Origin of the sequence: Sphingopyxis sp. NFH-91 (genome assembly GCF_021401285.1) — a bacterium.
In the GTDB taxonomy this organism is placed as follows: domain Bacteria; phylum Pseudomonadota; class Alphaproteobacteria; order Sphingomonadales; family Sphingomonadaceae; genus Sphingopyxis; species Sphingopyxis terrae_A.
This window is the reverse complement of record NZ_JACBGA010000001.1, coordinates 1-57671: the sequence shown is the minus strand read 5'-3', so window position 1 is coordinate 57671 and position 57671 is coordinate 1. Positions and strand designations below refer to the sequence as shown.

Genomic DNA, 57671 nt, shown 5'->3' with positions numbered 1-57671 from the left:
GCTGACCATCGTGCTCGCGCTGCTTTCGGCGCTGGTCCTGTCGCTGACGCTGGTGCCGGTGCTCGCCTATTTCATCCTGAAGCAGCAGGACGGCCACCGCGAACCGCGCCTGATGCGTTTGCTGGCGCCGCGTCACGCGCGGGCGCTCGAATGGGCCTTTGCCCACCGCCGGACCGTCGCCGGGATTTCCGCGATCGGCCTGCTGCTCGCCGGGGTCGCTTATACGGTGACGGGCAAAACCTTTCTGCCGACGATGGACGAGGGGTCGACGATCGTTCAGCTCACCAAGCTGCCAAGCATCAATATCGAGCATAGCGCCGCGGGCGACATGAAGGTGCAGCGCGCAATCCTCGAACAGGTGCCCGAAGTTACCAGCGTGATCGCGCGCGTCGGCAGCGACGAGCTCGGCCTCGACCCGATGAGCCCCAATGAAACCGACAGCTTTCTTAAGCTGAAGCCGCGGTCCGAATGGCGCGTTGCCGACAAGGATTGGCTCAACGACCGGATTCGGGCCGTGCTCGCCGATTTTCCGGGGATCGATCCCAGCTTCACCCAGCCGATCGAGATGCGCGTTTCCGAAATGCTCACCGGTGCGCGCGGCGATCTGGCGATCAAATTGTTCGGCCCTGACCTCAAGGAACTGGCGCGGCTCGCGGGCGCGATCCAGGGCCGGCTCGAAACGATCCGCGGGACGAGCGAGGCGATGACGGTCGCCAACGACAGCGTCGATTATCTGCAGATCGACATCGATCGTATGGCCGCAGGGCGGGCGGGAATGCCCGTCGACATGCTGCAGGACATGATGCGCGCCGATGTCGAGGGCGTCCGCGCCGGCACGATCGCCGAAGGCGCGCGCCGGATTCCCGTGGTTATTCGCGGCGAAGGCGGCGACGGCATGGACGCGCAAAGCTACACCGACCGTCTCTATCGCACCCCCGCCGGGACTCTTCTTCGCACCAGCGATGTCGCGGCGATCGCACAGGTCGCGGGGCCGGTGAAGCTCGAACATGAAAATGGATCTCGCTTCGCGCTCGTGCAGGCCTTCGTCAGCGGCCGCGACCTTGTCGGCTACGTCGAGGAGGCTAAGGCGGATATCGGCAAGCATGTGAAACTGCCGCCCGGCTATCGTATCGTCTGGGGCGGCCAGTTCGAGAATCAGCAGCGGGCGGCCGCACGCCTGATGATCGTGCTGCCGATCGCGGTGCTGATGATCTTCATCGTTCTTTATCTGACGCTGCGCTCGCTGCGCGCGGCGGCGCTGATCCTCGTCAACATACCCTTTGCGGCGGTGGGCGGGATGATCGCGCTCGCACTATCGGGCGAATATCTGTCGGTTCCCGCCTCGGTCGGCTTCATCGCGCTGCTCGGCATCGCGGTGCTCAACGGGCTCGTCATGGTCAGCTATTTCCGTCAGCTGCGCGAACGCGGCGTCCCGCTGCACCAGGCGGTGCGCGAGGGCGCCGCGCGGCGCCTGCGCCCGGTGCTGATGACCGCGAGCATCGCCGCCTTCGGCCTCGTCCCGCTGCTCTTCGCGTCCGGTCCGGGGTCGGAAATCCAGCGCCCACTTGCCATCGTCGTCATCGGCGGACTGGTGACGGCGACGCTGCTCACACTCATCCTGCTGCCCATCCTGTACGAGCGCTTCGGCGAAAGCGCTGCCGAGCGCGGCGCGGGCGATCAGGATCATCCTGCCGGAGCCCCTGCATGACCCGCCGTCTGTTCCTTGCCGCCAGTCTGGCCCTGACGTCGCCTGCCGCCGCCGAGCCGGGACTGTTGCCCGAAGCCGTGGTGCGCGAGGCGCTCGACGCCCACCCCTCGGTCATCGCGGCGAGAGCCCGTGTCGATGTCGCGGCGGCAGAGAAGCGCGCGCTCGAAGCCGGACCCTATGAGTTCAGCGTCACCGGCAGCTATGTCAGCCGCAGCATCGACCGCGAGGGTCGCTTCAACGAATATGACGCGATCCTCGCGCGTCCGGTTCGTCTGCCGGGCAAGGCGCGGCTCGACCGGAAGGCCGGCGCGCTGGGCGTCGAGGCCGCCACCAATCATTTCGAAGATGCTCGGCATCAGGCCGCGTTGTTGCTCAACGCGCTGTGGTGGGACTGGGTCGGTGCCAACGCCGAGGCCGTCGTCGATGCGCAGGGCGTCGAAAATTATGCAACGCTGGTCCGGATCGTGCGCCGACGGGTCGATCTGCGCGACGCCCCGCAGCTTGAGGCCGATCAGGCCGAAGCCGCGCTGGCGGAGGCGCGCCTGCTCGCGGCCCAATCGGCGGGGCGCGCCGATCTGGCACGGGCCCGGCTTGCCGCACAATTTCCGGGTATCGCCCTGCCCGCCGAGGCACCGACGCTCGCCACGCCGACCTTCGATTCAGCCGGGGCGTCGCAGATGCGCGATCAGGTCATCGAACGCAGCCACGAAATCGCTGCCGCCGATGCCGAGGCGCGGCGCTTTGGTGCAATCGCCGAACGCGGGCGGCAGGACCGGATTCCCGATCCCACCGTCGGCCTCCGGCTGTTCAGCGAACGCAGCGGCGCCGAACGGGGCGCGGGTCTGACCGTAACGATCCCGATCGGCGGCAATCACCGCGGCGCCATGGCGGCGCGCGCGGCGTCCGAGGCGCAGGCCGCGGCGGCGCAGCTCAGCGCTGTCCGCTTCGATGTGCAGGAAATGGCCGACGGCGACCTCGCGCGCGCTGCCGCGGCTTATTCGGCGTGGCAGCGCGCCGATCAGGCGCGCGCGGCGCAGATGGCGGCGCTCGCCAAGCTTCGCCGCGGGCAGGATCTGGATGCGATCGATCTCGCCGACGTCCTGCTCGGAGAGCGCCAGACGCACGCGTCGTTCCGGGCCGAAACGATCGCCCGCACCGAAGCGCTGCGCGACATCACCCGGCTGCGCATCGACAGCCATAATCTGTGGATCAGCGAATAGGCCGCGCCGTTCAATTCGCCGGCTTCGTCACGTCGATCTTTTCGACCCATTCGGGATAGAAACTCGGTTCGCGCGCCGACCAGCCGGGCGCGGTGGCGGCGGCTTCGCTGATCGACTGGAGCAACAGCTTGCGCTTGTCTGGGTGCAGGTGCGGCAGCGATGCCGCGGCGCAGAAGGCGCCGGGCAGCCATGGGCGCGCGTGCGCGCCGAGCAGGCGTTCATAGAGAAAGCGATAGGCGGCGAAGGTGGGCAGGCGATCCTGCCCCAGATCGAAGGCCGATACCGCGACGAGCGGCGCCATGAAGGCTTCGAGCGCGTCGAGTCCGCTGTCCTCCGGAATATGGGTGCGAATGTCGCATAGCCGCTGATAGACGCGGGCTTGAACGCGGATTGCGGCTTCTTCGACCATGTCGCGCGACCAGCGTTCGATTGCATCGTCACGCTCGAGCCCGATATCGAGCGAGCGGCGAATATAGCGCTGCGTCCCTGCAGCGAAGCCCGCAAATTCCTTGATTTCGGCGAGGGACAAATCGCCGGATGCCGGTCCCGAACGCGTCGCCATGGTCATGCTCCCGCTTGCGCACCCCGGGGAGCCGTCCCCCCGGAGGCTTGCATCGAACAGTCTGCCACTGAAATGGTTAGTGGCCGGTTAACCATGACGTCGGCGCGCGTTCAGCTTCGCTTGTGGGGCGTTGCGCCGCGCCGCGACCGGGCCTAATCAGCGTGTCATCAGACCATAAGACACGCAGGGACAACAATGTCGCACGCACCGCAGCCGGTCATTTCCGCCACCGGGCTCTTCACCCCCGCCGAACGCATCACCAACGAAGAACTTGTCGCCAGTTTTAACCGGTATGTTGCGCTGCACAATAGGGAAAATGCCGCGGCGATCGCAGCGGGCGAGATCGACGAACTCGCTGAATCGAGCGTCGATTTCATCGAAAAGGCGAGCGGCATCGGATCGCGCTACGTCGTCGACAAGGCGGGCATCCTGGACCCCGAGCATATGGCACCGCGGCTTGCCGAGCGGACCAATGACGAGCTGTCGATCCTCGCCGAGATCGGCGTGGCGGCCGCAAAGGACGCGCTGGCGCGCGCCGGTCGCGATGCCGCCGACGTCGATGCGGTGCTGTGTGCGGCGTCGAACATGCAGCGCGCCTATCCCGCAATGGCGATCGAGATTCAGCAGGCTTTGGGCATCGACGGCTTTGCTTTCGACATGAATGTCGCCTGCTCCTCGGCGACCTTTGGCATCCAGACCGCGGCCGACTATATTCGTGCGGGGCATGCAAGGAGCGTGCTGGTCGTGAACCCTGAAATCTGTTCGGGGCACCTCAATTGGCGCGACCGCGACAGCCATTTCATCTTCGGCGACGTCGCCACCGCGATTCTCGTCGAGGACAAGGCCATCGCGCCGGCGGGGCATTGGGACATATTGGGTACGCGGCTGAAGACCGTTTTCTCCAACAATATCCGCAACAATTTCGGCTTTCTGAACCGCGCCCACGGCGCCATCGACCAGTCGGGACCGAAGACCGACAAACTGTTCGTCCAGGAAGGCCGCAAGGTGTTCAAGGAAGTCGTGCCGATGGTCGCCGTCATGATTGTCGAGGAAATGGAGAAACTCGGCCTGCAAGGCGCCGACATGCGCCGCCTGTGGCTGCATCAGGCGAACACCAACATGAACCGCCTGATCGCGCACAAGGTGCTGGGGCATGAGGCAAGCGCCGACGAAAGCCCGACGGTGCTCGACACCTACGGCAATACCTCAAGCGCCGGGTCGATCATCGCCTATCACCTGAACCACGAAGATATGCAGGCGGGCGATACCGGGCTGATCTGTTCGTTCGGCGCCGGCTATTCGGCGGGTACGGTGTTCGTTCGCAAGACGTGACCGCCAGAATCGTCGCTTATGGCACGAAAGTCGTGAACAGATAGATTGCGAACAGCATCAGGTGGATCGTGCCCTGCAGCACGGTCGTTCGCCCGTTCGCCAGCGTCTGTGACGCGACGATCAGCGACAGGAACAACAGCACCGTCGATTTGGCATCGAGGCCCAGGCTGATCGGCATGTCGGTGGCGATCGACAGGATCGCGACCGCCGGGATGGTCAGCCCGATCGTCGCCAGCGCCGATCCGAGCGCGAGGTTGAGGCTGGTTTGCAGCCGATCGGCCTTTGCCGCGCGTACTGCTGCCAGTCCTTCGGGGGCGAGGATCAGCGCCGCGATCAGGACGCCGAGCACTGCCGGCGGCGCGCCCGCTTCGGCAAGCAGCGCGCCGATCACCGGAGACAGCGCTTTCGCCAGCAGCACGACCCCGAACAGGCACGCGACGAGCAAGGCGAGCGACAGCCACATCCGCTGCGCCGATGGCGGGGCGGCGTGGGCGTCGGGTTCGTCCTGCGCTTCGCCATCGGGCAGGAAATAATGGCGGTGGCGCACGGTCTGGACGAGCGCGAAGGTTGCATAGAGGATCAGCGACACCACCGCGACGAAGCCGAGCTGCGTCGCCGAATAGCGCGGCCCCGGCGCGCTCGAGGTGAAATTGGGGAGCACCAGCGTCACCACCGTCAACACGGTGAGCGTCGCCAGCGCAGCGCCCATTCCGGTGCGCTGGAACCGTTGTTCATGATGGCGGATCGCGCCGCTGAGCAGACAAAGCCCCATCAGCAGGTTGATGATCACCATTACCGCCGCGAACACCGTGTCGCGCGCTAGCGTCGCCGCCTTTTCGGGCTCGGCCTGCATCAGTGTCAGGATCAGCCCTACCTCGATCACCGTCACCGCCAGCGCGAGGATCAGCGTCCCGAAGGGTTCGCCGACGCGGTGCGCGACGACTTCGGCATGATGGACCGCGGCGATCACCGACCCGGCGAGGATCACCCCGACCAAAAAGGGATTGAGCGGTATCGCCAAGCTGGCGATCGCGGTACCGAAACCGAGGATCGGAAGCAGGTCGTTGATACGGTCGGCGAGGCGGAGCTTGGCTGTCATCGGCTTTCTATTGCAGCCGCTTGGCCTCAGCGCCAGTCCTTCAGGACATCAATGCGCGCGCACCGGCAGCCCTGCGGCGGCGAGCCGCGCATGCGCCTCGGCGATCGTCGCTTCGCCGAAATGGAAGATGCTGGCCGCGAGCACCGCGCTCGCGCCGCCTTCGATCACGCCGGCGACCAGATGGTCGAGATTGCCGACACCGCCCGATGCGATCACCGGTACCGACACCGCATCGGCAATCGCGCGGGTGAGCGCGAGGTCATAGCCGTCCTTGGTCCCGTCGCGGTCCATGCTGGTGACGAGCAATTCGCCCGCGCCCAGTTCGGCAAGGCGCACCGCATGGGCAAGTGCATCGATCCCCGTCGGGGTGCGTCCGCCATGGGTGAAGATTTCCCACCGCCCGTCTGCGACGCGGCGCGCGTCGATGCTGCCGACCGCGCACTGGCTGCCGAAACGGTCGGCGATGTCGGCGACAAGTTCGGGGCGCGCCACCGCGGCGCTGTTCACCGCGACCTTGTCGGCGCCCGCGAGGAGCAGCGCGCGCGCATCGTCGGCGCTGCGCACGCCGCCGCCGACGGTGAGCGGCATGAAGCAGACTTCGGCGGTGCGTGCGACCATGTCGAGCAGCGTGCCGCGCCCTTGATGGCTCGCGGAAATGTCGAGGAAGCAAAGCTCGTCGGCGCCCGCCGCGTCATAGGCGCGCGCGGCTTCGACCGGATCGCCGGCGTCGCGCAGGTCGACGAAATTGACGCCCTTCACGACGCGCCCATCAGCGACGTCGAGGCACGGGATCACGCGGACGCGGACGGTCATGCCCGCCCCGCCGCGATCGCTTCGGCGAGGTCGAGGCGGCCGTCATAGAGCGCGCGGCCGGTAATCACGCCTTCGATCCCGTCGGCGACGCGCGGGCGCAGCGCATGGATGTCGCCAATATCCGCAACGCCGCCGCTCGCGATCACCGGGATGGCGACCGCGCGCGCCAGCGCCACGGTCGCGGCGACGTTGCAGCCCTTGAGCAGCCCGTCGCGCCCGACGTCGGTGAACAGCAGCGCAGCAACGCCGGCATCTTCGAAGCGCCGCGCCAGATCCTCGACGCGCACGTCGGAGACGTCGGCCCAGCCTTCGGTCGCGACCATGCCATCGCGCGCATCGACGCCGACGATGATCCGGCCCGGAAGATCGCGCGCGGCCGATTTGACGAAATCGGGGTCTTTGAGCGCCGCGGTGCCAATGATGACGCGCTCTACCCCGAGCGCGAGCCAGCGATCGACGCCCGCGCGATCGCGGATACCGCCGCCGACCTGCACCCTGCCCGGAAAGGCCGCGACGATGCTTTCGACCGCCGCGCCGTTGACGCTTTCACCGGCGAAGGCGCCGTCGAGATCGACGACGTGCAAATGGCTGGCGCCCGCGTCCGCGAACAGCCGCGCCTGCGCCGCCGGATCGTCGCCATAGACGGTTGCGCGCGCCATATCGCCTTCGGCGAGCCGCACCACCTGCCCGCCCTTGAGGTCGATCGCGGGGAAGATGATCAGGGGCGCCATGCGAGGAATCTTTCGAGGGTCGCGAGGCCATAGGCCTGGCTCTTTTCGGGGTGAAACTGCACGCCGACGATATTATCCTTCGCCACCGCGGCGGTGAAAGGGCCGCCGTGACTGCTCGTCGCCGCGACATGCGCCGCGTCGGCGAAATGATAGCCGTGCAGATAATAGGCCTCGCCCGCAGCCAGCACCGGATGCGCGAAACTTGGCACGACATCGTTCCAGCCCATGTGCGGGATGCGCAGTCCCGGCGCCGGCGTGAAGGCGCGCACCGTTCCGCCGATCCAGCCGAGCCCTTCGTGCCGCCCATGCTCCTCACCCGCGTCGGCGAGCAATTGCATCCCGACGCAGATGCCGAGGAAGGGCGCGCCCTCGCCGCGAACGCGCTGCTCCAGCGCCTCGATCAGCCCGGGAATTGCCGCCAATCCGTTCATGCACGCGGCAAAGGCCCCCACACCCGGCAGCACGATGCGGTCGGCTTGTCCCACGACATCGGGATCGGCGGTGACGACAACATCGTCCGCGCCCGCCGCGACGAGCGCATTATGCACCGAGCGAAGATTGCCCGCGCCATAGTCGATCAGGGCAATGGCGCTCATGGACGGCCCCTAAAGGACACCCTTGGTCGACGGAATCGCGTCGCCCTTGCGCGGATCGATCTCCACGGCTGCACGCAGCGCGCGGGCCAGCGCCTTGTACATGCTCTCCGCGATATGGTGGTTGTTCTCGCCATAAAGCGTTTCGATGTGGAGCGTGATCCCGGCGGTCTGGGCAAAGCTGTGAAACCAGTGCGGAAACAGCTCGGTATCCATCTCGCCGAGCCGCGGCTGCGAGAAGGCCGATTTCCAAACGCAGTGCGGGCGCCCCGAAATATCGAGGATGCAGCGAGTCAGCGTTTCATCCATCGGCGCATGGGCTTCGCCGTAGCGGGCGATACCGCGCTTGTCGCCGAGCGCCTTCGCCACGGCCTCGCCGAGCGCGAGCGCCGAGTCCTCGACCGTATGATGCTGGTCGATGTGCAGATCGCCCTTCACGGTCATCGAAATGTCGATCAGCGAATGGCGCGACAATTGTTCGACCATATGGTCGAGGAAACCGATTCCGGTGGACACAGAATAGTCGCCGGTGCCGTCGAGGTTGACGGCGATCGCGATATCCGTTTCCTTGGTCGTGCGCTGGACGGTGGCGGTTCGCATGGCATGCCCCTTAGAGCCTAATTTTCGCGTTGCAAGGCGACTCTGCCCCACAGACCCCCCTTGACCCGCGCCCGTCGTCCGTTCATCCCCCACCGCCATGAGTGATGACGTTCGCGACAGCCTGATTCCCTATGACGAAATCGTGCAGGACGCGCTGCGCGCCGTGGTCGGCCGCGTGCTCTCGCAAGTCGAGGGATCGGACCATCTGCCCGGCGAGCATCATTTCTACATCACCTTCAAGACGCAGGCGCCGGGTGTATCGATTCCCGCGCATCTGGTTGCCAAATTCCCCGACGAAATGACGATCGTCCTCCAGAACCGCTTCTGGGACCTGAAGGTCGAAGAGGATCTTTTCAGCGTCGGCCTGTCGTTCAACCAGACGCCCTCGACGCTGGTGATCCCCTATGCCGCGATCACCGCCTTCGTCGATCCGTCGGTCGATTTCGGCCTGCAGTTCCAGGTCAGCGAAGACGAGCTGGAGCAGCCCGAGCCGCATGACGAAGCCGATAATGACCGCCCCGATGTTGCGGTCGAGGACGGATCGAATGTCGTGACGGTGGATTTCGGCAAGAAACGATAGGATGGCGGGCCCCAACTGGCCCCCCAGCCGCTTCTGGCAATATTGGGCACTCGCAGGGATGCTGGTGTTGACCGCCGCCTTCTGGTGGGGTGTCGAGGGCTATGCCCGGTTCGAAAGCGGCGTCGGCGATGCGATCGCCGACGGGCTGCTGCGCTTCAGCCTGCTAATCCTGACCCCGGCGCTGCTGATCGTCTGGGCAGCCGCAGCCTGGTTCCGGCGACGGATCGGCGAAGGCGGCTATTGGCAGTTTCTGGGCATGGTCGCGCTGATCTGGGCCGGCGCGGTGGCGGTGACGAGGATATTGATCGGATGAGCGGCACGCGGATCGAGAGCGACAGCATCGGCGAGATCGCGGTCCCGGCGAACGCCTATTGGGGCGCGCAGACGCAGCGTTCGATCGAGAATTTCCCTTTCGGCGCGCGCGAGCGGATGCCGATCGAGATCGTTCATGCGCTCGCGCTGGTCAAGCAGGCGGCGGCGCGGGTGAACCGTCGGCACGGCCTGTCCGCCGAAAAGGCCGACGCGATCGAAGCGGCGGCGCGCGAGGTCGCCGACGGGAAGCATGACGACCAGTTCCCGCTCGTCATCTGGCAGACCGGCAGCGGCACCCAGTCGAACATGAATGTCAACGAGGTGATCGCCGGGCGCGCCAATGAGATGCTATCGGGCCAGCGCGGCGGCAAGTCGCCCGTGCACCCCAATGACGACGTCAACCGCAGCCAATCGTCGAACGACAGCTTCCCGACCGCGATGCATGTCGCCGCGACACTGGCGATGACGCACCGGCTGATGCCCGCGCTCGACCGTTTGATGGACGCGCTGCTCGCGAAGGCGAAGGCGTGGGACGATATCGTCAAGATCGGCCGCACCCATTTGCAGGACGCCACCCCGCTGACGCTGGGCCAGGAGTTTTCGGGCTATTATGCGCAGCTCCGCCTGTGCCGCACGCGCACCGAACCGATGGTCGACCATGCCATCACCCGGCTTGCGCAGGGCGGGACCGCGGTCGGCACCGGGCTCAATGCCCCGGCGGGTTTTGCCGAGGATATCGCGGCCGAACTGGCGGCGATCACCGGGCTTGGCTTCAAGAGCGCACCCAACAAGTTCGAGGCGCTGGCGAGCCACGACGTGCTGGTTGATCTGTCGGGCCGGCTCAACACGCTCGCAGTCGCGCTGACCAAGATCGCCAACGACATACGCCTGCTGGGATCGGGGCCGCGCGCCGGCCTGGGCGAGATCGACCTGCCAGCGAACGAACCCGGCAGCTCGATCATGCCGGGCAAGGTCAATCCGACCCAGTGCGAAATGCTGACGATGGTGGCGGCGCAGGTGATCGGCAATCATCAGGCGGTAACCGTCGGCGGGATGCAGGGGCATCTTGAACTAAACGTGTTCAAGCCGCTGATCGGCGCCAATGTGATGCGCTCGATCGATCTGCTCGCGACGGGGATGGAAGGCTTTGCGGTGCGCTGCGTCGAGGGAATCGAGCCCAATCGCGCGCGCATTGCCGAACTGGTCGACCGATCGCTGATGCTGGTGACGGCGCTGGCGCCCGAAATCGGCTATGACAAGGCCGCGAAGATCGCCAAACATGCGCATGAGACGGGATCGACCTTGCGCGCGGCGGCGCTCGACCTCGGCTATGTCGACGCTGCGACCTTCGACCGCGTCGTCAACCCGCGGCACATGCTCGGCCCGGAACCCGAATCGCCTGCCGGGGATTGATAGGGGGAGGAAGGATATGAAGATGATGGGACGGATCATCGGCGGCGTGATCGGAAGCGCGATCGGCCGCAGGAAAGGCAATCATACGATGGCGGGCGCCGTGATCGGCGCCGGGACGCTGTTCGTCGCGCGGCGGATGTTCCCGCAGCGCTACGCGGCGCTCGCCGCGACCGCTGCGGCGGCCTATCTCACCAAGAAATGGGCCGACCGCGCCGAAGCGCGGCATGCCGCCGAGGCCGCGCATCGCGCCGACAGCGCGCTCGCGCAGGAGGGCGTCGTCGATCCCTATGCGGGGATCGTCCACACCGACGGCCAGGATCTGGGCGACGCCCTGCCGCCCGCGATTCCGGTGGACGAAAAGGCACCGCGCCCCGCCACCCACTGAGCAGCGTGCACCGAGCGGCGAGCGCTATCCGCCCGCCTGCCACTCCTTCACCGCCTCGATCGGTGAGACCAGCATGAGTATGTTGAGCGTCAGATTGTCGCGGATCGCCCACAGGGTGAAGAGTTCGAAGGCGAGCGCGAGCGTGACGGTCGTCCACCAGCGCATCCGGCTGGCCGCCAGAAATCCCAAGATCATGAAACCGGCGTCGCTGACCGAATTGAGTACCGAATCGCCCGCATAGCCATAGGCCATGGTGACCTCGCGGTAGCGGTCGATGATAACCGGCGAATTTTCCAATATCTCCCATGCGCCTTCGATCCCGATCGCTACGGCGAGCGCGGCCCACAGCGGCGCGCGCGGCATCAGCCAGCGCGACAGGCCGTAAAAGATGAAGCCGTGGATGATATGGCTGAAGCTGTACCAGTCCGAAATCTGCTGGCTGTTCTGGTTTGATTGGACGGTGCCGTGCCAAAGGCTGATCGTGCCGCAGGGGCAGATCGGCGGGCGCCCCATCGCGATCAGGATCGCGGCCAGCAGGCCGAGCAGCCCCGCCGCGACCAGCCAACCCGTGCGCGACATTCCCCGCATCCCTGTATTCCTTCCCGCTTGACCGCCGCCCTCGCTCGGGCAATTAGCGCCCATGGCTGAAAGCGTCCACCTCAACCGCCGCGGCGTCCTGTTCGTCCTCTCCTCGCCCTCGGGTGCAGGCAAGACCACCATCTCCAAAAAGATGCTCGCGGGCGACCACGACATTGCGCTGTCAATCTCCGCCACCACGCGGCCGATGCGTCCCGGCGAGCAGGATGGGGTCGATTATCATTTCGTCGACGTCGACACGTTCAAGCAGATGGCCGCTGATGGCGAATTTCTCGAATGGGCGCATGTCTTCGGCCATCGCTACGGTACCCCTCGCGACCGCGTCGAGGAACTGCTCGCAGCCGGCAAGGACGTGCTGTTCGATATCGACTGGCAGGGCGCGCAGCAGCTCTATCAGGAAGCGGGCCCCGATGTGGTGCGGGTGTTCATCCTGCCGCCGACGATGGAGGAGCTCGAACGCCGGCTGCGCGCGCGCAACACCGACAGCGACGAAGTGATCGCGGCGCGGATGGCACGCGCGGCGAACGAGATCAGTCACTGGGACGGCTATGACTATGTGCTGATCAATGACGATATCGAAGGCTGCTTCGAGGAAGTGAAGGCGATCCTGCGCGCCGAGCGGCTGAAGCGCCGCCGCCAGATCGGCCTGATCGGGTTCGCCCGCGATCTGATCCGCTCGGTGCCCGAGGCGGACCCGACACTTTAGAGCGCCGTCATTGCCACCCCGGCGAAAGCCGGGAGATTACCACGTCGCCGTTGGTTCCTCGCAATGACGAAAGCTCAACCCGGCCGCGCCAGCTTCGCTTCCAGTTCCCTTACCATTTCGGCGCGCAGCGGCTTGGCGGCGCCGTCGGTGCGGCACACCACGACCGTATCACAGGTCGCGATGCAGCGACCGTTCTGGAACATCGCCTGTACGATCGTCCAGCTCGACGTGCCGAGGCGGCCGATGCCGGTCGCAATTTCGACCGGGTCGGGAAAATTTCCCTCACCCAGATAGTTGATCTCGACCGCGGCGACCATCGTGCGCTCGTTCGCCGGGCGCTCCTCCCAAGGACGGATTTCGCGGTTCAGTAGCACGCGGCCGCTTTCAAACAGTGCCGCGAAGGCCACATTGTTGAGGTGACCGTTGATGTCCATGTCCTGGAACCGCGTCTGCAGATCGAGGTGGACAGGGTAGCTGGCGGCATCGAGCCGCCAGCTTTCCGGTTTCGGCATATCAGCGCGGACCCATGCGGATGCCGCCGTCGAGGCGCACGTCCTCGCCGTTGAAATAGCCGTTTTCGATCATGGTCAGCGCGAGACCCGCATATTCGGCCGGGTTGCCGAGGCGCTTCGGATTGAGGACCGAGGCCGCGAGCGCATCGCGGACATTCTGCGGCGCGGCGCCGAGCAGCGGGGTGTCGAAGATGCCCGGCAGGATCGTGTTGACGCGGATGCTTTCCGCCGCAAGGTCGCGCGCGATCGGCAGGGTCATGCCGACGACGCCGCCCTTCGATGCCGAATAGGCTGCCTGACCGATCTGGCCGTCCTCGGCCGCGACGCTCGCGGTGTTGACGATCGCGCCGCGTTCGCCATCTTCCATCGGGTCGAGCGTCATCATGCCCGCCGCCGACTTGGCGATGCAGCGGAAGGTGCCGACTAGGTTGATCTGGATGATCCAGTTGAAGGCATCGAGCGGGAAATGCTTGATGCTGCCGTCTTCTTTCGACCGGCTGGCGGTCTTGATCGCATTGCCGGTGCCGGCGCAGTTCACAAGGATACGCTCCTGACCGATCGCGGCGCGCGCCTTTTCGAAGGCGGCGTCGACCGACGCATCGTCGGTGACATTGCATTCGCAGAAAACGCCGCCGAGTTCGGCAGCAAGCGCCTCGCCCTTTTCGGCCTGCAAATCGAAGATCGCGACCTTGACGCCCTTCGCGGCAAGTGCGCGCGCGGTGGCGGCACCAAGGCCCGAAGCGCCGCCGGTGACGACGGCGGATACGGTGGAATCGAGTTTCATGTCATGTCCTTTCCCTGAAAAATGCGTGTTCCGGCGAAAGCCGGAACCCAGAGCGTGAACAACTGACGCCCGCGTCAGGCCGCCCTGGGCTCCGGCTTCCGCCGGAGCACAAGATCGTTAGAGCCGCTCGACGATGGTGACATTGGCCTGGCCGCCGCCTTCGCACATCGTCTGAAGACCATATTTGCCGCCGGTGGCGTCGAGCACGCCGAGCAGCGTCGCCATCAGCTTGGTTCCCGAGGCGCCAAGCGGGTGGCCGAGCGCGATCGCGCCGCCATGCTGGTTGAGCCGCGCATGGTCCGCGCCAAGATATTTGAGCCAGGCGAGCGGTACCGGCGCGAACGCCTCGTTCACTTCATAGGCGTCGATGTCCTCGATCCGCAGACCCGCCTTCTTGAGCGCCTTTTCGGTCGCGAACAGCGGCTCTTCGAGCATGATGATGGGGTCGCCCGCGGTCACCGAAATATGATGGATGCGCGCGCGCGGGGTCAGCCCATGATCCTTGAGCGCCTGTTCCGACACGATCAGCGCGGCCGACGCGCCGTCGCAGATCTGCGAGCTGGTCGCCGCGGTGATGGTGCCGCCTTCCTGCAGGATCTTCACCCCGGCAATGCTTTCGAGCGTCGCGTCGAAGCGGATCCCCTCGTCGACCGTGTGGCGCTGCGGCCCTTCGGGCGTCTCCACCTCGATCCCGACGATTTCATTGCCGAACAGCCCCGCCTCGGTCGCGACGCGGGCGCGGCGATGGCTTTCGAGCGCGAAGGCATCGAGGTCGTCCTTGGTGAAGCCGTGCTTCTTGACGATCATCTCGGCACCCATGAACTGGCTGAACATGATGCCGGGATATTTTTCCTCGAGCCGCGGCGACTTATAATTGCCGAGCCCTTCCTTCATGAACAGCGTCGCGACGCTGCCCATCGGTACGCGCGTCATGCTTTCGATGCCGCTGGCGAGGACGATATCCTGCGTGCCCGACATCACCGCCTGCGCGGCGAACATCATCGCCTGCTGCGACGATCCGCACTGCCGGTCGATCGTCACCGCGGGGATCGAATCGGGAAGCTTCGAGGCGAGCACGGCATTGCGGCCGAGGTCCATCGTCTGCTCGCCGCCCTGGCTGACGCAACCGGTGATGACATCGTCGATCTTCGACGTGTCGAAGTCGTTGCGGTCGGCGATCGCGTCATAGACCGCGGCGCCGAGGTCGACAGGGTGAACACCGGCGAGCTTGCCGCCGCGGCGACCGCCGGCGGTGCGGACGGCATCTACGATATAGGCTGTGGCCATGGAGAGTTCCTTTCCGATTGTCGCCGCCCCTGCGAAGGCGGGGGCGACGGGATTAAAGCTTGCGCCCGATCAGTTCCTTCATGATCTCGTTCGTGCCGCCAAAGATGCGCGTCACGCGCGCCGCGCGCCAGGCGCGGGCGATCGGATATTCGTTCATATAACCCGCGCCGCCGAACAGCTGGAGACACTTGTCCATCACTTCCCACTGAAGATCGGTGTGCCACAGCTTCGCCGCAGCGCCCTCTTCGGGGGTGAGTTCCTTCTTCAGATGTCGCGCGAGCGCCCAGTCGAGGTGCGCCCAGCCGACCTGCAGCTTCGCCTTCAGATCGGCGAGGACGAAGCGGCTGTTCTGGAAATCGAGGATCGGCTTGCCGAACGCCTTGCGGTCGCGCGTATATTCGACAGTATCGTCGAACGCGCGCTGCGCCGAGGCCTGCGCCGACACGGCGATCGACAGGCGTTCCTGCGGCAGTTCGCTCATCAGATAGATGAACCCCTGTCCCTCTTCGCCGAGACAGTTAGTGATGGGGACGCGGACGTCGTTGAAGAAAAGCTCCGACGTGTCGGCTTCGTCCTGCCCGATCTTGTCGAGGTTACGGCCGCGCTGGAAACCGTCGCGATCGGCCTCGACGAGCACGATCGACACCCCCTTCCACGCAGGCTGCACCTCGGTGTCGGTCTTGACGCAGACCAGGACCAGGTCGGCGTTCTGGCCGTTGGTGATATATGTTTTCGACCCGTTGATGACATAATGATTGCCATCCTTCTTTGCGGTCGTGCGCATGCCCTGAAGGTCGCTGCCGGTACCCGGCTCGGTCATCGCGATCGCGGTGACCACTTCGCCCGACACCATCTTGGGCAGCCAATGCTTCTTCTGCTCTTCGCTGCCGTATCGGACGATATAGTTGGTGACGATATCGGACTGGAGCGAAAAGCCGGTGGTGACGCGGCCATAATAGGCGCTTTCCTCGTCGACGATCGCATTATAGCCGAAGTCGAGGCCCAGCCCGCCATATTCTTCGGGAACGGTGGGGCACAGCAGGCCCAGCTCGCCCGCCTTGGGCCACAAATCCTTCGGCACGATGCCGTCCTCAGCCCATTTCGCTTGATTGGGCGCGACTTCTTTTTCGAGGAACTGGCGCACCGTCGCGCGGAACGCCTCATGATCGTCGGTGTAAGCGGTGCGCAACAGATTATCGAGCGACATCCTTCTTCCTTTCCCTGAGCGCGTCCGGACGATTTCGGGGAGCCGGTGCGCGAAACGGGGCCGCGCCGGGGCACGTCCTTCGCTTGCTAATGGACCTTACGTTTACGTCCACGTCAAGTAGAAATGCCGTTACGGCATAAAACGCACGCGAAGCCTCCCACCGTCTTGTCGCCCCGGACCGGATACCGGACCCATGCGCCCCGCGCGGCGAGAAACGACCCCGCATCAAGTCAGTGACGATGAACGGAATTTGCGCCGAGGCGGCTGTTCCATAATCGAATCGGGCACCGAATAGGTTTGCGGGCGCTGGGCAGCGCCGCCGCGCCGCGCTAAGCCGCTGCGATGGTCGATCTCCTTCTCGATGCGCAGGCGCTGCTCGGCGAATCGCCGCGCTGGCACGCCCCCGAAGCACGCCTTTACTGGGTCGATATCGATGCGCATCGCATCCATCGCACCGATCCCGCGACTGGCGCGACCGAAACGATGCAGCTCGACCAGCCCGTCGGCTGCGTCGCGCCGCGCGCGGGCGGCGGGCTGGTCATGGGCCTCAAGGACGGCTGCGCGCTGATCGACGCGTGGGGCGAGGCCCCGCGCCCCTTCGGTCCGGCGGTGCTGGCGGGCATAGCCGAACAGCGCTTCAACGACGGGTGCGTCGATGCCGCGGGCCGCTTCTGGATCGGCAGCGTGACGCGCGACAAGTCCAACCCGGGCGCAATGCTGTTTCGCCTCGACCCCGACGGGACTCTGACTCCGATGCTCGGCGGGCTGCTGACGAGCAACGGCGCGGCCTTCAGCCCCGACGGCCGCACCTTTTATCATGCCGACACGCCAACGCATGCGCTGCACGCCTATGCGGTCGACCCCGCGACCGGCGCGCTTGGAGACGGCCGGCTGTTCCACCAGTTCGAGCAGGGCAAGGGCCGCCCTGACGGCGGAACGGTCGATGCCGAGGGCTGTTACTGGTCGGCGCTGTGGGACGGCTGGCGCGTCGTGCGCCTGTCGCCCGCGGGCGAGATTCTCCAGACGGTCGAGATGCCCGTCCAGCGCCCCTCGATGATCGCGCTGGGCGGCGCCGACCTGTGCACCGCCTTCGTCACCAGCGCGGGCAAAGACCTGTCCGACGACGCGCGCGCGGCCCAGCCGCACGCCGGCGGCCTCTTCACCTTCCGCGTCGATGTGCCAGGGATCGTCCAGCCGTGCTTTGGCGGGTGAGTTCGACGGGCGCGGTATGGCGGGAAGTGACCGGTTGCGGTGCGCATGACTGAGCGTCAGAATATAGCCAGCCGCCCGGAAGGATTTTGACGTGCCGGAGCCTTTGGCAGAGACATTCACATTCGCCAGCGGCGAGAAGCGATATGTCATGTTTCTCCGCTTTGACGTTCGTAATTATCCACGCTTTCTCGAATATTTGAAGGAAACCCTCGGTGTGGAAATGGGTAGCGTCAAGAATATGGTGTTCGCGAAAGCCTCCGATTTTAAACTCGGCGGTATTGGTTACACAGCAGTGGCCGGCGATTCAGACGATTGTCACGTCGTTGCTTCCAATGAGGCCGCCAGGATCGCCCTGCTGGCGAAGATTTTTGGGCCCAACCATCAAAGCGAGGGTCATACGAAAGCTTATTAGCCAGACGAAACCGTCGGTCCTTGCCTCTCGATCGTTAAGTCCGCCCCACACCCATCCGAACATTCCTGCAACAACTGGAGCTCCGCCGGGGCCTGGCCTCCTCGGCTTGCGCGCTGCCGCCCTATCGGGTTAAGGCACCTACCGACATGGTTTCGTCCGAAACCAAAACCCCCGGGAGATCACAGATGCCGCGTATCGCGCCCCGCCCTCTCCGTCATTTGTCGATGCTGCTTGCATCGACGGCGCTGATGATGGGTTATAGCCAGATGAGTATTGCCGCCGAACCCGCCGCCAAGGCGCCCGCTTCCGCCCCGGCCGACGCGAACCCGCTGCTTGCCCCGTGGACCGGTCCCTATGAAGGGGTGCCGCCGTGGGACAAGCTGGACCCCGACCTGTTCCCCGACGCCTTTGAAAAAGGGATGGCCGAGGTGAAGGCCGAGGTGCAGGCGGTCATCGACAATCCCGCCGCGCCGACTTTCGAAAACACGCATGTCCCGATGCAGCTTGCCGGCGAAACGATGGACCGCGTCTTTGCGATGTGGGGCGTGCAGACGTCGAACAAGTCGAACGACCGCGTCGAAGATATAGACGCCGAATGGAGCCCGAAGCTCACCAAATTCTATACCGAGCTGTTCCTCGATCCCAAACTCTTCGCGCGCTACAAGGCGGTGTATGACACGCGGCTGACGAGCGGGCTCAACTCCCAGCAGATTCGCATTGTCGAGCGCAGCTATGACGAGATGGTGCGCGACGGCGCCAATCTGTCCCCCGCCGACAAGGCGAAGCTGGTCGATATGAACGCCAAGCTGGAAGGGCTGTTCTCGACCTTTTCGTCGAAGCTGCTCGGCGATGAAAAGCTTTACACCTTCGTCACCGACAAGGCCGAACTCGACGGGCTGCCCGCGGGCTTCGTAGCTTCGCTGGCCGCTGCGGCCGAGGCGCAGGGCAAGCCCGGCCAGTGGGCGATCAAGAACACCCGCTCGTCGGCGCAGCCGGTGCTCCAAAATGCGACCAATCGCGCGCTTCGCGAGAAGGTGTGGCGCGCCTTCGTCAATCGCGGCGACAATGGCGATGCCAACGACACCAATGCGACGATCGCCGAAATACTGAAGCTGCGCCAGGCGCGCGCCGAACTGCTCGGCTTTCCGACCCATGCCGATTATCGCATGGCCGACACGATGGCCAAGACGCCCGCGAACGCGATGGCGCTGATGATGAAGGTGTGGCCCGCCGCGGTCGCGCGCGTGCATGAAGAGGTAGCCGACATGCAGGCGATCGCCGATGCCGAGGCAAAGGCGGGCAAGGGGCCGAAGATCACCATCGAGCCGTGGGATTATCGCTTCTATGCGGAGAAGGTCCGCAAGGCGAAATACGACCTCGATGAAAGCGAGGTGAAACCGTACCTCCAGCTCGACAAGCTGCGCGATGCGATGTTCTGGTCGGCGGGGCAGCTCTATGATCTGGGCTTCCGCGAAAACACCGGCACGATCCCGGTCTTCGATCCAAAGGTGAAGACGTTCGAGGTCTATAACCTCAAGACCGGCAAGAATGTCGGGGTCCTCTACCTCGACAATTTTGCGCGCGACGGCAAGCGTTCGGGCGCTTGGATGACCACCTATCGCAGCGAACAGGGGCTGGGCGGCGAACGCAATGTCCTCGCGTCGAACAACAATAATTTCACCGAAGGCGCAAACGGCGAGCCGACGCTCGTCAGCCTCGACGATGCGACGACGCTGTTCCACGAATTCGGGCACGGCATCCATTATCTGTTGCAGCACGTCTATTATCCGGCGCTTGCCGGGGTGCCGCGCGACTTCGTCGAATATCCGAGCCAGGTGAACGAGAACTGGCTGATGACGCCCGAAGTGCTGTCGAAATTCGCCACGCACTACAAGACGGGCGAGCCGATGCCGCAGGCGCTGGTCGACAAGATCATCGCGTCGAGCAAGTTCAACCAGGGGTTCGAGACGGTCGAATATCTGGCGAGCGCGATCGTCGACATGAAGCTGCACGACCGCAAGGTGCCGGTGACCGACGTCGATGCTTTCGAACGCGAAACGCTGGCCGAAATCGGCATGCCCAAGGAAATCGTCATGCGGCACCGTTTGCCGCAGTTCGGTCATCTGTTCAGTTCCGACGCCTATTCGGCGGGCTATTACAGCTATCTCTGGTCGGAAACGATGGACGCCGACACCTGGGCTGCCTTCATGGAAGCGGGCGGGCCGTGGGACCGCAGCGTCGCCGACAAGTTCCGGACCATCCTGTTGATGACGGGCAACGAGACCGACCGCGCCGAAGCCTATCGCGCTTTCCGTGGCCGCGACCCCGACGTGAAGGCGCTGCTCGAACGCCGCGGGTTCCCGACCGGCGAATAATCAAACGAAACCCGGGGAGCAAAGGGGGCCGCCGTGCCCCCTTTCTTTTGCCCGCTGTCCACAACAGAGACGATCGGAGGCCTTCCACCAGCGCCGATAGACCAGCTCCAGCCGATTCCTGTTGACGGCCACCGAATCCGATATAAATATGATATCATCTTTATATCGGATGATTCGGAGGGCAAGATGGGAGACGGAACTGCGCCGGCACTGAACCGCAGCCGTGAAACGCGGGCTGCGACACAGAGCGGCTATCTGATGCTGCTGGTCTGGCTGGTGCTGGTCGGCATCGCGATCTGGGCGGCGGTGGCCAACATCAATGGCGAAACGGTTGACTGGAACTGGAAATGGGGCGTTGTTGTCGCAAGCGGCGTCGTCGGCACCCTGATCCTGTGCGGCTTTTACCTGATCAATCCCAATGAGGCGGCGGCGATCCAGCTGTTCGGCAGTTACAAGGGCACCGACCGCGAAAGCGGGCTGCGCTGGGTGTTGCCGTGGCTGACCCGCAAGAAGATCGCGGTGCGCGCGAACAATGTGATTTCGGACAAGATCAAGGTCAATGACCTGCGAGGCAACCCGATCGAGATGGCGGCGCAGGTCGTCTGGCGCGTTACCGACACCGCGCAGGCGCTGTTCGACGTCGACGATTACAAGGAATTCGTCCTCGCGCAGATCGAAGCGGCGGTGCGCGCGATCGGATCGCGCTATCCCTATGACGATCACACGCATGACGAGATCACGCTGCGCGGCAACCATGACGAGGTGGGCGTCGAACTGCGAAAGGCGTTGATCGAGCGGCTCGACGTCGCGGGAATCACCGTCGACGAATGCGGGCTGACGCACCTTGCCTACGCCCCCGAGATCGCCGGCGCCATGCTGCGCCGCCAGCAGGCCGAGGCGGTGGTCGCCGCCCGCGCCAAGCTGGTCGAAGGCGCGGTGTCGATGGTCGAGATGGCGTTGCAGCAATTGTCCGAAAAGCAGGTCGTCGACCTCGACGACGAACGCCGCGCCGCGATGGTATCGAACCTGATGGTCGTCCTGTGCGGTGAGCGCGACACGCAGCCGGTCGTCAACGCCGGGTCGCTCTACTGAGCCCAAAAACGATGTCAACAGCTGCCAGGAAAGCCTTTGCCCTCCGCGTCGATCCCGCCCTTTATGCGGCGATCGAGCGGTTGGCGGCGGCCGAATTGCGTAGCGCCAATGCCGAGATCGAAATGCTGCTGCGCGAAGCGCTCGCTCGCCGCGGCGTTGCCGTGAAGGCGAGCGAAAAGCCCCGCCGCGGTCGCCCGCCGGCGGTAGCCGATACGCGCGCGACGGAGTCCCCGGATGAAAAATAGGATCGCCGCTGCGGCCCTCGCCGCTGCCCTGCTGCCCACCGCCGCGCCTGCCGGGGCAAGCCCGGTCGCCAGCGAAATCAGCGCGCCGGGCCCCGACGGCCCGCTCGCCGGCACATTGCTGAGCGCCGAGAAGGCGAGCGCGCCCGTCGTCTTGATCGTCCCCGGATCGGGGCCGACCGACCGCGACGGCAACAGCCCGCTCGGCATCACCTCGGCAAGCTACCGCCTGCTTGCCGAGGCGCTGGCGCAAAAGGGCATCTCCGCGGCGCGCATCGACAAGCGCGGCATGTTCGGCAGCGAGGCGGCGGTCACCGATGCGAATAAGGTGACGATCGCCGCCTATGCTGCCGACGTCGGCGCATGGGCGCGTAGCCTGACCGAGCGAACCGGCCAGCACTGCATCTGGGTGGCCGGGCACAGCGAAGGCGGGCTGGTCGCCATCGCGGCCGAAGCCGATCCGCATGTCTGCGGCCTGATCCTGATATCGGCGATGGGACGCCCCTTCGACGTGGTGCTGCGCGAACAGCTTGCTGCCAATCCGGCCAACGCGCCGATCCTGTCCGACGCCAACGGCGCGCTCGACCGACTGGCGAAGGGCGAGCATGTCGATGTGAGCGCAATGCACCCGGCGCTCGCCCGCGGTCTCTTCAATCCGGCGGTGCAGGATTATCTCATCGACCTGATCGGGCACGATCCCGCCGCGATGCTGGCCGCCACCACCAAGCCGGTGCTGATCGTCGCGGGCAGCGCCGACTTGCAAATTCCCCTCGCCGATGCCGAAAAGCTGAAGGCCGCGCGCCACGACGCGACACTGTCGGTGATCAAGGGGATGACCCATGTGCTGAAGCAGGCGAGCGCCAGCGACCGCGCCGCCAATATGGCGACCTACACCGATCCGAGTCTGGCGATCGATCGTTCGCTCGTCGCCGACATCGTCCATTTCGTGCGCGCGAACAGCCACTGAAGGAGGCCCGATCATGCTTCACCTCTTCCTCGACAAGAAGCCCTGGTTCCGCGCCAAGAACCGCGGTTATGGCACCGGCCTGCCGATCGCGTGGCAGGGGTGGGTCTTCATGGCGCTCCACATCGCGCTGATCGCCGGGCTGTCGATGGCGCTGCGCAACCAGCCGGTCGCGATGACCATCGTCGTTGTCCTCGCAGCGCTCGCGCCCATGCCCATCTACCAGGCCCGCACCGAGGGCGGCTGGAAATGGCGCTGGAGCAATCGCGCCGCCGAAAAGCGCGACGACAAGCGACGGAAAAAATAGCCGCGCTGTCCGCCCCGACCGATTATCGACAGTCTCCGCCTAGCGGCGACGTCCAGCGCCTTGCCCCCATACCGCTTGATGGTTAAGGGCGGTCGTCATGACCGCCGATCCATCCTCCGTCCGCATCGCCCCTTCGATCCTCAGCGCCGACTTCGCGCAGCTGGGCGAAGAGGTGCGCCGCATCGAGGCGGCGGGCGCCGACTGGGTCCATATCGACGTGATGGACGGGCATTTCGTGCCCAATCTTACCATCGGACCGATGGTGGTAAAAGCGCTGCGTCCCCATTCGACTTTGCCTTTCGACGTTCATCTGATGATCTCGCCGGTCGATAATTTCCTCGACGCCTTCGCCGCGGCGGGCGCCGACATCATCACCGTCCATCCCGAAGCCGGTCCGCACATCCATCGCAGCGTCCAGCACATCAAGTCGCTGGGCAAGCAGGCGGGCGTGTCGCTCAATCCCGCGACCCCGGCGAAGATGCTCGACTATCTGATCGACGACATCGACCTCGTCCTCGTGATGAGCGTCAATCCGGGTTTCGGAGGGCAAAGCTTCATTTCGAGCCAGCTTCGCAAGATCGAGGCGGTGCGCAAGATGATCGACAAATCGGGCCGCGACATCCGGCTGGAAGTCGATGGCGGCATCGACGCCGCAACTGCCCCGCTTGCCATCGCGGCGGGGGCCGACGTCCTGGTCGCCGGCACCGCAACCTTCAAGGGCGGTCCCGCGGCCTACGCCGACAATATCAAGCGCCTGCGCGGCTGATCGATGGAAGGGAGACCGTTGACCTCTGCTCCCGTCGATCCGATGCCCGAAACGGGCGACCCCGTCGCGCCGCTCGACGACAGCATCGAACCCGGCAAACGGCTGATCCGCCTGCCCGCCGACAAGGGCCTTTCGCTGGGCGACCGCATCGCCAATCATTTCACCCGCCTGACCTGGCGCACCCCGCTCCATGCGCTGCGGCTGAAGGGGCGTTTCCCGCTCAAGCTGCTGGGCGTTCCGGCCGATCCGGTTCCCGGCGACACGCGCGCCGGCATGGCGATCCGCGCCGGCCATTTCCTCCACCGCGGACTCAAGCTGCCGATAAGGGAGATTGATTTCGCGGCGCTCCCGGTCGCCCCGGCCTTCGCCGATTATCTGCACAGTTTTGCCTGGCTGCGCGATCTTGCCGCCACCGGGACGCGCGCCGACGGCGCCCCGATCGCCGAAGCGCTCGTCCGCCAATGGCTCGCCGCGCACGGCGAAACGGTAAGCGAACCCGCATGGCGCGCCGACAATGCCGGCTGGCGCATCCTGTTCTGGGCCGCGCACGCGCCGCTGATCCTGTCGTCGAGCGATCTCGTCTATCGTTCCGCCGTACTCAACCATCTCGCGCGCGCGGCGCGCCACCTCGATCGCGTCGCCGACAAGACGCGCCCCGGCACCGGCCAGCTTGTTGCCTGGATCGGCATCGTCGCTGCATCGCTGCTGATGCCGGGCGGCGAGCCGCGCCAGGTGTTCGGCGAAGCAGGGCTGCGCAAGGTTCTCGAGACCAGCTTCTATGCCGACGGCGGCAATATCGCGCGTTCGCCGCAGGCACAGCTCGACGCGATCATGGCGCTGTCGATGCTCGCGCGCATTTACGACATGCGCCGGATGGAGGTGCCGCCCTTCCTGCAGGAAGTGCTTGCGCGCACCGTGCCAGCGCTGCTCGGGCTCGTCCACAGCGACGGCGGCATGGGCAATTGGCAGGGCAGCGGCGCGACGCCGGCAGCGGTTATCGAAGCGGTCGTCGCGGCAAGCGGTGTGCGCACCCGGCCGCTCAAACAGGCGCGCGACTGGGGCTATCAGCGCCTGGTTGCGAACAAGGTGGTCGTATTGGCCGACGCCGCGCCGCCCCCAATCGCGCGGGTTACCGAAGCGGGCTGCGCCTCGACGCTGGCGTTCGAGCTTTCGGATGGCGACGAACGCATCGTCGTCAATTGCGGCGGCGCAGCGCTGACCGGCGCGACGATTCCCGCCGACCTGGCGCGCGGGCTGCGCACCACCGCCGCCCATTCGACGCTGACCATCGCCGACAGCAATTCGACCGCGATCCTGCCCAACGGGACGCTTGGCCGCGGCGTGACCGAAGTCGAGCTCGACCGGCGCGAAACGCCGCAGGGCAGCCGAGTCGAGATGGGGCATGATGGCTATGTTCGCCGCCACGGTCTGATCCACCGCCGCCTGCTGATCCTTTCGCCCAACGGCCGCGAGCTGCGCGGTGAGGACATGCTGCTCCCCGCCCCGCGCAGCCGGCGCAAGGGCGACAAGGCCTTCACGCTGCGTTTTCACCTCGGCCGCAATATCTCGGCCAGTCTGACCGCCGACAAGCTCGGTGCGCTGCTGCGCATCGCGGGCGGCCCGCTGTGGCAGTTCCGCACCTCCGAAGGCCAGCTCGCGATCGAGGAAAGCCTGTGGGTCGACGGCGACGGCCGGCCGCATCCGACCGAGCAACTCGTCGTAACGGGTGCCGCGCCCGCCGGCGGTGCCAGCATCGGCTGGATCTTCAAGCATATCGGCTGACCGCCCATGCCGCGCGCAGCAGCGGGGGGAAAAAATCCTGGGCCGAATTTTAAACGGATTTTCCAGCGGTTTAGCATAGCCGCACCCCCGCTTGTTTCACTCGTGTGACATCGACGTAACACAGCCGTCATGGGCGATTGTCACAGGCCCCCTCGATCCGCCGGCACAGGGCGCCGGCGGCCATCTGGACAGGGGCTCTTTCCATGACACTGATTCGCAGTTGCCGTTCGCGCATCCTTCTTGGCACCGGCCTGGCCGCGGCCATGCTCGCTCCGGCGAGCGCCTTCGCTTCCGACATCGTCGGCATCGTCACCGACGCCACAGACACGCGCGCGCTGCAGAGCGCTGAGGTTCGCATCGTCGAACTGGGCCGCGTTGCCGAAGCTGGCCGCGACGGCAGCTTCCGTTTCGGCGACGTGCCCGCCGGTACCTACACGCTCGAGGCGCGCTACGTCGGCGCCGAGCCCGTACGCAGCACGATCGACGTGCCCGCAACCGGCAGCGTCACGGTCAATTTCAGCCTCGGCGGCGCGAACGACATCCTCGTCGTCGGACAGGCCGCGAACCAGGCCAGCGCGCTGTCGCGCCAGAAAGCCGCTGACGGCGTCGAAAGCGTCCTGACGCGCGACGCGATCGGTCAGTTCCCCGACCAGAATGTCGCCGAATCGCTGCGCCGCCTGCCGGGCGTCAACATTCTGAACGACCAGGGCGAAGGCCGCTTCGTCTCGGTGCGCGGGCTCGATCCCGAACTCAACGCCTCGTCGCTCAACGGCGTGCGCCTGCCGGCACCCGAAAGCGATGTCCGTTCGGTGGCGCTCGACGTCATTTCGTCGGACACGATCGAATCGATCGAGATCAAGAAATCGCTGACCGCCGACATGGATGCCGACACGATCGGCGCCTCGATCGAGATTCACACGACCAGCGCGTTCGACCGCCAGCGCGACCTCTATTCGGCGCGTATCGAGGGCAGCTACAATGATTATTCGGGCAAGCTGACCCCCAAAGGCAGCCTCGATTTCGCGACGCGGGTCGGCGACAATTTCGGCATCGCGGGCAGTATCAGCTATTACAAGCGCAAGTTCGAAACCGACAATGTCGAAGCCGGCGACTTCTGGAAAGAAGCCGACGGCGTCGCCTTCGCCCCCGAAATCGAATATCGCGACTATGACGTCACCCGCGAGCGGATCAGCGGCGCGCTGTCGTTCGACTGGCGCGCGTCGGACACCACCAAGGCCTATATCCGCGGCAATTTCAGCCAGTTCGACGATCATGAATATCGCCGCCGCACGACGATCATCTTTAACGAAGATCCCGCCTCGGGCGACGCGAACAGCGCCTTCTTCACCGATGCCGACGGCCGCATCGAAGTCCGCCGCGACCTCAAGGACCGGTTCGAGCGTCAGCGCATCCGCACCATCGTCGTCGGCAGCGACACCGACACCGGCGTGTGGAAATTCAACTGGTCGGCAAGCTGGGCCAAATCGAGCGAGCGCGAGGATTTCTCGATCGACCCGCTGCGCTTCCGCGCCCGCTTCAACGACGATGGCGTCGATGTGAACATGGATTACAGCAATCCGCGCGTGCCGCTCTACAGCGTCACCGCCGGCGCCGCGCTGTTCAACGATCCCACCGAATATGGCTTCAACCGCCTCGAACTCACCGACCTGTCGGACAGCCAGGACGAGGAATATGCGGTCAAGGCCGACCTCGCCCGCACCTTCGCCGGCGACAAGGGCGACTTCACGATCCAGGGCGGCATCAAATCGCGCTGGCGCGACAAGAGCTATAATTTCAACCTCATTTATTATGGCGATTATAACGGCGACTTCACCCTCGCCGACGTGCTGGGCCAGCAGACCTATCGCCTCACCGATATCGGCCCCGTGGCGAGCAAGACCGGTCCGGCCGCCTTCTACAATGCCAATCTCGGCAATTTCGAGGTCGACCAATATGAGTCCGACCTCGGGTCGAACAGCAGCGACTATTCGGTCAGCGAGGATATTCTGGCGGGCTATCTGCTCGGCCGCTGGGACAGCGACACGCTGCGCGTGATCGGCGGCGTCCGCGTCGAACGAACCAAGAATGTGCTCAACGGCAACCTCGTCGCCGACGACGGGTCCGACGTGTTCGTCACGCCGGTGTCCTACCGCCGCAACTATACCGACTGGCTGCCCAGCATGACGATCCGCTTCCAGCCGCAGCAGGATCTCGTGCTGCGCCTGGCGGGCTCGCGCAGCATCGTGCGTCCGAAGCTGTCGAAGCTCGCGCCGCGCTTCACGATCAACGAGGATGACGAGGCCGAATTCGGCAACCCCGACCTGCTGCCCTACAAGGCGTGGAATCTCGACGCGGGCGCCGAATATTATTTCGGCCGCAACGCCGCGCTGAGCATCGGCGGCTTCTACAAGTCGATCGACAATTTCATTGTCGACGGCTTCTTCGAGGACAGCGACGCGCCCTATAACGGCGTGTATCGCGGCACCGCCTTCAGCGAGGCGATCATCCCGGTGAACGGCGACAAGGCCGAGGTCGCCGGGCTCGAAGCAAGCTACAGCCAGGTGTTCGACATGCTGCCTGCACCCTTCGACGGGCTGTTGGCACAGGCCAATTACACTTACACCTGGTCGAAGGCGAAGCTGTTCGACGGCCGCAGCATCGCGCTGCCGTCGAATTCGCGCAACACCTTCAACCTCGTGCTCGGCTATGAAAAGGGGCCGATCGACATCCGGCTGGCGGGCACCTACCGCGACAAATATCTCGACGAAATCGGCGGCGATGCGGAAACCGACCGCTATGTCGACAACCACTTCCAGCTCGACCTGTCGGTCAAGTTCAAGCTCACCGACAATGTCCGCCTCTATGGCGAATGGGTGAACATCAACAACGCCAAATATTTCGCCTATCAGAATTATGCGAGCAGCCAGCGGCTGCTCCAATATGAAGAATATGGCTCGACGTTCAAATTCGGCGTCAAGGCCAATTTCTGAGGAGGGCGAGGCCATGTCGACGGGAGCGCGGCGCCGCCGCAACCGCTGGATCCTGCCGATCGCGCTCGCCGCGATCGGCGCCATCCCCGCCGCGGCGGGGGCGTCCGCCGCCGGCGGCACCCTGCCCCGTTCCCCCGGCCTGCCCTATGCGCCGCGCAACCTGCCCGACCGCATCGTCCTCACGCCCGGCTCCGATCCGGCGCGCGAGATGGCGGTCGCCTATCGCACCGACACCGCACAGGCCGAGTCCCAGGCCCAGATCGCGGTGTCGGTCGACGGGCCGACGCTCGAGGAAAAGGCCCGGCTCGTGACCGGCACCGCGGTGCGGGTCGACAGCAGCTACGGGCCGGCGCTCTATCATCAGCTGCGCTTTACCGGGCTCACGCCCAACACCGTCTATGCCTACCGGGTGAAGGGCGCGGCGGGATGGAGCGAATGGTACCAGTTCCGTACCGCGGCGGCCGAAGCCAAACCCTTCCGCTTTCTGTATCTGGGCGATGTCCAGAACGGCATCCTGACCTATGCCAGCCGCGTCATCCGGCAGGCGTTCCACGCCAATGGCGACATTCGCCTCGTCCTCCACGCCGGCGATCTCGTCGGCCAGCGCGACGACCTCGACCATGACGACGAATGGGGCGAATGGAACCAGGCGGGCGGCTATAATTACGCGATTGTCCCGCAGCTGCCCGCGACCGGCAATCATGAATATGTCGACGATCTCGCGCCTGACGGCAGCGAAAGCCGCCGGCTCGGTCCCTATTGGCCCGCGCAGTTCGCGTTGCCGTTGAACGGCGCCGATCCGGTCAAGGCGACGACCTATTTTGTCGATTATCAGGGCGTGCGCTTCATCGTCCTCGACGGCACCTCCGCCCTCGACCTCGGCACGGTGGCGGCGCAGACGCGCTGGCTCGATGCCGCGCTGGCATCGAGCAGGGCCAACTGGAATGTCGTGCTGTTCCACCAGCCCGTCTTCACCTGTGCCCGGCCCAACGACACCAAGGAAATCAAGGCGGCCTGGAAGCCGGTGTTCGACGCGCGCAAGGTCGATCTCGTCCTGCAGGGACACGACCATTGCTACAGCCGCCTGACGTCCGAAGCCGGTCGCGAGGCCAGCGCCAGGGCGCGCGCCGACGGCAGCGTGCAGGGGCCGGTCTATCTGGTCTCGGTCACCGGATCGAAGATGTACGCGCTCAACGACCGCACCCCATGGCAACCCGACAAGGTCGCCGAGGCGACCGAACTCTATCAGATCGTCGATGTCGAACCGCGGCGGCTTACCTTCCGGACCTTCACCGCGTCGGGCCGCCTGTATGACGGTTTCACGCTCGAACGCCGCGCCGATGGCGCCAATATCCTGCGCGAAATCGATGAACCGACGATCGCGGCGCGGCGGTGCAGCGGCACCGTCGGGCCCGACGGCGGCGCCTGCGTCGCGCGCGGCAAATGACCGGGCCGCTTGATCGGCATGACAGGGGAATTTCGATGATGTCTTTGCGCCCGCGGCAGCTCGCCGCTTCGATCGGCTTTGCCGCCCTGCTCGGCGGATGCGCCGCGCAGCAGGGAGCGGCGATCCACGGCCTGCCGCCGGTCGCGGTCACCGCCGACGGCGAAACCGCCCCCGTCGGCACGGCGAAGGCCGACGCCGCCGACGATCCGGCGATCTGGGTCGATCCGGCCGATCCGGGCCGCGCGCTGATCATCGCGACCGACAAGAAGGCGGGGCTGCACCTTTATGACCTTGCCGGCCGCGACCTCGCCTTTCTGGAAGGCGGGCGCGTCAACAATGTCGATGTCGCCGGCAATATCGTCGTCGCGAGCGACCGTAACGACGGCGTGAACGCGCATCTCGCGGTCTTCGCGCTCGACGGTGCCAAGCCCGCGCTGGCCAGCCTCGGCCGCGCCTCGGCGGGCCCCGGCGAAGCCTATGGCCTCTGCCTCAAGCGCAGCGCGCCCGGCGAGCCGGTGACGGCAGCCCTCATTATCAAGGACGGCACGGTGCGCGTCGGCACGCTGAAGCTCGCCGAGGGGGCCGAACCCGCCTTCGCCGTGCAGTGGGAGCATAAGATACCGACCCAGTCCGAAGGCTGCGTCTTCGACGGCGACACGCTGTATGTCGGTGAAGAGGACGCTGGCATCTGGCGGCTGACGCCGAACGCGAGCGGCGTCGATGCGAAGCTCGTCGCGCCCGTCGACAACCAGCGGCTCGTCGCCGACGTCGAGGGGCTAGCGACGATCGACCACAAGGGGCAGCGCTATCTGGTCGCATCGAGCCAGGGCGACAACGCCTATGCGGTCTTCCGCCTACCCGACATGGACTATGTCGGCCGCTTCGCCATTTCGGCGGGACGCTATGGCGCGACCAGCGAGACCGACGGCATCGAAGCGGTCGCGGGCAATTTCGGCGCGGCCTATCCGGGCGGCCTGTTCCTGGCGCAGGACGGCGACAATGCACCCGCGGCGCAGAATTTCAAGCTGGTGCGCTGGGACCGGATCGCGGCGGCGCTGGGACTGTAATCGGAAACGTCGCCCCCGCGAAAGCGGGGGCGACGGCCCTTGCCCAAATGCCCGCACCCGCCTAGGGGGGCCGCGTCTTTCCCGTCTTGCAAAGGCCGCCCTTCCCATGACCGATCTCGTTCCCGTCCGCCGCGCGCTCCTTTCCGTCAGCGACAAGGCGGGCCTCGCCGATCTTGCCGCGGCGCTCGTACGCCACGGCGTCGAGCTGGTTTCGACCGGCGGCACCGCCAAGGCGCTGCGCGATGCGGGGCATGACGTGCTCGACGTCTCCGATCTCACCGGCTTTCCCGAGATGATGGACGGCCGCGTCAAGACGCTGCATCCGACGGTACACGGCGGCATCCTGGCGGTGCGCGACGATGCCGCGCATGTCGCGTCGATGGAGGCGCATGGCATCGGCGGCATCGACCTGGTCGTCGTCAACCTCTATCCCTTCCTTCAGACGGTGATGAGCGGCGCCGACCGCGATACGATCATCGAGAATATCGACATCGGCGGCCCCGCGATGGTGCGCTCGTCAGCGAAGAACCACGCCTTTGTCGGCATCGTCACCGAGCCCGAGGATTATGCGGCGGTAATCGCCGAGATGGACGCCAATGGCGGCGCGACGACGCTCGGCTTGCGCAAGCGGCTCGCCGCGACCGCCTTTGCACACACCGCCACCTATGACAGCATGATCGCGCAATGGTTCGCCTTCGCCGATCAGGGCAAGCTTTTTCCCGACACGCTGCCGCTCACGACCAGGCTGTCGGGCGAACTGCGCTATGGCGAAAATCCGCACCAGAAGGCGGCGCTCTACCTCCCTGTCGGCCCGTCGGCGCGCGGCGTCGCGCAGGCCGAGCAGGTGCAGGGCAAGGAGCTTAGCTACAATAATCTCAACGACGCCGACGCAGCGCTCGAACTTGTCGCCGAATTCCGCGACGCCGACCCGACCTGCGTCATCGTCAAGCACGCCAATCCCTGTGGGGTGGCCACCGCAGCCACGCTGACCGAGGCTTATGACGCCGCGCTGAAATGCGACGACGTCTCGGCCTTCGGCGGCATCATCGCGGTCAACCGCAAGCTCGACGGCGCGACGGCCGAGGCGATCAGCAGCATCTTCACCGAAGTTGTCTGCGCGCCCGATGCCGACGCTGACGCGCGCGCGGTGTTCGCAAAGAAGAAGAACCTCCGCCTGCTGCTCACCGGCGACCTGCCCGACCCGGCGCGCGGCGGGCTGGTGATGAAGGCGATCGCCGGCGGCTGGCTGGCGCAGACGCGTGACAATGGCCGCATCACGCGCGATGACCTGAAAGTCGTGACCGACCGCGCGCCGACCGACGAGGAGCTGGCCGACGCGCTCTTCGCCTGGACCGTCGCCAAGCACGTGAAGTCGAACGCCATCGTCTATGCCAAGGGCGGATCGACCGCTGGCATCGGCGCGGGACAGATGAACCGCCGCGACAGCGCGCGCATCGCCGCGATCAAGGCGCGTGAAGCGGCCGAGAGCCACGGCTGGGCGACGCCGCGCACCGTCGGCAGTGCGGTCGCGAGCGACGCCTTCTTCCCCTTCGCCGACGGGCTGCTCGCCGCGGTCGAAGCAGGCGCCACCTGCGTCATCCAGCCGGGCGGCTCGATCCGCGACGACGAGGTGATCGCCGCGGCGAACGAAGCCGGCCTGGCGATGGTGTTCACGGGGATGCGGCATTTCCGGCACTGACGCTGATTTTCGAACCGTCATCCGGGCGAAGGCCGAATTGACGAGAGATGAAGGAAGCGTGCTCCTGTCTCGACTTCGGGCACCGCGAACGGCATAGGGAAGCCGGGATCGTCCTGATCCGCAACCAAGGACCAGCATGACCGCCATTCCCCGCAACAAGTCGATGATCCAGCGCCTTTATGGTTGGACGATGGAGAAGTCGGCGCATCCGCACGCCGAATATTGGCTGGCGTTGGTGTCGTTCGTCGAGGCGAGCTTCTTTCCTATCCCGCCGCATCCGATGCTGGGGCTGATGTGCCTCGCCGAGCCCAAGAAGGCCGTGCGCTATGCGCTTATCTGCACGCTCGCCTCGGTCGCGGGCGGGATGCTGGGCTACGGGATTGGCTTCTTCCTGTACGAAAGCGTCGGACTGTGGCTGCTCGGCGTGCTCCATCTGACCGAGAGCTTTCCTGCCGCTGCCTGCTATCTGCGCGACTATGGCGCCGAGATCATCCTGGTGAAGGGGGCGACGCCGATTCCCTTCAAGCTGCTGACGATCACCGCCGGCTTCATCCACATGAACTTCGTCACCTTCCTGTGGGCAAGCCTCGCGAGCCGCGCCTTTTCCTTCATGCTGGTGGGCCTGTTGTTCCGGCTGTTCGGGGCGCCGATCAAGGCGTTCATCGACAGATATCTCGCCTGGGTCGCGGGCGGCTTCATCATCCTCGTTGTCGGGGGATTCATCGCTGCGAGCGCGCTGTCGGGTGGCGGCAGCAAGACCGCCGACAAGTGCAGCCATGCGACGCTGGAAAGCATGGGGCTGGGTCGGGAGTAATCAAATATCTTCGTCATTGCGAGCAAAGCGAAGCAATGACGGGCCCTTTTAGATTAGACTACTCGTTCGCGGCCTGATGCAGCCAGTCGGCGTGGCGCGGGGCCTTTTTCGTCCGGCTCCATTCTTCGAGCATCAGCGGCGCGACGCGCGCGAGTTCGGCATATTGTTCGTCGGTGCCGATGTCGCACGCCAGTTCGACGCGGTGGCCATTGGGGTCGAAGAAATAGATCGACTTGAAGATGCCGTGATGCGTCGGACCGAGCACATCGACGCCATTCGCTTGGAGATGCGCCTTGGCGCCGACCAGCTCGTCATAACTGCCGACCTTGAAGGCGAGGTGCTGGACCCACTTGGGCGTATTTTCGTCGCGGCCCATGTCGGGCTGGTTCGGCAGCTCAAAAAATGCAAGGATATTGCCGTTCCCCGCGTCGAGAAAGACGTGCATGTACGGATCATATTCGCCGGTTGAGGGCACATGATCCTCGGCAAAGGCGGTGGTATAGGTCATGCCGAGCATGGCCTCATACCATTCGACCGTCTCCTTCGCGTCCTTGCAGCGATAGGCGGCGTGGTGGACGCCGCCCAATTTGATCGGACTCGTCATTCGGCGGGCTCCTCGACATTGAGCGCGCCGCGGCGGATCTGGTCCAGTTCCATCGACTTGAACAGCGCGGTGAAATTGCCCTCGCCGAAGCCTTCATCCTTCTTGCGCTGGATGAACTCGAAGAAAACGGGGCCGATCACGGTCTGCCCGAAAATCTGGAGCAGCAGGCGGGGATCGCCCTCGGTCGTCGATCCGTCGAGCAGGATACCGCGCGATTTGAGGTCATCAACCGGCTCGCCATGGCCGGGCAAGCGGTCGGCGAGCATCTCGTAATAGGTTGCGGGCGGCGACGGCGCGAAGGGATTGCCGAGCGCCTTGAGCTTGTCCCACGACGCGTAGAGATCGTCGCAGCTGAAGGCGATATGCTGGATGCCCTCGCCATTATAGGCGCGCAGATATTCCTCGATCTGGCCGCCACCGCCCGCGCCTTCTTCGTTCAGCGGAATGCGGATCTTGCCGTCGGGGGCGGTCATCGCCTTCGAGGTCAGACCGGTATATTCGCCCTTGATGTCGAAATAGCGGATTTCGCGGAAGCCCGCGATGCGTTCGTAAAAGGCCGCCCAATGCGCCATGCGCCCGCCATAGACATTGTGCGTCAGGTGATCGATCACCTTCAGCCCCGCCCCTTCGGGATAGCGGTCGACGCCATCTTCATAGACGAAGTCGATGTCATAGATGTTCAGCCCGTCGCCATAGCGGTCGATCAGATAGATGATCGAGCCGCCGATGCCGCGGATCGCGGGCAGGCGCAGTTCCATCGGGCCGGTCTTGACCTCGACCGGCTCGGCCCCGCGCGCAATCGCCTCGGCATAGGCTTTCGCCGCGTCGCGGCAACGCCAGCCCATGCCGCACGCCGACGGGCCATGCTCGGCGGCGAAATAGGCCGCGGGCGATTTGGGTTCGTAATTGGCAATCAGGTTGATGTCGCCCTGCCGCCAAAGCGCCACATCCTTCGAGCGGTGCCGCGCGATACGCGTGAAACCCATGCGCTCGAACACCGGTTCGAGCATGCCCTTTTCGGGCGCCGAAAATTCGACGAATTCGAAGCCGTCGAGGCCCAGCGGATTGTCGAACAGGTCGGCCATGGTCAGTCCCTTAATGTGGTTTCAATTGAAACTATTATGATGGATCGCGGACCGCGAGTCAATGCCGGGGCGCTTCAGATAGACCGTCGCCTGCGCTCGGGCGACGCTTCTCGTCGCAGCGACTACGCCGCTTCCTCAATCGCCTCGAGCGCGCTCATCCATGCCGCCTCGACGCGTTCCAGCTCGGATGCGAGCTTGCCGCGGCGCTGCGCGAGATCACCCATCGTCAGCTTGGCAAGCGCCGGCTCGGCGCTCGCGGGGTCGAACATTGCGCGGTCAATCGCGCTGACCTGCTGCGCGAGCTTGGCCGCGCGCGCCTCATGATCCTTGGCGGTCTTGCGTAATGCCGCCTGGGCTTCGCGGGCTTTTGCCGCTTCCTGCCGCGCCGCCTTTGCATCCTTCGGCTTCGCGGGCGCGGCCTTCGCATCGTCGCCCGACGGCGACTTGCCGAGAATGAACGCGACATAATCGTCCATGCTGCCGTCGAAATCGCGCGCCGTTCCGTCATCAACGAGGACCAGCCGGTCGGCCGAGAGTTCGAGCATATGGCGGTCGTGGCTGACGATCAGCACCGCGCCCTCGAAGCCGTTCAGCGCCTGCACCAGCGCCTCGCGCGCATCGACGTCGAGGTGGTTGGTCGGTTCGTCGAGGATCAACAGGTGCGGCGCCTCGCGCGTGATCAGCGCGAGCGCGAGCCGCGCCCGCTCGCCGCCCGACAGCTTGCCGACCTCGGTCGTCGCCCTGTTACCCGAAAAGCCGAAGCGTCCCAGTTGCGCGCGCACTGCGCCGGGGGTCTTGCCCGCCATCACGCGCGTCATATGACCGAGCGGGGTATCGGCGCCGTCGAGTTCCTCGACCTGATATTGGGTGAAATAGCCGACGCGCATCTTGCCGGCGACCGCCATGCCGCCCTCTTCGGGCTTCAACTGAGCCGCGAGCAGGCGCGCCAGCGTCGTCTTGCCGTTGCCGTTGCGGCCGAGCAGCGCGATGCGGTCGTCGGGATCGATACGCAGGTTCAGGCGGCGCAACACCGGCGCGCCGGGCGTATAGCCGACGCTGGCAAGGTCGAGCGTGATCAGCGGCGGCTTGAGTTCGTCGCCGGGGCTCGGGAAATCGAACACCAGGCTCGGATCGTCGGCAATCGCCGCAATCGGCTGCATACGGGCGAGTTGCTTGGCGCGCGACTGCGCCTGCTTCGCGGTCGAGGCGCGCGCGCTGTTGCGGGCGATATAGTCCTGCAATTTGGCGCGCTGCGCGTCCTGCGCCGCCTTCGCCGCCGCAAGCTGCGCCGCGCGTTCGGCGCGCTGGCGCTCGAACGCGTCATAGCCGCCGGCGTAGAGCGTCACCTTCCCGCCTTCCAGATGCAGAATATGGTCGACGACATTATTGAGCAGGTCGCGTTCATGGCTGATCACGACAAGTTGCCCCGGATAGGCGCGCAGGAAGCTTTCGAGCCACATCGTCGCTTCGAGGTCGAGGTGGTTCGACGGTTCGTCGAGCAGCAGCAGGTCGGGGTTCGAAAAGAGCAGCGCGGCAAGCGCGACGCGCATTTTCCACCCGCCCGAAAAGCTGTCGAGCGGGCGCCCCTGCATATCCTCTTCGAAGCCGAGACCGATCAGGATGCGCGCGGCGCGCGCTGGCGCGGTATAGGCGTCGATCGCGATCAGTCGCTCGTGAATGTCGGCGAGCCGGTCGGGGTCGGATTCGATCTCTGATCGTTCGAGCAGGTCGGCGCGTTCGGTATCGGCGGCGAGCACGGTTTCGAACGGCGTCGCGCTGCCGCTCGGCGCTTCCTGCGCGATATAGCCGAGACGCGTCTTGCGCGGCATTTCGATCCCGCCGTCGTCGGCTTCGAGTTCGCCAATCATCACTTTCATCAGCGTCGACTTGCCCGCACCGTTGCGACCGATCAGCCCGGTGCGGCTTTTCGGCGGCAGGCTGGCGCTCGCGCGGTCAAGAATGGTGCGGCCGCCCAGTCGCACGGTCAGATTGTTGATCGTCAGCATGGGCGCGCGCCTAGCACGGCTGTCCGCCGGTGCGAAGCCCGATCGGAGCTAGTGCGAAGCGCCCATCGAGATCGTCTTGGGCCGCGGGATCAGCCACACCGCCGCTGCTGCGATGACGAAGACCGTCCCCGCTGCGAGGAAGATATGCAGCACACCGAGCGTCGAGGCCTGGACATCGACGATCCGGTCGAGCGCGGCGCGCGCCTGTTCGGTCGTCAGCCCGGCATTCTGCATCTTGTCCATCGTCTCGGCCGCGCCGTTGAGCGCGGGCACCAGTTCGGCGCGCGATACGCGGCTTGCATCGTCCCACGCCGTTGTCGCGATGGCTGTGCCGATCGCGCCGCTCAGCGTGCGCAGGAAGCTCATCAGGCCGGCCGCCGAGGTCTGATCCTTCGCCGGTACCGAGCTCAGCGCCAGCGCGGTCAGCCCGACGAAGAAGAAGGGCATGCCCATCCCCTGCAGCAGATGCGGCAAAGCGAGGCTCCAATAATCGACGTCGGTATTCCAGCGCGCGCGCAGGATCGACATCAGCGCCATCCACAAGATGCCCGCGCAGACGGTGATCCGCACGTCGATCTTGGTCAGCAGCCCCGCCGCCAATGGCGAGAAGAGCACCGCGAAACAGCCGATCCACGCGACGATGAAGCCGGTTTCGGTCGCGGTGTAACCCGCCACCTGCTGCAACCATAGCGGCGTCAGCACGACCTGCGAGAAAAAGGCCCCGAAGCCTAGCGAGATGGCAACGGTCGCGAAGCTGAAGCCGCGAAAGCGGAAGACCCGGACATTGACCACCGGATTGGCGTCGGTCAGCTCCCAGATCAGAAAGGCGGCGAAGCTGATCGCGGCGACGATCGCCAGCATGACGATCCATGCCGATCCGAACCAGTCGTGCTCGCGCCCGGTGTCGAGCATGACCTGGAACGACCCGACCGACAGGACGAGCAGGATGAGGCCGACGATGTCGATCCGCATCTTCGCCTTCTTCGTCTCGAACGCGCCGAGCATGCTGCCGACGCCGAAGGCACAGACCGCGACGACGGGCAGGTTGATGAAGAAAATCCAGGGCCAGCTCCAATTGTCGCTGATCAGTCCGCCCAGAATCGGCCCCAGAATCGGGGCCGTCGTTGTCGTCATCGACCAGATCGCGAGCCCGACACCGGCCTTTTCCTTCGGAAAGATGCGCAGCAGCAATATCTGCGACAGCGGCATCAGCGGCCCGCCCGCGAGCCCCTGCAGGACGCGGAACAGGATCAGCGCGTCGAGCGTGCGCGAAATGCCGCACAGGAAGGAGAAGATGCCGAAGCCGACGATCGACACGATGAACCAGCGCACTGTGCCGAACCGCGCGGCGAGCCACCCGGTGAGCGGGACGCTGATCGCGTCGGCGACGGCGTAGCTGGTGATCACCCAGGTTCCCTGCGTCGGCGATACGGCAAGGCCGCCCGCGATGTGGGGAACCGACACATTGGCGATCGTCGAATCGAGCACGACGACGAAATTGGCGAGCGCAAGCGCGAAGGCCGCGGCGAGCAGCTTGACGCCGCTCAGCGGCTGCGGCCCGGCCGGTGTCGATGCAGCGGATGCGGCGGCGCTGGCCATCGTTCAGCTCACTTTCCGCGCGTGTCGATCGTCGCTTCCATCGACAGGCCGACGCGAAGCGGATGGGCCTGCAATTCTTTGGGATCGAGCGCGATGCGCACCGGCAGGCGCTGCACAACCTTCACCCAATTGCCCGTCGCATTCTGGGCGGGGATCAGCGAAAAGGCGGCGCCCGTGCCGCCCGCAATCCCGATCACCTTGCCGTGATAGACGACATCGCCGCCATAATAGTCAGAGGTGAGCTCGACCGGCTGGCCGATGCGGATCTTGCGGAACTGGCTTTCCTTGTAATTGGCGTCGACATAGGCGGTGGCGATCGGAACGATCACCATGATCGGTGCGCCAGCCGCGATCCGCTGGCCGACCTGGACCTGACGATTGGTGACGATGCCGGCGACGGGCGCGCGGATGATCGTGCGCTCAAGATCGAGTTGCGCCTTCTCGAGCCGCGCCTGCGCCGCGGCAACATCGGGGGCGGTCTCGATCGTCGTGCCGCGCACCACCGCTTCGGCGGCACCAAGATCGCCGCTCGCCGAACCGCGCGTCGCTTCGGCCGAAGCGATCGCCGCCGCAGCAAGATCACGCGTCGCGCTGGCGGATGCAAAGGCGGTGCGCGCCGCGGTCAATTCTTCGCCCGACACCGCACCCGTTCCGGCAAGGCCTTCGCGGCGCGCGAGTTCGGCACGCGCTTTCGCCACCGCCGCATCGGCGTCGCGCAGCCGCGCGCGGGCCTGCGCGATATCGGCGCCGCGCGCCGAAACGCGCGCTCGCGCGGCATCGGCATTGGCGCTCGCCTGGCCATAGCGCTGGCGCGCCTGCCGCAGCGCGGCTTCGGCATCGGCAAGCGCGATGCGCTGATCGGCATCGTCGAGGATGACGAGGATATCGCCCTTCTTCACCGCCTGGGTACCGCTGACGCGCACCTCTTTGACCGGGCCGGAGACGAGCGCGGTAACCGCGGCCGAATCGGCGCCGACATAGGCGTTGTCGGTCGACACGCGCCCGGCCTGCGTCAGGAAATACCAGATGCCCCACAGCGCCGCGATCGTCACCACGACGAGCGCAAGGATGCGCAGCGCCTTGCGGCGCGTCGCCGGGCGCCCCTCGGCGGCGGCGGGGGTTTCGCTGTCGACCGCGGGAGTATCGGTCATTGCTTGTCTCCTGTTGGCGATGCGGCCGTAAATCCGCCGCCCAGGGCACGGATCAGGGCAATGTCGAGCGAAAGCCGGCGCGCTTCGAGGTCGGCGACCGCGCGCGCGAGCGCGACCTGGCTGTCCTCCGCGGTGAGCTGCGCAAGCTGGTTGGAAAGGCCGGCACGGTAGCGCATCCCGGCAAGGTTGGCGGCGTCGGCCGCGGCCTTCAGCGCGTCGCGCCGGTCGGCAAGTTGGCGCGCTATGGCGTCACGGCTGGCGACGATGTCGGCGACATCGCGCAGCGCGGCGACGAGCGTGCGGTCGTAGTTGGCGACGGCGCCGTCATAATCGGCCCGCGCCCCGCGATACTGGCCCTGCAGCCGCCCGCCCTCGAAGATCGGCAGGCTGATCGCGGCGCCGCCATTGCCATATTCGGACCCGGTCTTGAACAGGTTTGACAGCCCGAGCGACTGGAGCCCGACGAGCGCCGACAGGTTGATGTTCGGATAAAAGGCGGCACGCGCGACGTCGATGCGCTTCGCCGCCGCCTCGGCCCGCAGCCGGGCCGCGACGATGTCGGGCCGGCGGCCGACCAGGTCGATCCCCGCCTGCGGCGGCAGTGCGAGCGACGGCGCGGCGAGCGCCGGACGCGCGATGCTCCGGCCGCGATCGGGTCCGGCGCCGAGCAGGGCGGCAAGGCGGTTGCGGGTGAGCGCGATCGCCTCCTCGATCGCGGCGACATCGCCGCGCGCCGAGGCGGCGCGGCTTTCGGCCTGCCGCTGCGTCGCCTGATTGTCGAGCCCGGCGGCGGTGCGCTTCACCGACAGGTCGGCGCTCGCGCCGCGGATACGGATCGCGTCCTGCGCGACGTCGAGATCGGCATAATAGCCCGCCAGATCAGCGTAGGCGGTGGCAATCCCGGTCGTCAGCATCAGCCGCGCCTGCGCAGCATCGACGCGCGCCGCTTCGGCTTCGGACGTGGCCGCCGCCAGCGCCGCGCGGTTCTTGCCCCAGAGGTCGAGATCGAAGCCGAAGGTCGCGGCAATGCTGCCGGTATCCTGAATACCGTCGGGCACGAAAGCCGGCGGGATTCCCATATTCTTGCTCTGCTGGACGCCTCCTGCGCTGCCCTGGATGCCGGCGCGCGGGAGCAACGCCGCCCCCGCCTGCTGCGCCAGCGCCTCGGCGGCGCGGACCCGCGCTGCCGCCGCCGCAATGTCGGGCGATCCCGCCAGTCCTTCATCGATCAGCGCATCGAGCTGCGGGTCGCCGAAGCGCTGCCACCACCCCTCGACCGGCCAGGCGCCCGCCTGATCGGCAAGTGTCGCCTGCGAATCGAGCGCCGCGGCGGCGACCGGCGCGGGCTTCTGCCCAAGATCGGGGACGCTCGCACAGCCCGCCAACAGGCCGAAAACCACGGTGGAGAGGAAAAATGATCGGGGCATGGCTTCCAACGATACTAGCTGGTATCATGCGCCATTGGACTTCGGAGGATGGCTTGTCAACGGAAATGATACCAGGCAGTACGGTTGTGATGGATGACGCCGCGACCGCGCGCCGCAAGGCGTTCGTCGATGCCGCGCGCGAACTCTTCTTTGCCAATGGCTATGCCGGCACCACCATGTCCTCGATCGCCAGCAAGGTCGGCGGCTCGAAAACCACGCTGTGGACCTATTTCCCGTCGAAGGAGGATCTGTTCGAAGCCGTGGTCGACGATATTGTCGAACGCTATGGCGACGCGCTGGCCATCGACCTGCCGCTCGACGAGCCGGTGCCCGACGTGCTGCGCCGGTTCGGCAATGTGCTGATGACCAAATTGACCGCGACGCCCCTACTGTCGCTGTTTCGCCTGGTCGTCGGCGAGGCCGAGCGTTTTCCGCACCTGTCTAAGACATTCTATGATCGCGGGCCGCGCAGGGGCAAGGCGCGCGCCGCCGACTGGGTGGCGGCGAAGATGGCGCGCGGCGAACTGCGCCCCGGCGATCCGATGCGCGCCGTCCAGCATTTTTCGGGCCTCTGCCAGTCGGGACTCTATCAGTTCGCGATCCTAGGCATGACCGACCCCGACGATGTCGAGCGGCTGCAGGCCGACGTCGAGGCCGCGGTCGAAACCTTCTATCGCGGCTGGCGCCCCGACACGGCAGCCTAGATCCATCCCTGTCCCAAAAGGCGACAGTTACGAGGGCGGTCGCTGCTGGCGCGGGCGGCGATCATGCTAACGAGGCGGCGTGGAACCGATTCGCGACGCCATTTATTACGAGCAACTCGCCCGGGTCGCGCGGCTTAAGGCCGACGCGAGCGACGACCCGTTTCTGGCGCGGCGGCTCCGCGAGGCGGCGATCCGCAACGAGCGGCTGGCGCGCCGGTTGCGCCGCGAGGAAGAGGGCGGGGCACCCGATGCGTAAGCCTGAGCCGCCCGCGGCAGCGTTACAGTTCGATCATGATCCGCACGCTGTCGGCATCGACACCCGCGGCGAGCGCGATGCGGCGGCGTGCCGCGGCAATTTCCATTTTCAGCATGTCGCTCTCGGCATCCGCCTCGGCACGCGCCGAGGCGCGCAGGCCGACCATCGCGGCGACACCGCTCAGCTGCTGCTCGGGAACGTCGAGCGCACGCGCCAGCGCGAGCAGGCTCGTGCGGCGCGGCGCGGTGGTGCCATTTTCCCACGCCCAGATACTCGGCTTGCTGAGACCGGCCGCCTGGGCGAGCCCCGCGAGGCTCAGCCCGCGCGCCTGCCGCAGCCGCCGCAGCCGCGCGCCGAGCGTCTCCTCAGCATCGGCAGCGGCGTCGGCTTCAGCCCGGTCGGCGGGATCGAAATCGGAGGGGAGCGGATTGCGCAGCCGCGCCGCGCTGAGCGCCGCGCGCGACAGCGGCTGGCGAAAGCGGCAGCCATAGAGCCGCTCGCTCTGCCAAACGACCGCGGCGACGACGTCGCCGGCCTCGGGCAAGGCGATCGTTATATCCTGTCCCATCGTAAGATCGGCGGCGGTTTCGATCAGCACGCCGCTGACCGACAGATTGTGGACGATAACCTCCGTGCCCTGACCGGGCGCCACCGCGCCCGCCACCGCAAGATTGAGACGCAGGCGATCCGCCCGTTGCTGCCCTTCGCCCGCGGGGGGCTCAACCATCGTTCCGTGAATGACCATAGGCGGCTGCTTGTCGCAGCGCAGGGTAAGCGAGGGGTTAATGCGCACGCTCGTCTCATCCGATTCGTGCGGCAACTGGGGCGAGCCGGGGACGCAGGCGAAGGGGCCGGCGGACGGTCTCGCGGGACTTCGGGGCGCGGATGCACGCCGGGGCAGGCTGGACATGGCGACTTTCTGTTCTTGCACCCCGCAAACCGGAATGGCGACCGACAGAAACGGCCGAAAGCCGCGCTTTGTTGCCGCGACTCACCGCACGCTTGCCCCGCCGCGGCGCAGAAGAGCACCGATACGGCGTCAAATGTCGTTCACTTTTTCGTTAAGAAGTTAACCGCCGCTGTTTCATATCAGGACGGCCGCAAAGGTGATCCGCAGAGCCGATTTTCGGATTAACCCTCGAAATCCCCGCAAATCCGGTAATTCTCAATCCTTCCAATGGCATCGGCAATGTCGAATCTTGCCAAGATGCCATTTTGAGGGTTCACATCTAACTGAACCATCGTATTAAATCCCTCTTAACGGAAAGGGGGGTTAGTCGGGTCGCGACTTCCCCGGGCATCCAGTGCCCGAGACCGCCAATGAGCCGGTCGAAAGCCGTTCTAGGTTTTTTGAGGGGAGAGCCATGCGTCCGCTGCTTATCGCGCTTGCTGCGTTCGCATTCGCTTCGCCCGCCTTCGCGGGCGAAATCGAGAACGCCCGGTCGATCGACATCGCGGTCAGCGGGTCGATTCGCGAACATTGCGGCATCGGCAGCATCGGCGACATGGACTTCGGCAATCTCGAACGCCGCGGGCTGGGCATCCAGACGCGCGTCGCCTTTGACTGCAACGTCCCCTTTACGATGACGATCAAGGGCGCCAGCGGCGCACTGACGCACTCCACCATGCCGAACGGCCAGGGCCCCTATGGCGGGAAGCTGCCTTATAATCTGGCGGTGCAGATGCCGGTGCGGTTCCCGTCGTCGCAGACGATCAGCAAAAGTTTCAGCAGCGCCCAGCTTCAGGCCGGCGGCGTGATTTCCAGCAACGGCGGCATCGCCACCGACGGCATGACGCTGGCGGTCGAACTGGGTCAGCCTACGGGTGAGGCCGGGATGCTGCTGGCAGGCGAATATTCGGAGACGATCACGATCACCGTGTCTCCAATCTGACGAAATTCCTTCGCGAGGGGCGACTTCGCGGACGGATCAGGCCCTTGGGGTGGCACCGACCCCCTGGGTTCTCCGACCAGCCGGTGCATATGAACAGCCGCCTCCCCGCGACGGGGGCGCGGTTCAAAAATGAGGGAAGAAGGTTATGAAAAAGATTCTTACCGGCGCCGTTGCCGCCATCGCTCTTGTCGGCATCGCTTCGCCGGCCGCTGCGCAGACCAATCAGCGTCACTATAACATTGCTGGTATCCAACTCACCAACCCCACCGGGTTCGGTGGCGCTATCGCGCAGGGTCTTGCCGAGTTTGCAATCGCTGGTGGCGTCGGCACCCGTTACACGGCCGTCGCCGATGCGCCGAGCGACAGCGAAAGCGCGACCCCGACCGTCACCACGACGTTCAACCTCACGGGTTCGGTGAACAAGGACTGCTCGTTCTATGCCGGCAACAACTCGAACGCTACGAACATCGACTTCGGCGTGATCGGCGTCCGCACCGGCAACAACGAAAACGTCAACTCGGCCTTCGAAATGGTCGGCCCGGCGTTCGCCAACATCGAAACGCTGACCGCTGGTTGCAACTTCAACAACGAAGTTTCGATCACGAAGAACAACGTCAACGGTCTCGTGAACAGCGCTGCCGGCGGCTATGACACCGACGAATTCCAGGCGAACATCCCGTACAGCGTCACGGCTGCCTGGACCGGCGTTTCGGTGAACACCGTCACCAGCGGCACGGGCCAGTCGCTCGCCGTTTCGACGTCGCAGCTCGGCAACACCATCCAGCAGGGTGCGTGGCGTTCGAACATGACGATCAACTTCAACGCCCCGGCGATCACGAACAAGGGTCTGGTCGCCGGCAACTACGCGGGTTCGACCACGCTGGTCCTCAGCGCGCTCTAAGCTCGTGGCGTAACCACAGGGAAAGGGGGAAGAGCAATCTTTCCCCTTTCTTCATGAATTAATGCAATTATTCCGGGAAATGCAGGGGGGAAGGGGAATCATGGCTATCTTGTCCGTGCTGAAGCGCCAGTCGAAGGCGCTGCTGGCGGCGATTGCCGCGCTGTTCATTCTTGTCCCCGCGGCATACGCCATGCGCGTTTCGCCGATGGTCGTCGAAATGGAATCGAACGGCAGCAACACCGTCGCCCGTGTCGAAGTCCAGAATATCAACGCCGGCAAGCTCGCTTTCCAGACGCGCGTCTTTCGCATGGAAATCGACAAGGACGGCAAGATTACCGAAACGCCGGCCGACGACAAATTCCTTGTCTTCCCGCCGCAGGGCGCGCTGCCCCCCGGCGGACGCCAAGTGATCCGCCTGCAATGGGTGGGCGACCCCGAAATTCCGACGTCGCAGGCTTATTATGTCTCTGTCGAACAGCTTCCCGTGCCGTTCGAGCCCGGGAGCAAGGACGCTGCCTCGGCGCAGGTGCAGGTGCTCTATACGATGCGCGCACTCGTCGTTGTCGCCCCGCCGGGTGCCAAGCCTGACGTCAAGGCAGCATCGGCGCACCAGGTCAATTACCAGCCGCCCGCGCTGCCCGGCGCGACCGAACAACCGCCGCTGCAGGACGGGGTCGCGGTAACGCTGCGCAACGACGGCCGCCGCCATGCAATGATGGCAAATTTTGCTTGGCACCTCGAGGGCACCGACCGCGACGGCAAATTCCTGCGCGTCGATGTGTCGCCCGAAGAATTGGCACGCGTCGTCGGCACCGGCTATGTCCCGGCGCAGGGCGAGCGCACCTTCAACCTGCCGGTCCCGGGCTTCGGCCCCGGCCCGATCAAGCTGACCTTCGCAAAATGAGGCTGCGGGCGGCCGTCTGCTCGGTCGCTTTGCCGGCCCTTTGGGCCAGCACCGCCGCCGCGCAGGTTTCTATTCCCTTGCCCCAGCGGCCGGGGACAGTTCAACCGACGCCTGCGCCGGCACCAGCGCAGAGTCCGCCGCCGACCAGCATCCCGCTGCCCGGCACGCCGACGCCTGCCCCGACGCCGACCGAGCCCGATCTCGGAATGCCGCAGGTGCCGATGGGCCCCTACGGCCGGCCCGACATCAATCCCTACGACCGCGACATCGAAATGACGGTGCCGCTGACCTTTCTCAGCCGCAGCCTCGGCGACATTCCGATGCGGCTGACCGCAGACGACCGCTTCCAGCTCGACACTGAAACCTTCCTCAAGCTGCTGAAACCCATCCTCAATGACGAGGCGCACGCCAAGCTGGCCGCGCATCTGGCGGGCAAGACGCAATTCGGCCCCGACGACCTTGCCGAAACCGGCGTCGCGCTGACTTATGACCCCAGCACGCTCGCGGTGGTGGTCGTTCAGGTATCGGCAGATCAGCGATCGACGGTTGACCTCTTCGCGGCGCCCAAGGAAGATATGGACGATATCTCGCTGCAACCGGCGGGATTTTCGGCCTATCTCAACCTCAACCTCATCCAGTCCTACCTCTGGGAAGGCAGCAACAACACCGATCCGCCGACGATCAATTTCGACGGTGCGATGCGCGTCGGTGACTTCGTCTTCGAAGGCGATGCGCAGATCGGCCAGCAGATCAGCCTGTCGGGGGGCGACAGCTATAAATTCCACCGCAACTATGCGCGCCTCGTCTATGACCAGCCCGAGGATTATCGCCGCTGGTTCATCGGCGATCTCGACCCCGAAATTCGCGGGCAACAGGCCTATGTCCAGATGGGCGGCGTCGGCGTGCTGCGTCAGCAGCGGCGCTTCAACGCCTTTCGCTCGGCGATTCTCCAGGCAAACCGCCAACTGATCCTGCAGCGCGAATCGACCGTCCGCTTCCTGCGCAACGGCTCGCTCTATCGCGAATTGCGCTTGCAGCCGGGCCGCTATGACTTCAGCTCGCTGCCGCTCGTCGCGGGCAGCAACGACATCCAGATCCAGGTCACCGATAATACGGGCGCGGTCCAGGATCTGTCGTATCAGCAATATCTCGACCCGATCGACCTCGACCCGGGCGATTATGAATATGGCGCCTTCCTGGGGCCGACGAGCAGAAACTTCGGCTATGCCCCCGATTATAAGGGTCCGGTCGCCTTTACCGGCTTTTTCCGCAAGGCGTTCGTCAACGCCCCCGCCATCGGCGTCGGCCTGCAGGCGAGCAAGGATGTCCAGACGCTGACCGGCCAGACGCAGTTCGTGCTCGGCAACGGTGGCCGCCTGCTGCTCGATGCGGCGGGCAGCCATTCGAAGGATGTCGGCACCGGCTTTGCCGCGGGCGTCAGCTACGAACATTTCTTCGATCGCGGCGGCCTGTCCGACAGCATGACGCTGCGCGTCGATTACACGTCGCCGCATTTCGCAACGCTCGGCAACCTCCTTGGCATCAACACGACTTCGGTGACCGCGTCGGCGCAATATACGCACCAGTTCAGCCAGAAATTCCTGACGACCTCGACCGCATCCTACATCAAGGGGCGCGGCACATTGGGCGACAGCTATCGCATCGGCACCACTGGCTATTACCGATTCGATCGCGAATGGACGTTCCGCGCCGGCGTTGAATATGCGAAATATCCGGCCTCCTTTTCGCGCAACAATGGCTTCAGTGTCGTCGCCGGCCTGGTCTTCCAGCCCGATTATCGCCGCCGCGCCGAAGCGCGCTACGAAAGCCGCGACAATCTGGCCGAGCTTTCCTACAATCAGAGCGGCCTCAACCAGCTCAATAGCGTCGGCTTCGGCGGCGTCCTGACGCGCCAAGACAATTCCGCGCAGGCCGCCGGCTATGCGACCTATACGGCCAACCGCTTCGACGCCGCGATCAGCCACGCCGCCTTCGGCCCGAACATTTCGAACTTCGCCAACGTCAATGTGACGACGCTGCGCGTCGGCACGACGCTGGCCTATGCCGACGGCATGTTCGGCATCGGGCGCCGCATCAACGACAGCTTCATGCTGCTCAAGGCGCATGAAAATCTGGGCAAGCGCGACGTGGTCGTCGGCCAGTCGCTCGCGCAGAACGACTATATCGCGCGGAGCGGTTCGCTCGGTGCGGCGGTGCATAATTTCCTCGGCTCCTACACCACCCAGTCGGTGCAGTATGACGTCCAGGACCCGCCGCCGGGATATGACACCGGCCCGGGCGTGTTCCGCGTCCATCCGCCTTACAAAAGCGGCTATGCTGCGCGCATCGGCACCGACGCCTTTGCGAGCGCGATCGGCACGCTGATGCTCACCCCCGAAAAGCCGGTGTCGCTGGTCGGCGGGCGCGTGACGCTGCTCGACGTCAAGGAAGGCGACAATCCGCAGCCGACGCCCTTCTTCACCAACTCGGTCGGGCGCTTTGCGGTATCGAACCTGCTGCCCGGCCGCCGCTATCTTGTCGAAACCTATGGTCCCAACGGCACGGTCGACAGGGCATTCGAATTTACCGTTCCGGCCGATACGACCGGTCTCGTCAATCTCGGTACCGTGAAGTCGGGCTCGTTCAAATAGGAGGCTTCCATGCTTCGCGCATCGCTTTTGCTCGCCGCCACGCTGATGGCCGCTCCCGCCTTTGCCCAGTCGGCCAATTCGGCGCGTCCGACCGATTGCATGGTGCGGATGAACGCCGCGCCGACGAGCTGGATGATCTCCGGCTACGATCCCTATGGCGGCTCGCTGCCCGAAGGGACGTTCAGCGTCACCTATATCAATGACGGCGGGTCCGAATGCCGCTTTGCGCCGCTGTTCGACCTGTCGCAGCCGCCGTTCGGCCTGTCGAAGGGGACGGGCAAGCGCATCGGCTATGCGCTCGTCAACCTCACCGATTCGCAGGATGTGACGCCGCGCGCCGGCCGCTCGCTGCGCACGCCTTCGCAGCGCGAGCTGGTGCTGGCCCCCAATGAATCGAAGACGCTTCTCTACAAGCTCGTCGCCAATCCCGAAGACGTCCGCGATTCGGGCACCTTCACCCAGGACGTCAGCATCGAGGCGCAGGACCGCAGCTTCCGGTCGCTCGGCGGGACGCAGGTCGTTCTCGGCCTCGAGGTGCTGCCGTCGGCGCGCATGGGCCTGTCGGGCGCCTATTCGATGAGCGACGGCCACGCCGTCGTCGACCTGGGCGATCTGCGTACCGGGGTGGCGCCCGTGCCGCTGCAGCTGCGCGTCAGCAGCACCGGTCAATATGATCTGCAGGTGACCTCGGCCAATTCGGGCAAGCTGCGCCTCGGCGCCAGCGACTGGACGGTGCCCTATACAATCGCCGTGGGCGGAACCGCGGTGAATCTGGCCGGCACCAGCCGCCTGTCGGGGCCGACCGGCAATGGCTACCGCCGCGATTCGCTGCCGATCCAGTTCATCATTGGCGATGTCAGCGATCGCCGCGCCGGGACCTACAGCGACGTGATCTCGATCTCCGTCACCGCGCGCTAAGCACTTAAATTTCCGATCTTCATGCGCAGAAAGCGCCGGTTCCCGGCGCCTCTTCGCGTCGGCACTTAACTGAATATTAGATGTGCGCGGCTAATCACCATCCAACACGTCGGCCAATTCGGGCGGAAAGGGTGGCGAATGAAACGGAAACTTTGGATTGCTCTCGCGGGCGCCGCGCTCGTGGCAGTACCGACGACGGCGCTGGCCGCCTCGTACGGCTTTAACCTGTTTGCGACGGTGGCGGTCAATTGCACCGTCAATCATCAACTGACCGGCTTCGGCGCGATCGAGGGCGACGCGGTGTCGCTCGGCTCGTTCCGCGAATATTGCAACGCGCCCACGGGTTATGAGCTGATCGTCAGCTATGCACCGGGCACTCTCGTCGGGACGCGCATCATCGCCGGCAGCGACGAAATCCTGCTCAACGGTTCAGGCCAGGCAGTGCTGAGCCGCGCAACCGGCCCGCGAATCCGCGAACGGCCGATCGCCGCGGTTCCGGGCGAGAACGGCTTCGATTCGGACCATCTGGACCTCCAGATCATCCCGAGTTGATCGCGGCGGCGATACGGAAATACGAAGGGGGCCGGTGCAAACCGGCCCCTTTTCTTTTGTCGTCGAGCCTCACCGATCGGCTTTGGCGCATGCGAAGGCGATCGTCGACGCCTTCGCCGGCATCGAGGCAGTAATCGAACCCGCTCCAGATAAGACAGTCGCGGTCCCATTCGAGCCACCAATCCCGGCGGCCGGCCACTGCCTTTCGGTATCCGTGCGGCCGCTCATGAAAAGCGGGTCTCGCAAAGCCAAATGCAGGACAAGTTACATCTCTGTTCGGACGGATATCGCCTACGCCGGGTCGATCAGGGAATGACCATCACAAGCCGCCGCACCGACGATCTCGGAGCCTTCTCCGATGCGAATATAAAACCGCTCGCGCCGCTCGATGCGGATGTCGGACGACGCCAACTTTAGACGCAAGAATTGCCGAAGATAGTCCGGACCGCGCGAGAGCGCGGCCCGGTGGAAAGCACTCAAACCCTTATCGTTTTGAAGCTCGCCGGGAATACCCCGATGTCCACCGCCCGGTTCCCTGGCGACACGATATTTTTGCCTGAAGGCATGAGGTTATGGCAATGCCAGCGTGAAACCGGGCCTTTAGCGCAGGTTTCGACCACCAATGGCCAAGCTGGTTCCAGTCATCATATTGCCCGGTTCTAGCGAGCCAACGGCGGGTTCTGGCATCATTGATGGAGCAGCTGAACGACCGAAATCGGGAGCGTTGCCGTCCCGCTGCTATTCGGCTCGAGTTGGAGATTTGCGGCCAGGCGGCTTTGAGCGCTGCACAGAAACCGCTTCGCCGTCATGGCGACCGGATCCGCCGGTAGGATTTGTCCAGCGTAACGGCTCGCCGGCGACATGCTGTTTCGCGCTAGGCGGCACCAGACCCAGCTCCTTTCAACAAAGAAAGGGCTCGCCCGAGGGCGAGCCCTTTCGGATTCCCGACAATCACTGCCGTGAACCCATTCTCCGCTCGGGGTCGCGACGAGCTTCGAATATCGTCTATTGTCAATCGGGGCCGGAGCATTTTGACCCTGCTCCGGCCCCAGCTGCATGTTGCCTTTGATCGGGGTAGAATGATCAGAAGGCGATCCGCGCGGTCACGCGTGCGCCATGGGTGTTGCGATCGCCGGCCAGCGTGCCGCTATAGGCGGCGCCGATCCGGAAATTGCCCGCGCTGTAATCGAAGCCCGCTTCGATCTCGGCCGAATTCTTCGGGATCGGCGTGCCGATCAGGGCGAAGCTGCCGCCCCCGGTGGTGAAGGCCGCGGCCACCGGCGCACCGCGGTCGCCCGAAGCCCGGTTCCACGCGGCCGACACATAGGGCTGGAAGCCCTCACCGATGTTGAACCGTGCGCGGCCGCCCAGGCTGACGAAGGTCGTTTCCTGCTTCGCCGCCGCGATCGAAAGCGCGGCATTGCCGCCGGCTTCGGCAAAGGCGTCGCTCTTGGTGCGGACATGGGCGAGACGGAAGAAGGGCGTCAGTGCAAGGTTGCCCATCCGCACGTCATAACCAAGTTCGCCGAAGATCTGCATCGTGTCCGCATCGCGCTTCGACGTCAGCGTCTGCGCCAGCGTCGCGACGCTGATCGAACGACTGGTGTCGATATCGTGCCAACCATAGGCAAGGCCGGCGGCGGCGCGAGCGCCCTCACCCGTGCCATAGCTGACATGCGCGGCCAGATATTTGCTGTCCGCCTGTGCATGGTCGTTGCGGCCGCCGAGACGGAAATCGCTGTCGCCGATCCCTGCTGAGATTGCCGCCGCGAAGCCGTTGCCGCCATAGCCGAAGCCGGTAACGAAGCCCTTGTGGTCGGTATCCATGCCAAAGCGTCCACCCTTGGCATCGAAATCGCCCCAGCCGCCGAAGGCCGAACCCCAGAGGAAGAGGCCGGCCTCGGCCGGACCCGACATGCTGTACAACGCATTGCGCAGGTGCCGGCTATCGTCGGTCAGCCCGCTGAGCGTGCTGGCAAGAATTTCACCTGAGAGATCACCAAAGGCGGCCTGCGCGCCGGCGGCATTCTGGTTGACCACCGCTTCGAACAGCGGATCGTCGATGCCGCGCGACTGGACCGCCGCGGCAACGCTGGCCTGGTTGAAGCCGATCGCCACGTCGGCGAAATCGACGTCGTTTCGATAGAGCGACAGCGTCACCGAATTGGCGCCGTAACGCAGCAGCGGATCGAGGAAGGCCAGGTCGCTGGTCACCGAACCGAAGGTGCCGTCGATCCCGCCCGCACCCGTCAGGATCACATAGTCGGTGCGGCCGTTATAGTCGCCGTCCTCTGCAAGCACGGCCACGCTCGCATCGCTGTCGATGGTGACGAGGCCCGTCGCATCGACGCGGTCACCCGCACCCGCGGCATTGACCTCCACCTCATAGACCGAACCGGCTGCGAAATTGAGATCGCCGTTGACGGTAAGGCGCCCGATCGAATTGCCCGGCGTCAACTTGCCGTCGCCATTGATCGTCGTCGTGCCGACGCTGCCGTTGCCGCCCAGCGCGCCGCCCGCATTGACGGTGACGTCGGAGACGATCGAACCGTTGACGGCAAGCTTGCCGCCATCGACGGTCGTCGGGCCGGTATAATCGCTGTCGCCCGACAGGTTGAGCGTGCCGTCGCCCGATTTGACGAAGCCGCCGCTTCCCGAAATGGTGCCGGCAAATTCGCTGTTGTCGTCCTGATCGACGGTCAGTTGATTGTCGCCGAGTACGACTTGGGCGCCGCTCTCGCCAGCAAGGCCGCCGATCGTCTGGTCCTTTCCGGTGATGTCGAGCGACCCGCCTTCACCCAGATTGAAGTCGGTACCGGGGTCGATCGTCCCGCCGATCCGCACCGCGCCTCCGAAGATGTTGGTCACGCCCTGGAAGCCATAGTCACCCATGAAGGTCAGCGTGCCATCACCCAGCTTGTCGAGCGTACCGCTACCCGAAAAGGCGCCGAGGAAGTCGTAGTCGTCCGAACGGTTGAAAACGAAACGCCCGTCGTTGACGATGTCGCCCGCGAAGCTGCCTTCGGTGCCGCCCGCGCCGAGTTCGAAAAAGCCGTCGCCCTCGGTCTTCACATCGCCCTGAAGCAGGCCGGTGAGGACAAGGCCGCCGTTCGACACGATCGTCCCGCCGGTGTGCGCCACCGTATCGGTATCGACGGTAAAGACCGCATCGCCGATCAACTGCAGCTTGCCGCTGCCGCTGATCGTCAGTTCGTCAAGGTTCGAGACGGTCTCATCGTCGCCGAAGTTGAGCACGAGCAAGCCGTTGGTCGTCACCGCCGGGGTAAGGATGGGCGATTCCGCGCCGTCTTCGCCAACCACTTCATTGACCTGCAACGCAGCGCCTTCATCGATCACGACGTTGCCGAATTCGCCGACCATGCCGCTGGTCGACCAATAGCCCGCGGCGACCGTCAGCGCTTCAAAACCCGATACCGCAGTCAGTTGCTGCGCCTCGGTCAGTTCAAGGATGTCGCCATCGAGCACCAGATTGTCTTCGCCCGCCCCGGCATCGATCAGGCCATCGACGGCGCTCCCGGTGTTCAGCGTCACCACATCGTCATACGCATCGAGCTGGATTGCGACGCCATTTCCGCCGCTCAGCGTGCCCGCATTGGTGACGTTCGACTGGACATGGGCAATGATCGGCGCGCCATCGGTGCTGGTGATCGTCCCGCTGTTGATGAAATTGCCGAGCAGGCCGGGCGTATCGGCAAGGTCGCTCTGAATGAGGACGCCGCCGGTGGTGCCGGTGATCGTGCCCGCATTGTCGACGGTGCCGCCGCCCGACAGGATGATACCGAACCGGTCGCCACCGATCGTTCCGCTCGCGCTGTTGACGACATTGGCCGCAAAGCTCTCGCCATCCTGTCCGTCATAGGCGTACATCGACACGCCATCGGCAAAGGAAGCCCCCGCACCGGTAATGGTGCCGCTGTTGGTTACGGTGCCGCCGCCGATCAGACGGACGCCATCGTTCGATTCGCCGCTGATCGTGCCGCTGTTCTCGACCGTGGTTCCGATCGCGATGCCGACCAGATCGCCAATATCGTCATCGAATTGATAGGCGGTGGTGATCCCTGCGCCCGCGCCCGAGATGGTGCCGCTGTTCTTCACGCTCGACGCTGCGGTCGTGATCGTGATCCCGGCGTCGGGCGCGGCGGCGAAGCCGTCGTAGCTGCCGTTGCCGCGGATCGTCCCGGCATTGTCCACCGCGAGCGTCCCGGTCGCATTGGAATAGATGCCCGACGTCGCGCCCTCGATCGTTCCGCCTTCCAGATTGGTAACGATGGCGTCGGCACGCGATCCTTGCGAAACCGCGGCACCGAAGTCGCTGAGGATCGTGCCGCTGTTTTCGAGCGTGGCGCTCGACATGTCGCTGCCAAAGCCCACGCCATAGCCGTCGCCGCCGCTGCCGCCCAGGTCTCCCGTGCCGTGGATCAGCCCGCTGTTGACGACGCTGGCCGTCAGCCCGCTGCGATCCTCGCCCGGCGCGCTGTTGAGTGCGGTCCCCTGGATGAACATGCCGCCGACGACGCCGACGATCTCGCCCGCGTTATCGACCGAACCGCCGCCCGACAGGATGATGCCGAAGCGCTGCCCGGCGATCGAGCCGCCGTCCTGATTGGTCACGCTAGCCGCATAATCCTCGTTCGCCTGGTCGGCATAGCCATACATCGAGACGCCGTCGGCGTCGACGCGGCCGGCGCCGCTGATCGTGCCCGAATTGGTCACGCTGCCGCCGCCGATCAGGCGGACGCCGTCGTTGCTCTCGCCTGCGATCGTGCCGCTGTTGACGATCTCGGTATCGATCGCGCGACCCTCAAGCTGTCCGGTTTCGGGGTTGAAATAATAGGCCGTGGTGATACCGGCGCCGGCGCCCGAGATGGTGCCGCTGTTGTCGATCGTCGATGGAGCCCCCGCGAGGGTGACGCCGGCATGGGGCGACGCGTCGAAGCCGTCGTAATTGCCATTGCCGCGGATCGTACCCGCGTTGACCAGATCAATGCCTCCTTCGTCGTCGTGGACGCCGATCGTTGCACCCTCGATCACTCCGTCTTCGGAATTGACTATCGAGAGGCGGCCGTACGAGCCGTTGGCGACAGCATAACCCGTCGTCCCCACGAGACTGCCGCTGTTAACGAGTTCGGACGATTCGAGGTTGCCGCCGAAGGTGATGGCATTGCCACCCGAAATCGTCCCGCTGTTCGTCACCGACGCGGTTTTGCCCGTTTCCTCCACGGTATTAGTCTGAATATAGAGGCCGCCCGTATTGCCGTTGATCAGCCCTTCATTCTCGACGACGCCCCCGCCCGAAATGATCGCGCCGAAGCGATCGCCCCGGATCGTGCCGTCCTCGCTATTCGCGATCGTACCGATGGCCGTGACCCCCGACAGATCCTGCCCGGCAAAACTGAACATCGACACGCCGTCGGCGAGCGTCGAGGGCGTGCTGGCGACGCCTTCGATCGTGCCGCTGTTGGTGACGCTGCCGCCACCGATCAGGCGGACACCATCGTCGGTCTCGCCGCGGATAAGCCCGCTGTTGGTTACCGCGGTATTGACGGCATCATGCACCGACACGCCCGGCGCGGTCTGAAGCGCGTTCGTCGTAATTCCAAAGGTCTTGCCGCTGATCGTGCCGCTGTTGTTGATGACGGCATCGGCGCTCTGGATGTTGACGCCGATCTGGCTCTGGCTCTGGATCAGCCCGACGTTGGTGAGGGTCAGCGTACTGGTTCCGGCCGTAACCGCATTGCCCCCGGCCAGAATCTGGCCGTCCTCGGTATTGTCGATGACAAGCGCCCCGGCCGATGAGCCCAGGATACCCAGTACCTGTCCGTTGATGGTGCCGCTGTTTTCGATCGTTACGGTTTCGAGCGACCCCGTCGCGACGATGCCAAGGAAACCCTGCACCAGACCCGTGTTGGTCAACGTCGCGCTGCGGCCTTCCTGGGCCGGCGTCGCTCCCATCACGATGGCGATCGGCGTCTGGGCACCCGGAATGGCCGGATTAAACTGCCCCGTGGTGCGGATGATGCCGCTGTTTTCGATCGTTCCGCCGCCCGACAGGACCACCCCGAACGTCTGCCCCTCGATCACGCCGTCGCTGTTGTTGACGATCGATCCGACGCCCGCAACCCCCTCGGCGATCCGGTCGGGAAATTCGGCGATCGCGACGCCGATGCCGTTGATCCCGCTGCCCGGCGCGCCATTGGCGCCGCGGATGGTGCCATCGTTGGTGACGCTGCCGCCGCCGACGAGCGACACGCCCGCTCCGCCTTCCCCGCTAATCAGACCGCTGTTGACGACGACCGTGTCGGCGGCGAGCGCCGCCGGCGGCAGATTGTCGCCATTTTCATCCTCGCTGAAGAAATAGGACGTGGCGATCCCGTTTGCCGCACCGCTGATCGTCCCGCCGTTGGTGATCGACGCCCCCGGCTGCGCGATGACGATGCCACCGGCTGGCCGGCTGTTCAGCCCCGCAGGCGAAAAGCCGTTGCCGCGGATCGTCCCGGCATTGTCGACGATGACTGTGCCATTATCCGCGTAGATACCGATGTCGTTACCAACGATTTCCTCGTCCTCGCCGACATTGATCTCGACCGTCCCGGGTTGGTCCACATGTACGCCGAAAGCGGGGGTCTGTTCCTGCGCATGGGCGGCAGCGCCCAGTTGCAGGATCGAAAGTCCGGCGATCGCGCTCGTCGCGAGCAGGCGCGATTTTGAATTATTCGATATCATCTGGAATTCCCCTTGGTTCACCATAGTGCGCGAAGGGGTGCCGGCGGACGCGCAGCGTCACCGTGTATAACCCTCCACCATGTTCATGCGCCCCGCATGGCCGAATGACGCCTCGCCTTCGACCTTTACGAGGCCAGCTAGGGGACCGCGGGAGCGAGCGTCTACCCAATGTTTTTTAGGGTCGCCGGTTTCGTGAGGGACGTTCGTCTTGCCAGGCTCGGAAAACCGCGGCGACACGCCACCATATTGATTTCAATGAAATTTGACTTTGACTTAACAGATGGCGACGAACGTCAATCATGCCACACCGATTTCGCGCCATCCTCCACCTGCTCGCGCTGCTTGCCGCTTTCGGGTTTACCGAAGCGCGCGCAGCCGAGCTCCCGCTTCTCGATTTGCAGGCGGAAAAGGACGCGCCATCGCTCACCCCATATGTCCGCTATGCCAGGAATCTCGGCGATCCGGCGGCAATCGGCCTTGACCGTCTGCTCGGCTCGCCGCTCGTGCCGATCCGCGGACAGGCGACCCATTTCGGCCCGCCGGGAACTAGGCCGTGAACCCATAAAACGTTGGCGTTGGGGCTCGGCTGTGCCACCCTGCATTTATGGATGAGCAGCACGATCCCAGCTTGATGGGTATGACGGTCAATGAGCGGCTATTTCATGGT

Annotated in this window: 50 protein-coding genes (1 of these 50 running past the window's edge); 31 read left to right on the top strand and 19 right to left on the bottom strand. The window is 65.2% G+C overall.

Going from position 1 to position 57671, the window contains the following annotated elements; translation table 11 throughout:
* Both L0963_RS00250 and L0963_RS00245 read left to right on the top strand, forming a co-directional pair.
* Positions 1–1708 carry the 3' portion of an efflux RND transporter permease subunit gene (locus L0963_RS00250; RefSeq protein ID WP_234178415.1) on the top strand. Its footprint begins 1403 nt before the window's first position, so only the last 1708 of its 3111 coding nucleotides appear in the window; the start codon falls outside the window, past its left edge; the stop codon is at positions 1706–1708.
* Positions 1705–2928, top strand: coding sequence for a TolC family protein (locus tag L0963_RS00245; RefSeq protein WP_234178413.1), 1224 nt, complete (start codon positions 1705–1707; stop codon positions 2926–2928). Before L0963_RS00250 ends, L0963_RS00245 begins: the two co-directional genes overlap by 4 nt.
* Positions 2929–2938: 10 nt before the next feature.
* Here the strand turns inward: L0963_RS00245 and L0963_RS00240 are convergent, their stop codons facing one another.
* Positions 2939–3490 (bottom strand): hypothetical protein, encoded by a 552-nt coding sequence (locus tag L0963_RS00240; protein WP_234178411.1) that lies wholly within the window; start codon positions 3488–3490, stop codon positions 2939–2941.
* Between the two features lie 195 nt (positions 3491–3685).
* Between L0963_RS00240 and L0963_RS00235 the strand changes: the two genes are divergently transcribed.
* A complete protein-coding gene (locus L0963_RS00235) occupies positions 3686–4822 on the top strand; it encodes a beta-ketoacyl-ACP synthase III (protein WP_234178409.1) in 1137 nt (378 codons plus the stop codon).
* Positions 4823–4838: 16 nt separating this feature from the next.
* On the opposite strand, the gene L0963_RS00230 is transcribed toward L0963_RS00235, so the two are convergent.
* Genes L0963_RS00230 through hisB form a run of 5 tightly spaced genes read right to left on the bottom strand, consistent with a single transcriptional unit; the run spans position 4839 to position 8658 of the window.
* Positions 4839–5921, bottom strand: a complete 1083-nt coding sequence (locus L0963_RS00230) for a calcium:proton antiporter (protein ID WP_062901561.1) — start codon at positions 5919–5921, stop codon at positions 4839–4841.
* A gap of 48 nt (positions 5922–5969) precedes the next feature.
* Positions 5970–6734 carry an imidazole glycerol phosphate synthase subunit HisF gene (hisF, locus tag L0963_RS00225; protein WP_186401598.1) on the bottom strand — a complete coding sequence of 255 codons (765 nt, stop codon included), beginning with the start codon at positions 6732–6734 and terminating at the stop codon, positions 5970–5972.
* Positions 6731–7465 (bottom strand): 1-(5-phosphoribosyl)-5-[(5-phosphoribosylamino)methylideneamino]imidazole-4-carboxamide isomerase, encoded by a 735-nt coding sequence (gene hisA / locus L0963_RS00220; protein WP_062901560.1) that lies wholly within the window; start codon positions 7463–7465, stop codon positions 6731–6733. Before hisA ends, hisF begins: the two co-directional genes overlap by 4 nt.
* Positions 7453–8061, bottom strand: a complete 609-nt coding sequence (hisH, locus tag L0963_RS00215) for an imidazole glycerol phosphate synthase subunit HisH (RefSeq protein WP_186401597.1) — start codon at positions 8059–8061, stop codon at positions 7453–7455. The genes hisA and hisH overlap by 13 nt, the downstream gene beginning before the upstream one ends.
* 9 nt (positions 8062–8070) lie before the next feature.
* The gene (gene hisB, locus L0963_RS00210) at positions 8071–8658 is read right to left on the bottom strand and encodes an imidazoleglycerol-phosphate dehydratase HisB (protein WP_003041798.1); all 588 of its coding nucleotides are present in this window, start codon (positions 8656–8658) and stop codon (positions 8071–8073) included.
* Between the two features lie 97 nt (positions 8659–8755).
* Here hisB and L0963_RS00205 point away from each other — a divergent pair, with 97 nt between their 5' ends.
* From L0963_RS00205 to L0963_RS00190, 4 genes are read left to right on the top strand one after another with little or no spacing between them, the layout of a single operon-like run.
* On the top strand, positions 8756–9238 hold the full coding sequence (locus tag L0963_RS00205; protein WP_062901558.1) for an SspB family protein: 483 nt from the start codon (positions 8756–8758) through the stop codon (positions 9236–9238).
* A gap of 1 nt (position 9239) precedes the next feature.
* Positions 9240–9551, top strand: coding sequence for a hypothetical protein (locus tag L0963_RS00200; protein ID WP_217372818.1), 312 nt, complete (start codon positions 9240–9242; stop codon positions 9549–9551).
* Positions 9548–10963, top strand: coding sequence for a class II fumarate hydratase (gene fumC / locus L0963_RS00195; protein WP_234178407.1), 1416 nt, complete (start codon positions 9548–9550; stop codon positions 10961–10963). The genes L0963_RS00200 and fumC overlap by 4 nt, the downstream gene beginning before the upstream one ends.
* A gap of 16 nt (positions 10964–10979) precedes the next feature.
* On the top strand, positions 10980–11348 hold the full coding sequence (locus tag L0963_RS00190) for a hypothetical protein (protein ID WP_186401595.1): 369 nt from the start codon (positions 10980–10982) through the stop codon (positions 11346–11348).
* Between the two features lie 24 nt (positions 11349–11372).
* Here the strand turns inward: L0963_RS00190 and L0963_RS00185 are convergent, their stop codons facing one another.
* Positions 11373–11927 carry a DUF2585 domain-containing protein gene (locus L0963_RS00185; protein ID WP_217372820.1) on the bottom strand — a complete coding sequence of 185 codons (555 nt, stop codon included), beginning with the start codon at positions 11925–11927 and terminating at the stop codon, positions 11373–11375.
* 61 nt (positions 11928–11988) lie between these two features.
* Here L0963_RS00185 and gmk point away from each other — a divergent pair, with 61 nt between their 5' ends.
* The gene (gmk, locus tag L0963_RS00180) at positions 11989–12651 is read left to right on the top strand and encodes a guanylate kinase (protein WP_186401593.1); all 663 of its coding nucleotides are present in this window, start codon (positions 11989–11991) and stop codon (positions 12649–12651) included.
* Between the two features lie 74 nt (positions 12652–12725).
* On the opposite strand, the gene L0963_RS00175 is transcribed toward gmk, so the two are convergent.
* The 4 genes from L0963_RS00175 to L0963_RS00160 form a co-directional block, all read right to left on the bottom strand.
* Positions 12726–13163: an acyl-CoA thioesterase gene (locus L0963_RS00175; RefSeq protein ID WP_062901552.1), complete on the bottom strand. Its 438-nt coding sequence runs from the start codon at positions 13161–13163 to the stop codon at positions 12726–12728.
* Position 13164: 1 nt separating this feature from the next.
* Positions 13165–13947, bottom strand: coding sequence for an SDR family NAD(P)-dependent oxidoreductase (locus L0963_RS00170; protein ID WP_058812323.1), 783 nt, complete (start codon positions 13945–13947; stop codon positions 13165–13167).
* 117 nt (positions 13948–14064) lie between these two features.
* Positions 14065–15234 carry an acetyl-CoA C-acetyltransferase gene (locus tag L0963_RS00165; RefSeq protein WP_003041773.1) on the bottom strand — a complete coding sequence of 390 codons (1170 nt, stop codon included), beginning with the start codon at positions 15232–15234 and terminating at the stop codon, positions 14065–14067.
* 52 nt (positions 15235–15286) lie between these two features.
* Positions 15287–16441 carry an acyl-CoA dehydrogenase family protein gene (locus L0963_RS00160; RefSeq protein ID WP_234178405.1) on the bottom strand — a complete coding sequence of 385 codons (1155 nt, stop codon included), beginning with the start codon at positions 16439–16441 and terminating at the stop codon, positions 15287–15289.
* Between the two features lie 342 nt (positions 16442–16783).
* Between L0963_RS00160 and L0963_RS00155 the strand changes: the two genes are divergently transcribed.
* From L0963_RS00155 to L0963_RS00090, 14 genes are all read left to right on the top strand, one after another.
* Positions 16784–17653 (top strand): SMP-30/gluconolactonase/LRE family protein, encoded by an 870-nt coding sequence (locus tag L0963_RS00155; RefSeq protein WP_217372821.1) that lies wholly within the window; start codon positions 16784–16786, stop codon positions 17651–17653.
* Positions 17654–17744: 91 nt separating this feature from the next.
* On the top strand, positions 17745–18065 hold the full coding sequence (locus tag L0963_RS00150; protein WP_186401591.1) for a hypothetical protein: 321 nt from the start codon (positions 17745–17747) through the stop codon (positions 18063–18065).
* A gap of 185 nt (positions 18066–18250) precedes the next feature.
* Positions 18251–20440, top strand: coding sequence for a M3 family metallopeptidase (locus L0963_RS00145; protein ID WP_442800544.1), 2190 nt, complete (start codon positions 18251–18253; stop codon positions 20438–20440).
* Between the two features lie 186 nt (positions 20441–20626).
* Positions 20627–21532 (top strand): SPFH domain-containing protein, encoded by a 906-nt coding sequence (locus tag L0963_RS00140; RefSeq protein WP_186401589.1) that lies wholly within the window; start codon positions 20627–20629, stop codon positions 21530–21532.
* Between the two features lie 11 nt (positions 21533–21543).
* Positions 21544–21777 carry a hypothetical protein gene (locus L0963_RS00135; RefSeq protein WP_062901546.1) on the top strand — a complete coding sequence of 78 codons (234 nt, stop codon included), beginning with the start codon at positions 21544–21546 and terminating at the stop codon, positions 21775–21777.
* Positions 21767–22741: an alpha/beta hydrolase gene (locus L0963_RS00130; RefSeq protein WP_186401588.1), complete on the top strand. Its 975-nt coding sequence runs from the start codon at positions 21767–21769 to the stop codon at positions 22739–22741. Before L0963_RS00135 ends, L0963_RS00130 begins: the two co-directional genes overlap by 11 nt.
* 13 nt (positions 22742–22754) lie before the next feature.
* Positions 22755–23045, top strand: coding sequence for a hypothetical protein (locus tag L0963_RS00125; RefSeq protein WP_186401587.1), 291 nt, complete (start codon positions 22755–22757; stop codon positions 23043–23045).
* Positions 23046–23142: 97 nt separating this feature from the next.
* Positions 23143–23811, top strand: coding sequence for a ribulose-phosphate 3-epimerase (gene rpe, locus L0963_RS00120; protein WP_058812314.1), 669 nt, complete (start codon positions 23143–23145; stop codon positions 23809–23811).
* A 42-nt stretch (positions 23812–23853) separates the two neighbouring features.
* Positions 23854–25593: a heparinase II/III family protein gene (locus L0963_RS00115; RefSeq protein ID WP_186401676.1), complete on the top strand. Its 1740-nt coding sequence runs from the start codon at positions 23854–23856 to the stop codon at positions 25591–25593.
* Positions 25594–25796: 203 nt separating this feature from the next.
* Positions 25797–28583 (top strand): TonB-dependent receptor, encoded by a 2787-nt coding sequence (locus tag L0963_RS00110; protein WP_234178401.1) that lies wholly within the window; start codon positions 25797–25799, stop codon positions 28581–28583.
* Positions 28584–28596: 13 nt separating this feature from the next.
* A complete protein-coding gene (locus L0963_RS00105; protein ID WP_234178399.1) occupies positions 28597–30030 on the top strand; it encodes a purple acid phosphatase family protein in 1434 nt (477 codons plus the stop codon).
* A 35-nt stretch (positions 30031–30065) separates the two neighbouring features.
* A complete protein-coding gene (locus tag L0963_RS00100; RefSeq protein ID WP_234178398.1) occupies positions 30066–31097 on the top strand; it encodes a phytase in 1032 nt (343 codons plus the stop codon).
* 106 nt (positions 31098–31203) lie between these two features.
* Positions 31204–32796, top strand: coding sequence for a bifunctional phosphoribosylaminoimidazolecarboxamide formyltransferase/IMP cyclohydrolase (gene purH, locus L0963_RS00095; RefSeq protein ID WP_234178397.1), 1593 nt, complete (start codon positions 31204–31206; stop codon positions 32794–32796).
* 163 nt (positions 32797–32959) lie between these two features.
* Positions 32960–33610 carry a YqaA family protein gene (locus L0963_RS00090; RefSeq protein ID WP_062903086.1) on the top strand — a complete coding sequence of 217 codons (651 nt, stop codon included), beginning with the start codon at positions 32960–32962 and terminating at the stop codon, positions 33608–33610.
* 58 nt (positions 33611–33668) lie between these two features.
* Here L0963_RS00090 and L0963_RS00085 read toward each other — a convergent pair whose 3' ends face one another.
* From L0963_RS00085 to L0963_RS00060, 6 genes are all read right to left on the bottom strand, one after another.
* A complete protein-coding gene (locus L0963_RS00085) occupies positions 33669–34214 on the bottom strand; it encodes a VOC family protein (RefSeq protein ID WP_062901538.1) in 546 nt (181 codons plus the stop codon).
* Positions 34211–35299, bottom strand: coding sequence for a 4-hydroxyphenylpyruvate dioxygenase (gene hppD / locus L0963_RS00080; RefSeq protein ID WP_062901537.1), 1089 nt, complete (start codon positions 35297–35299; stop codon positions 34211–34213). Before hppD ends, L0963_RS00085 begins: the two co-directional genes overlap by 4 nt.
* A gap of 122 nt (positions 35300–35421) precedes the next feature.
* Entirely contained in the window at positions 35422–37305 is a 1884-nt protein-coding gene (locus tag L0963_RS00075; protein ID WP_234178396.1) for an ABC-F family ATP-binding cassette domain-containing protein, read from the bottom strand.
* A gap of 48 nt (positions 37306–37353) precedes the next feature.
* The gene (locus L0963_RS00070; protein ID WP_186401582.1) at positions 37354–38904 is read right to left on the bottom strand and encodes a DHA2 family efflux MFS transporter permease subunit; all 1551 of its coding nucleotides are present in this window, start codon (positions 38902–38904) and stop codon (positions 37354–37356) included.
* 8 nt (positions 38905–38912) lie between these two features.
* Positions 38913–40055 carry an HlyD family secretion protein gene (locus L0963_RS00065; RefSeq protein ID WP_062901534.1) on the bottom strand — a complete coding sequence of 381 codons (1143 nt, stop codon included), beginning with the start codon at positions 40053–40055 and terminating at the stop codon, positions 38913–38915.
* On the bottom strand, positions 40052–41482 hold the full coding sequence (locus L0963_RS00060; protein WP_062901533.1) for an efflux transporter outer membrane subunit: 1431 nt from the start codon (positions 41480–41482) through the stop codon (positions 40052–40054). The genes L0963_RS00065 and L0963_RS00060 overlap by 4 nt, the downstream gene beginning before the upstream one ends.
* 89 nt (positions 41483–41571) lie before the next feature.
* Between L0963_RS00060 and L0963_RS00055 the strand changes: the two genes are divergently transcribed.
* Both L0963_RS00055 and L0963_RS00050 read left to right on the top strand, forming a co-directional pair.
* On the top strand, positions 41572–42186 hold the full coding sequence (locus L0963_RS00055; RefSeq protein ID WP_062901532.1) for a TetR/AcrR family transcriptional regulator: 615 nt from the start codon (positions 41572–41574) through the stop codon (positions 42184–42186).
* Between the two features lie 79 nt (positions 42187–42265).
* Positions 42266–42442 (top strand): hypothetical protein, encoded by a 177-nt coding sequence (locus L0963_RS00050; RefSeq protein ID WP_186401581.1) that lies wholly within the window; start codon positions 42266–42268, stop codon positions 42440–42442.
* A 22-nt stretch (positions 42443–42464) separates the two neighbouring features.
* Here the strand turns inward: L0963_RS00050 and L0963_RS00045 are convergent, their stop codons facing one another.
* Positions 42465–43169 (bottom strand): helix-turn-helix domain-containing protein, encoded by a 705-nt coding sequence (locus L0963_RS00045; RefSeq protein ID WP_234178395.1) that lies wholly within the window; start codon positions 43167–43169, stop codon positions 42465–42467.
* Positions 43170–43806: 637 nt separating this feature from the next.
* On the opposite strand from L0963_RS00045, the gene L0963_RS00040 reads away from it, so the two are divergent.
* The 6 genes from L0963_RS00040 to L0963_RS00015 all read left to right on the top strand — a co-directional run bounded on the left by L0963_RS00040 (position 43807) and on the right by L0963_RS00015 (position 50260).
* Complete coding sequence (locus tag L0963_RS00040; RefSeq protein WP_234178394.1) at positions 43807–44334, top strand: hypothetical protein; 528 nt, start codon at positions 43807–43809, stop codon at positions 44332–44334.
* Positions 44335–44479: 145 nt separating this feature from the next.
* A complete protein-coding gene (locus L0963_RS00035) occupies positions 44480–45235 on the top strand; it encodes a hypothetical protein (RefSeq protein ID WP_234178393.1) in 756 nt (251 codons plus the stop codon).
* A gap of 100 nt (positions 45236–45335) precedes the next feature.
* Positions 45336–46139, top strand: a complete 804-nt coding sequence (locus L0963_RS00030) for a fimbrial biogenesis chaperone (protein ID WP_234178392.1) — start codon at positions 45336–45338, stop codon at positions 46137–46139.
* Positions 46140–46216: 77 nt separating this feature from the next.
* Complete coding sequence (locus tag L0963_RS00025; RefSeq protein WP_234178391.1) at positions 46217–48790, top strand: hypothetical protein; 2574 nt, start codon at positions 46217–46219, stop codon at positions 48788–48790.
* Positions 48791–48799: 9 nt separating this feature from the next.
* Complete coding sequence (locus tag L0963_RS00020; RefSeq protein WP_062901526.1) at positions 48800–49708, top strand: hypothetical protein; 909 nt, start codon at positions 48800–48802, stop codon at positions 49706–49708.
* 138 nt (positions 49709–49846) lie between these two features.
* Complete coding sequence (locus L0963_RS00015) at positions 49847–50260, top strand: hypothetical protein (protein WP_234178390.1); 414 nt, start codon at positions 49847–49849, stop codon at positions 50258–50260.
* A gap of 1083 nt (positions 50261–51343) precedes the next feature.
* Here the strand turns inward: L0963_RS00015 and L0963_RS00010 are convergent.
* Complete coding sequence (locus L0963_RS00010; protein ID WP_062901523.1) at positions 51344–57004, bottom strand: autotransporter outer membrane beta-barrel domain-containing protein; 5661 nt, start codon at positions 57002–57004, stop codon at positions 51344–51346.
* Positions 57005–57303: 299 nt separating this feature from the next.
* On the opposite strand from L0963_RS00010, the gene L0963_RS00005 reads away from it, so the two are divergent.
* The gene (locus tag L0963_RS00005) at positions 57304–57561 is read left to right on the top strand and encodes a hypothetical protein (protein ID WP_062901522.1); all 258 of its coding nucleotides are present in this window, start codon (positions 57304–57306) and stop codon (positions 57559–57561) included.
* The last annotated feature ends 110 nt before the right edge of the window (positions 57562–57671 follow it).

Bases quoted from the DNA above. Each gene is read 5' to 3' on its own strand.
- hisB (WP_003041798.1), bottom strand. From the start codon at position 8,658: ATGCGAACCGCCACCGTCCAGCGCACGACCAAGGAAACGGATATCGCG.
- L0963_RS00075 (WP_234178396.1), bottom strand. From the start codon at position 37,305: ATGCTGACGATCAACAATCTGACCGTGCGACTGGGCGGCCGCACCATT.
- L0963_RS00065 (WP_062901534.1), bottom strand. From the start codon at position 40,055: ATGACCGATACTCCCGCGGTCGACAGCGAAACCCCCGCCGCCGCCGAG.
- L0963_RS00160 (WP_234178405.1), bottom strand. From the start codon at position 16,441: ATGTCGCTCGATAATCTGTTGCGCACCGCTTACACCGACGATCATGAG.
- L0963_RS00155 (WP_217372821.1), top strand. From the start codon at position 16,784: ATGGTCGATCTCCTTCTCGATGCGCAGGCGCTGCTCGGCGAATCGCCG.
- L0963_RS00175 (WP_062901552.1), bottom strand. From the start codon at position 13,163: ATGCCGAAACCGGAAAGCTGGCGGCTCGATGCCGCCAGCTACCCTGTC.
- L0963_RS00205 (WP_062901558.1), top strand. From the start codon at position 8,756: ATGAGTGATGACGTTCGCGACAGCCTGATTCCCTATGACGAAATCGTG.
- L0963_RS00165 (WP_003041773.1), bottom strand. From the start codon at position 15,234: ATGGCCACAGCCTATATCGTAGATGCCGTCCGCACCGCCGGCGGTCGC.
- L0963_RS00010 (WP_062901523.1), bottom strand. From the start codon at position 57,004: ATGATATCGAATAATTCAAAATCGCGCCTGCTCGCGACGAGCGCGATC.
- L0963_RS00245 (WP_234178413.1), top strand. From the start codon at position 1,705: ATGACCCGCCGTCTGTTCCTTGCCGCCAGTCTGGCCCTGACGTCGCCT.
- L0963_RS00240 (WP_234178411.1), bottom strand. From the start codon at position 3,490: ATGGCGACGCGTTCGGGACCGGCATCCGGCGATTTGTCCCTCGCCGAA.
- L0963_RS00115 (WP_186401676.1), top strand. From the start codon at position 23,854: ATGCCCGAAACGGGCGACCCCGTCGCGCCGCTCGACGACAGCATCGAA.
- L0963_RS00125 (WP_186401587.1), top strand. From the start codon at position 22,755: ATGCTTCACCTCTTCCTCGACAAGAAGCCCTGGTTCCGCGCCAAGAAC.
- L0963_RS00135 (WP_062901546.1), top strand. From the start codon at position 21,544: ATGTCAACAGCTGCCAGGAAAGCCTTTGCCCTCCGCGTCGATCCCGCC.
- L0963_RS00110 (WP_234178401.1), top strand. From the start codon at position 25,797: ATGACACTGATTCGCAGTTGCCGTTCGCGCATCCTTCTTGGCACCGGC.
- L0963_RS00130 (WP_186401588.1), top strand. From the start codon at position 21,767: ATGAAAAATAGGATCGCCGCTGCGGCCCTCGCCGCTGCCCTGCTGCCC.
- L0963_RS00235 (WP_234178409.1), top strand. From the start codon at position 3,686: ATGTCGCACGCACCGCAGCCGGTCATTTCCGCCACCGGGCTCTTCACC.
- rpe (WP_058812314.1), top strand. From the start codon at position 23,143: ATGACCGCCGATCCATCCTCCGTCCGCATCGCCCCTTCGATCCTCAGC.
- L0963_RS00190 (WP_186401595.1), top strand. From the start codon at position 10,980: ATGAAGATGATGGGACGGATCATCGGCGGCGTGATCGGAAGCGCGATC.
- L0963_RS00055 (WP_062901532.1), top strand. From the start codon at position 41,572: ATGGATGACGCCGCGACCGCGCGCCGCAAGGCGTTCGTCGATGCCGCG.
- L0963_RS00005 (WP_062901522.1), top strand. From the start codon at position 57,304: ATGCCACACCGATTTCGCGCCATCCTCCACCTGCTCGCGCTGCTTGCC.
- L0963_RS00140 (WP_186401589.1), top strand. From the start codon at position 20,627: ATGGGAGACGGAACTGCGCCGGCACTGAACCGCAGCCGTGAAACGCGG.
- L0963_RS00200 (WP_217372818.1), top strand. From the start codon at position 9,240: ATGGCGGGCCCCAACTGGCCCCCCAGCCGCTTCTGGCAATATTGGGCA.
- L0963_RS00045 (WP_234178395.1), bottom strand. From the start codon at position 43,169: ATGGTTGAGCCCCCCGCGGGCGAAGGGCAGCAACGGGCGGATCGCCTG.
- hisF (WP_186401598.1), bottom strand. From the start codon at position 6,734: ATGACCGTCCGCGTCCGCGTGATCCCGTGCCTCGACGTCGCTGATGGG.
- L0963_RS00230 (WP_062901561.1), bottom strand. From the start codon at position 5,921: ATGACAGCCAAGCTCCGCCTCGCCGACCGTATCAACGACCTGCTTCCG.
- L0963_RS00070 (WP_186401582.1), bottom strand. From the start codon at position 38,904: ATGGCCAGCGCCGCCGCATCCGCTGCATCGACACCGGCCGGGCCGCAG.
- hppD (WP_062901537.1), bottom strand. From the start codon at position 35,299: ATGGCCGACCTGTTCGACAATCCGCTGGGCCTCGACGGCTTCGAATTC.
- L0963_RS00105 (WP_234178399.1), top strand. From the start codon at position 28,597: ATGTCGACGGGAGCGCGGCGCCGCCGCAACCGCTGGATCCTGCCGATC.
- L0963_RS00185 (WP_217372820.1), bottom strand. From the start codon at position 11,927: ATGTCGCGCACGGGTTGGCTGGTCGCGGCGGGGCTGCTCGGCCTGCTG.
- L0963_RS00100 (WP_234178398.1), top strand. From the start codon at position 30,066: ATGATGTCTTTGCGCCCGCGGCAGCTCGCCGCTTCGATCGGCTTTGCC.
- L0963_RS00020 (WP_062901526.1), top strand. From the start codon at position 48,800: ATGCTTCGCGCATCGCTTTTGCTCGCCGCCACGCTGATGGCCGCTCCC.
- gmk (WP_186401593.1), top strand. From the start codon at position 11,989: ATGGCTGAAAGCGTCCACCTCAACCGCCGCGGCGTCCTGTTCGTCCTC.
- L0963_RS00015 (WP_234178390.1), top strand. From the start codon at position 49,847: ATGAAACGGAAACTTTGGATTGCTCTCGCGGGCGCCGCGCTCGTGGCA.
- L0963_RS00030 (WP_234178392.1), top strand. From the start codon at position 45,336: ATGGCTATCTTGTCCGTGCTGAAGCGCCAGTCGAAGGCGCTGCTGGCG.
- L0963_RS00085 (WP_062901538.1), bottom strand. From the start codon at position 34,214: ATGACGAGTCCGATCAAATTGGGCGGCGTCCACCACGCCGCCTATCGC.
- L0963_RS00090 (WP_062903086.1), top strand. From the start codon at position 32,960: ATGATCCAGCGCCTTTATGGTTGGACGATGGAGAAGTCGGCGCATCCG.
- L0963_RS00060 (WP_062901533.1), bottom strand. From the start codon at position 41,482: ATGCCCCGATCATTTTTCCTCTCCACCGTGGTTTTCGGCCTGTTGGCG.
- hisA (WP_062901560.1), bottom strand. From the start codon at position 7,465: ATGGCGCCCCTGATCATCTTCCCCGCGATCGACCTCAAGGGCGGGCAG.
- L0963_RS00170 (WP_058812323.1), bottom strand. From the start codon at position 13,947: ATGAAACTCGATTCCACCGTATCCGCCGTCGTCACCGGCGGCGCTTCG.
- purH (WP_234178397.1), top strand. From the start codon at position 31,204: ATGACCGATCTCGTTCCCGTCCGCCGCGCGCTCCTTTCCGTCAGCGAC.
- hisH (WP_186401597.1), bottom strand. From the start codon at position 8,061: ATGAGCGCCATTGCCCTGATCGACTATGGCGCGGGCAATCTTCGCTCG.
- L0963_RS00035 (WP_234178393.1), top strand. From the start codon at position 44,480: ATGAAAAAGATTCTTACCGGCGCCGTTGCCGCCATCGCTCTTGTCGGC.
- fumC (WP_234178407.1), top strand. From the start codon at position 9,548: ATGAGCGGCACGCGGATCGAGAGCGACAGCATCGGCGAGATCGCGGTC.
- L0963_RS00040 (WP_234178394.1), top strand. From the start codon at position 43,807: ATGCGTCCGCTGCTTATCGCGCTTGCTGCGTTCGCATTCGCTTCGCCC.
- L0963_RS00145 (WP_442800544.1), top strand. From the start codon at position 18,251: ATGCCGCGTATCGCGCCCCGCCCTCTCCGTCATTTGTCGATGCTGCTT.